Annotated in this window: 55 protein-coding genes (2 of these 55 running past the window's edge); 18 read left to right on the top strand and 37 right to left on the bottom strand. The window is 73.2% G+C overall.

Features of this window, described 5'->3' with window-relative positions; genetic code table 11:
• The 5 genes from ACH34S_RS19985 to ACH34S_RS19965 form a co-directional block, all read right to left on the bottom strand.
• Positions 1–891: the 5' portion of an acyl-CoA dehydrogenase family protein gene (locus tag ACH34S_RS19985; protein WP_395954195.1), read on the bottom strand. The gene continues 318 nt to the left of window position 1, outside the view; 891 of the gene's 1,209 nt are visible here — the first part of the coding sequence; the start codon lies at positions 889–891; its stop codon lies beyond the left edge, outside the window.
• A gap of 25 nt (positions 892–916) precedes the next feature.
• On the bottom strand, positions 917–2,413 hold the full coding sequence (locus tag ACH34S_RS19980; protein WP_395954194.1) for an aldehyde dehydrogenase family protein: 1,497 nt from the start codon (positions 2,411–2,413) through the stop codon (positions 917–919).
• Positions 2,410–2,808 (bottom strand): YybH family protein, encoded by a 399-nt coding sequence (locus ACH34S_RS19975; RefSeq protein ID WP_395954193.1) that lies wholly within the window; start codon positions 2,806–2,808, stop codon positions 2,410–2,412. Before ACH34S_RS19975 ends, ACH34S_RS19980 begins: the two co-directional genes overlap by 4 nt.
• Before the next feature lie 77 nt (positions 2,809–2,885).
• Positions 2,886–3,941, bottom strand: a complete 1,056-nt coding sequence (locus tag ACH34S_RS19970; protein ID WP_395954192.1) for a LuxR C-terminal-related transcriptional regulator — start codon at positions 3,939–3,941, stop codon at positions 2,886–2,888.
• An 83-nt stretch (positions 3,942–4,024) separates the two neighbouring features.
• Positions 4,025–4,648 (bottom strand): superoxide dismutase family protein, encoded by a 624-nt coding sequence (locus ACH34S_RS19965; protein WP_395954191.1) that lies wholly within the window; start codon positions 4,646–4,648, stop codon positions 4,025–4,027.
• A gap of 208 nt (positions 4,649–4,856) precedes the next feature.
• On the opposite strand from ACH34S_RS19965, the gene ACH34S_RS19960 reads away from it, so the two are divergent.
• Positions 4,857–5,489, top strand: coding sequence for a dihydrofolate reductase family protein (locus ACH34S_RS19960; protein WP_395954190.1), 633 nt, complete (start codon positions 4,857–4,859; stop codon positions 5,487–5,489).
• A 184-nt stretch (positions 5,490–5,673) separates the two neighbouring features.
• Positions 5,674–5,955 carry a hypothetical protein gene (locus ACH34S_RS19955; protein ID WP_395954189.1) on the top strand — a complete coding sequence of 94 codons (282 nt, stop codon included), beginning with the start codon at positions 5,674–5,676 and terminating at the stop codon, positions 5,953–5,955.
• On the opposite strand, the gene ACH34S_RS19950 is transcribed toward ACH34S_RS19955, so the two are convergent.
• The 18 genes from ACH34S_RS19950 to ACH34S_RS19865 form a co-directional block, all read right to left on the bottom strand.
• Positions 5,952–6,908: a hypothetical protein gene (locus ACH34S_RS19950; RefSeq protein WP_395954188.1), complete on the bottom strand. Its 957-nt coding sequence runs from the start codon at positions 6,906–6,908 to the stop codon at positions 5,952–5,954. The genes ACH34S_RS19955 and ACH34S_RS19950 overlap by 4 nt on opposite strands.
• Positions 6,895–7,635 (bottom strand): hypothetical protein, encoded by a 741-nt coding sequence (locus ACH34S_RS19945; protein ID WP_395954187.1) that lies wholly within the window; start codon positions 7,633–7,635, stop codon positions 6,895–6,897. The genes ACH34S_RS19950 and ACH34S_RS19945 overlap by 14 nt, the downstream gene beginning before the upstream one ends.
• 97 nt (positions 7,636–7,732) lie before the next feature.
• A complete protein-coding gene (locus tag ACH34S_RS19940; RefSeq protein ID WP_395954186.1) occupies positions 7,733–8,692 on the bottom strand; it encodes a ketopantoate reductase family protein in 960 nt (319 codons plus the stop codon).
• 17 nt (positions 8,693–8,709) lie between these two features.
• On the bottom strand, positions 8,710–9,828 hold the full coding sequence (locus tag ACH34S_RS19935) for an enolase C-terminal domain-like protein (RefSeq protein ID WP_395954185.1): 1,119 nt from the start codon (positions 9,826–9,828) through the stop codon (positions 8,710–8,712).
• Positions 9,829–9,888: 60 nt separating this feature from the next.
• Entirely contained in the window at positions 9,889–11,433 is a 1,545-nt protein-coding gene (locus ACH34S_RS19930) for a class I adenylate-forming enzyme family protein (RefSeq protein ID WP_395954184.1), read from the bottom strand.
• A gap of 59 nt (positions 11,434–11,492) precedes the next feature.
• Positions 11,493–12,524: a phosphotransferase family protein gene (locus ACH34S_RS19925; protein ID WP_395954183.1), complete on the bottom strand. Its 1,032-nt coding sequence runs from the start codon at positions 12,522–12,524 to the stop codon at positions 11,493–11,495.
• A gap of 3 nt (positions 12,525–12,527) precedes the next feature.
• On the bottom strand, positions 12,528–13,727 hold the full coding sequence (locus ACH34S_RS19920) for an acyl-CoA dehydrogenase family protein (RefSeq protein ID WP_395954182.1): 1,200 nt from the start codon (positions 13,725–13,727) through the stop codon (positions 12,528–12,530).
• Entirely contained in the window at positions 13,727–14,242 is a 516-nt protein-coding gene (locus tag ACH34S_RS19915; RefSeq protein ID WP_395954181.1) for a VOC family protein, read from the bottom strand. The genes ACH34S_RS19920 and ACH34S_RS19915 overlap by 1 nt, the downstream gene beginning before the upstream one ends.
• A gap of 50 nt (positions 14,243–14,292) precedes the next feature.
• Positions 14,293–15,036: an enoyl-CoA hydratase/isomerase family protein gene (locus ACH34S_RS19910; protein ID WP_395954180.1), complete on the bottom strand. Its 744-nt coding sequence runs from the start codon at positions 15,034–15,036 to the stop codon at positions 14,293–14,295.
• Between the two features lies 1 nt (position 15,037).
• On the bottom strand, positions 15,038–15,805 hold the full coding sequence (locus ACH34S_RS19905) for an SDR family NAD(P)-dependent oxidoreductase (RefSeq protein WP_395954179.1): 768 nt from the start codon (positions 15,803–15,805) through the stop codon (positions 15,038–15,040).
• A gap of 20 nt (positions 15,806–15,825) precedes the next feature.
• On the bottom strand, positions 15,826–16,611 hold the full coding sequence (locus ACH34S_RS19900) for an ABC transporter ATP-binding protein (RefSeq protein WP_395954178.1): 786 nt from the start codon (positions 16,609–16,611) through the stop codon (positions 15,826–15,828).
• Positions 16,608–17,417, bottom strand: a complete 810-nt coding sequence (locus tag ACH34S_RS19895) for an ABC transporter ATP-binding protein (RefSeq protein WP_395954177.1) — start codon at positions 17,415–17,417, stop codon at positions 16,608–16,610. Before ACH34S_RS19895 ends, ACH34S_RS19900 begins: the two co-directional genes overlap by 4 nt.
• Positions 17,410–18,525, bottom strand: coding sequence for a branched-chain amino acid ABC transporter permease (locus ACH34S_RS19890; RefSeq protein ID WP_395954176.1), 1,116 nt, complete (start codon positions 18,523–18,525; stop codon positions 17,410–17,412). Before ACH34S_RS19890 ends, ACH34S_RS19895 begins: the two co-directional genes overlap by 8 nt.
• Positions 18,525–19,400 carry a branched-chain amino acid ABC transporter permease gene (locus tag ACH34S_RS19885; protein ID WP_395954175.1) on the bottom strand — a complete coding sequence of 292 codons (876 nt, stop codon included), beginning with the start codon at positions 19,398–19,400 and terminating at the stop codon, positions 18,525–18,527. Before ACH34S_RS19885 ends, ACH34S_RS19890 begins: the two co-directional genes overlap by 1 nt.
• Positions 19,401–19,418: 18 nt before the next feature.
• Positions 19,419–20,675 (bottom strand): ABC transporter substrate-binding protein, encoded by a 1,257-nt coding sequence (locus ACH34S_RS19880; protein ID WP_395954174.1) that lies wholly within the window; start codon positions 20,673–20,675, stop codon positions 19,419–19,421.
• Between the two features lie 33 nt (positions 20,676–20,708).
• Positions 20,709–21,242 carry a DoxX family protein gene (locus ACH34S_RS19875; protein ID WP_395954173.1) on the bottom strand — a complete coding sequence of 178 codons (534 nt, stop codon included), beginning with the start codon at positions 21,240–21,242 and terminating at the stop codon, positions 20,709–20,711.
• On the bottom strand, positions 21,239–22,360 hold the full coding sequence (locus tag ACH34S_RS19870; protein ID WP_395954172.1) for an alpha/beta hydrolase: 1,122 nt from the start codon (positions 22,358–22,360) through the stop codon (positions 21,239–21,241). Before ACH34S_RS19870 ends, ACH34S_RS19875 begins: the two co-directional genes overlap by 4 nt.
• Before the next feature lie 206 nt (positions 22,361–22,566).
• Positions 22,567–23,193 (bottom strand): TetR/AcrR family transcriptional regulator, encoded by a 627-nt coding sequence (locus ACH34S_RS19865; protein WP_395954171.1) that lies wholly within the window; start codon positions 23,191–23,193, stop codon positions 22,567–22,569.
• 176 nt (positions 23,194–23,369) lie between these two features.
• Between ACH34S_RS19865 and ACH34S_RS19860 the strand changes: the two genes are divergently transcribed.
• The gene (locus tag ACH34S_RS19860) at positions 23,370–24,548 is read left to right on the top strand and encodes a 4-hydroxybenzoate 3-monooxygenase (RefSeq protein ID WP_395954170.1); all 1,179 of its coding nucleotides are present in this window, start codon (positions 23,370–23,372) and stop codon (positions 24,546–24,548) included.
• Here ACH34S_RS19860 and ACH34S_RS19855 read toward each other — a convergent pair.
• From ACH34S_RS19855 to ACH34S_RS19845, 3 genes are read right to left on the bottom strand one after another with little or no spacing between them, the layout of a single operon-like run.
• Positions 24,545–25,234: an ABC transporter permease gene (locus ACH34S_RS19855; protein ID WP_395954169.1), complete on the bottom strand. Its 690-nt coding sequence runs from the start codon at positions 25,232–25,234 to the stop codon at positions 24,545–24,547. The genes ACH34S_RS19860 and ACH34S_RS19855 overlap by 4 nt on opposite strands.
• On the bottom strand, positions 25,231–26,724 hold the full coding sequence (locus tag ACH34S_RS19850; RefSeq protein ID WP_395954168.1) for an ABC transporter permease subunit: 1,494 nt from the start codon (positions 26,722–26,724) through the stop codon (positions 25,231–25,233). The genes ACH34S_RS19855 and ACH34S_RS19850 overlap by 4 nt, the downstream gene beginning before the upstream one ends.
• Complete coding sequence (locus ACH34S_RS19845; RefSeq protein ID WP_395954167.1) at positions 26,721–27,662, bottom strand: ATP-binding cassette domain-containing protein; 942 nt, start codon at positions 27,660–27,662, stop codon at positions 26,721–26,723. Before ACH34S_RS19845 ends, ACH34S_RS19850 begins: the two co-directional genes overlap by 4 nt.
• Before the next feature lie 148 nt (positions 27,663–27,810).
• On the opposite strand from ACH34S_RS19845, the gene ACH34S_RS19840 reads away from it, so the two are divergent.
• The 3 genes from ACH34S_RS19840 to ACH34S_RS19830 are packed head-to-tail and all read left to right on the top strand — an operon-like array spanning position 27,811 to position 30,125.
• Positions 27,811–28,473 carry a response regulator transcription factor gene (locus ACH34S_RS19840; protein ID WP_395954166.1) on the top strand — a complete coding sequence of 221 codons (663 nt, stop codon included), beginning with the start codon at positions 27,811–27,813 and terminating at the stop codon, positions 28,471–28,473.
• Positions 28,474–28,490: 17 nt separating this feature from the next.
• The gene (locus ACH34S_RS19835; RefSeq protein ID WP_395954165.1) at positions 28,491–29,594 is read left to right on the top strand and encodes a sensor histidine kinase; all 1,104 of its coding nucleotides are present in this window, start codon (positions 28,491–28,493) and stop codon (positions 29,592–29,594) included.
• A gap of 27 nt (positions 29,595–29,621) precedes the next feature.
• The gene (locus ACH34S_RS19830) at positions 29,622–30,125 is read left to right on the top strand and encodes a GNAT family N-acetyltransferase (RefSeq protein WP_395954164.1); all 504 of its coding nucleotides are present in this window, start codon (positions 29,622–29,624) and stop codon (positions 30,123–30,125) included.
• Between the two features lie 138 nt (positions 30,126–30,263).
• On the opposite strand, the gene ACH34S_RS19825 is transcribed toward ACH34S_RS19830, so the two are convergent.
• On the bottom strand, positions 30,264–30,764 hold the full coding sequence (locus tag ACH34S_RS19825) for a lytic polysaccharide monooxygenase auxiliary activity family 9 protein (protein WP_395954163.1): 501 nt from the start codon (positions 30,762–30,764) through the stop codon (positions 30,264–30,266).
• A gap of 267 nt (positions 30,765–31,031) precedes the next feature.
• A complete protein-coding gene (locus tag ACH34S_RS19820; protein WP_395954162.1) occupies positions 31,032–32,222 on the bottom strand; it encodes an MFS transporter in 1,191 nt (396 codons plus the stop codon).
• Positions 32,223–32,281: 59 nt separating this feature from the next.
• Between ACH34S_RS19820 and ACH34S_RS19815 the strand changes: the two genes are divergently transcribed.
• A complete protein-coding gene (locus ACH34S_RS19815; protein WP_395954161.1) occupies positions 32,282–33,265 on the top strand; it encodes an ArsR/SmtB family transcription factor in 984 nt (327 codons plus the stop codon).
• 33 nt (positions 33,266–33,298) lie between these two features.
• Here the strand turns inward: ACH34S_RS19815 and ACH34S_RS19810 are convergent, their stop codons facing one another.
• A complete protein-coding gene (locus ACH34S_RS19810) occupies positions 33,299–34,087 on the bottom strand; it encodes an SAM-dependent methyltransferase (protein WP_395954160.1) in 789 nt (262 codons plus the stop codon).
• Between the two features lie 102 nt (positions 34,088–34,189).
• Between ACH34S_RS19810 and ACH34S_RS19805 the strand changes: the two genes are divergently transcribed.
• Positions 34,190–35,632, top strand: coding sequence for a trypsin-like peptidase domain-containing protein (locus ACH34S_RS19805; protein ID WP_395954159.1), 1,443 nt, complete (start codon positions 34,190–34,192; stop codon positions 35,630–35,632).
• A 15-nt stretch (positions 35,633–35,647) separates the two neighbouring features.
• On the opposite strand, the gene ACH34S_RS19800 is transcribed toward ACH34S_RS19805, so the two are convergent.
• The gene (locus ACH34S_RS19800) at positions 35,648–36,757 is read right to left on the bottom strand and encodes a LacI family DNA-binding transcriptional regulator (RefSeq protein WP_395954158.1); all 1,110 of its coding nucleotides are present in this window, start codon (positions 36,755–36,757) and stop codon (positions 35,648–35,650) included.
• Between the two features lie 152 nt (positions 36,758–36,909).
• On the opposite strand from ACH34S_RS19800, the gene ACH34S_RS19795 reads away from it, so the two are divergent.
• The 3 genes from ACH34S_RS19795 to ACH34S_RS19785 are packed head-to-tail and all read left to right on the top strand — an operon-like array spanning position 36,910 to position 41,143.
• Positions 36,910–38,130: a hypothetical protein gene (locus tag ACH34S_RS19795; RefSeq protein WP_395954157.1), complete on the top strand. Its 1,221-nt coding sequence runs from the start codon at positions 36,910–36,912 to the stop codon at positions 38,128–38,130.
• Between the two features lie 50 nt (positions 38,131–38,180).
• A complete protein-coding gene (locus ACH34S_RS19790) occupies positions 38,181–39,749 on the top strand; it encodes an amidohydrolase (protein WP_395954156.1) in 1,569 nt (522 codons plus the stop codon).
• Positions 39,750–39,778: 29 nt separating this feature from the next.
• Positions 39,779–41,143 carry an amidase gene (locus ACH34S_RS19785; protein ID WP_395954155.1) on the top strand — a complete coding sequence of 455 codons (1,365 nt, stop codon included), beginning with the start codon at positions 39,779–39,781 and terminating at the stop codon, positions 41,141–41,143.
• Here the strand turns inward: ACH34S_RS19785 and ACH34S_RS19780 are convergent.
• A complete protein-coding gene (locus ACH34S_RS19780) occupies positions 41,140–41,712 on the bottom strand; it encodes a TetR/AcrR family transcriptional regulator (protein ID WP_395954154.1) in 573 nt (190 codons plus the stop codon). The genes ACH34S_RS19785 and ACH34S_RS19780 overlap by 4 nt on opposite strands.
• A 29-nt stretch (positions 41,713–41,741) precedes the next feature.
• Between ACH34S_RS19780 and ACH34S_RS19775 the strand changes: the two genes are divergently transcribed.
• On the top strand, positions 41,742–42,194 hold the full coding sequence (locus tag ACH34S_RS19775) for a hypothetical protein (protein WP_395954153.1): 453 nt from the start codon (positions 41,742–41,744) through the stop codon (positions 42,192–42,194).
• Between the two features lie 110 nt (positions 42,195–42,304).
• Complete coding sequence (locus ACH34S_RS19770; RefSeq protein ID WP_395954152.1) at positions 42,305–43,000, top strand: hypothetical protein; 696 nt, start codon at positions 42,305–42,307, stop codon at positions 42,998–43,000.
• A gap of 23 nt (positions 43,001–43,023) precedes the next feature.
• Here ACH34S_RS19770 and ACH34S_RS19765 read toward each other — a convergent pair whose 3' ends face one another.
• A complete protein-coding gene (locus ACH34S_RS19765; RefSeq protein ID WP_395954151.1) occupies positions 43,024–43,920 on the bottom strand; it encodes a class I SAM-dependent methyltransferase in 897 nt (298 codons plus the stop codon).
• Between the two features lie 251 nt (positions 43,921–44,171).
• Positions 44,172–44,795 carry a dihydrofolate reductase family protein gene (locus ACH34S_RS19760; protein WP_395954150.1) on the bottom strand — a complete coding sequence of 208 codons (624 nt, stop codon included), beginning with the start codon at positions 44,793–44,795 and terminating at the stop codon, positions 44,172–44,174.
• 165 nt (positions 44,796–44,960) lie between these two features.
• Between ACH34S_RS19760 and ACH34S_RS19755 the strand changes: the two genes are divergently transcribed.
• Together ACH34S_RS19755 and ACH34S_RS19750 are read left to right on the top strand one after the other, a co-directional pair.
• Entirely contained in the window at positions 44,961–46,709 is a 1,749-nt protein-coding gene (locus ACH34S_RS19755; protein ID WP_395954149.1) for a sulfatase, read from the top strand.
• A 7-nt stretch (positions 46,710–46,716) separates the two neighbouring features.
• A complete protein-coding gene (locus ACH34S_RS19750) occupies positions 46,717–48,300 on the top strand; it encodes an ArnT family glycosyltransferase (RefSeq protein WP_395954148.1) in 1,584 nt (527 codons plus the stop codon).
• On the opposite strand, the gene ACH34S_RS19745 is transcribed toward ACH34S_RS19750, so the two are convergent.
• Genes ACH34S_RS19745 through ACH34S_RS19730 form a run of 4 tightly spaced genes read right to left on the bottom strand, consistent with a single transcriptional unit; the run spans position 48,301 to position 54,187 of the window.
• Complete coding sequence (locus ACH34S_RS19745; RefSeq protein WP_395954147.1) at positions 48,301–51,138, bottom strand: hypothetical protein; 2,838 nt, start codon at positions 51,136–51,138, stop codon at positions 48,301–48,303.
• 52 nt (positions 51,139–51,190) lie between these two features.
• Complete coding sequence (locus ACH34S_RS19740; RefSeq protein ID WP_395954146.1) at positions 51,191–51,733, bottom strand: carboxymuconolactone decarboxylase family protein; 543 nt, start codon at positions 51,731–51,733, stop codon at positions 51,191–51,193.
• A gap of 54 nt (positions 51,734–51,787) precedes the next feature.
• Complete coding sequence (locus ACH34S_RS19735) at positions 51,788–52,600, bottom strand: SAM-dependent methyltransferase (RefSeq protein WP_395954145.1); 813 nt, start codon at positions 52,598–52,600, stop codon at positions 51,788–51,790.
• A gap of 30 nt (positions 52,601–52,630) precedes the next feature.
• Positions 52,631–54,187: an FAD-dependent monooxygenase gene (locus tag ACH34S_RS19730; RefSeq protein WP_395954144.1), complete on the bottom strand. Its 1,557-nt coding sequence runs from the start codon at positions 54,185–54,187 to the stop codon at positions 52,631–52,633.
• 138 nt (positions 54,188–54,325) lie between these two features.
• Here ACH34S_RS19730 and ACH34S_RS19725 point away from each other — a divergent pair, with 138 nt between their 5' ends.
• The 3 genes in view from ACH34S_RS19725 to ACH34S_RS19715 are tightly spaced (each overlapping or abutting the next) and all read left to right on the top strand, a layout consistent with a single transcriptional unit that may run on beyond the window.
• On the top strand, positions 54,326–55,213 hold the full coding sequence (locus ACH34S_RS19725; protein ID WP_395954143.1) for a DUF4129 domain-containing protein: 888 nt from the start codon (positions 54,326–54,328) through the stop codon (positions 55,211–55,213).
• Positions 55,210–55,698 carry a hypothetical protein gene (locus tag ACH34S_RS19720; protein WP_395954142.1) on the top strand — a complete coding sequence of 163 codons (489 nt, stop codon included), beginning with the start codon at positions 55,210–55,212 and terminating at the stop codon, positions 55,696–55,698. Before ACH34S_RS19725 ends, ACH34S_RS19720 begins: the two co-directional genes overlap by 4 nt.
• Positions 55,683–55,961, top strand: the beginning of a protein-coding gene (locus ACH34S_RS19715; RefSeq protein WP_395954141.1) for an AAA family ATPase. It continues 705 nt past the right edge of the window; only the first 279 of its 984 coding nucleotides appear in the window; it begins with the start codon at positions 55,683–55,685; the stop codon falls past the right edge of the window. Before ACH34S_RS19720 ends, ACH34S_RS19715 begins: the two co-directional genes overlap by 16 nt.

Here is a 55,961-nt window from a genome sequence, read left to right as displayed (position 1 = left end):
CGAGATGCGCCCGACCGCCGAGCTGATCGTCGGGTGGTAGCCCATCGGCTGGGCGTAGCCCTTCGCCTTCCGCGTGCCGAGGTTCTCCGCGAGCCAGGCCACCATCCCCTCGGCGAGGCCGAGGTAGCAGCCCGTGTAGCCGCCCCACGTGATGGCCGCCTGCGCCACGATCCAGTTCGCGACGAAGTTGTCGATCGGCCCGAGGACGAGCTCCGCCGGAACGTGCGCGCCGTCGATGTTGACCTTGTTGCTGCGCGTCGCCCGCATCCCGAGCGTGTCCCAGACGTCCTCGACGGCGATGTGCTCCGGCTGCGCGGTCGGCAGCAGGAACGCGATGACGAGCGTCGGGTCGTCGGACCAGTCGGGGCGGGCGAGCATGAAGGCGTAGTCGCTCGCCTCCCAGATCGAGGCGAACATCTTCGTCCCGCTCACGCGCAGGCCGCCGTCCGGCGTGCGGGTGGCGGTCACCGCCGGCAGGAACGTCCCCGGCAGCAGGCTGGACGAGGACGGCTCCGACAGCGGCGCCGAGATCAGCGCGCCGTCCTCGATCACCAGCGACGCGACGTGCTTGCGCGCCGCGGCGTCGAAGGAGGGCAGCTCCCCCGCCAGCCGGGTGGCGACGTAGTGCATGTTGAATCCGAGGGCGGTCGAGGCGTCGCCCCGCGCGAGCTGCTCGACGGTCGCCAGCCAGGCGGTCGTCCGCACGCCGAGCCCGCCCAGCTCGGCGGGGAAGCCCGCCCCGTACAGGCCCGCCGCGCGCAGCTCGGCGAAGCTCTCCGCCGGGATCAGCCGCTGCTCGTCGGCGGCCGCCGCGCGCTCCGCCAGCGTGGCCGCGAGCCGCTTGCCGGTCTCGGCCATCCGCCGGCTCTGCTCGTCCAGCTCAAAGTCCATGGTTCCTCCACGTTCGTGCGGCGCGTCAGTCCCACATGGGGGGACGTGCCGTGTCGAGACTGACGTTGACGACCTTCGTCGCCTGGTACTCGCGGACCGTCTCCGCGGCACCCTCGCGGCCGTAGCCGCTGGCCTTGATCCCGCCCTGCGGCTGGCCGAGGGGCGTGGCGAACCAGGTGTTGACCCAGACCATCCCGGCCTGGAGGCGCCCGGCGAGGCGGTGCGCCCGCGCCAGGTCGGTCGTCCACACGCCGCAGGCGAGGCCGTAGGCGACGGCGTTCGCGCGGGTGACGGCGTCGTCCTCGTCCGTCCAGCGTTCGACGGTGAGGACGGGTCCGAAGAACTCCTCGCAGGACGCGCTCGTCTTGCCGTCCGGGTCTGCGAGGACGGTCGGCCGGTAGAACGCGCCGCCGCCGAGCTCGCCGTCCAGGTCCGGGACGCGGTGCCCGGCGCGGACCGTCGCGCCCTCGGTGACGGCCCGGTCGACGGCCCGGACGACCCGGTCCCGGTGCTCGACGCTGATCAGCGGGCCGAGCTGCGTCGCCGGGTCGAGCGGGTCGCCGACCCGGATCCGCTCGGCGCGCGCCGTGATCCGGTCGAGCAGCTCGTCGTGCACGGCGGCGTGGGCGAGCAGCCGGGACGCGGCGAAGCACACCTCGCCGTTGGCGGCGAACACGCCGGTCAGGACGTCCTCGGTGAGGGTGTCGAGGTCGGCGTCCGGCCCGACGATCAGCGAGCCCTTCCCGCCCAGCTCCATGAGCGCGGGCGTCAGCCGGGCGCCCGCGCGGGCGAGGATCGTCCGCGCGCTCGCCGTGCCGCCGGTGAAGCTGATCTTGGCGATGCGGGGGTCGGTGATCAGCGCGTCGCCCGCGGTCGGGCCGAGGCCGGTGACGACGTTGACGACGCCCGGCGGCAGCAGGTCCGCGATCGCCTCCGCGAACCGGACGGTGCTCACCGACGCCAGCTCCGACGGCTTGACCACGACCGTGTTTCCCGCCGCGAGCGCGGGCGCCAGCTTGTGCGCGACCGAGATGAGCGGCGAGTTCCACGGCACGATCGCCGCGATGACGCCGAGCGGCTCCCGGGTGGTGTAGACGTGCGACGACCCCGGCGCCCCCTGGACGACCTCGCCGTGGATGCCGCGGGCCATCCCCGCGAAGTACCGGAAGATCTCCGCGGCGGTCGGGACGTCGATCAGCCCCGCCTCGCGGATCGCCCGGCCGTTCTCGGTGGCGAGCAGCGCGGGCCAGTCCGCCGCCGTGGCGGTCAGCCGGTCGGCGATGGCCCACAGCGCGGCCTGCCGCTCGGCGAGCGACGTCGTCCGCCACGTCTCGAACGCCTCGGCCGCGGCCGTCACAGCCTCGGCCACGACGGTGGCGTCGCAGTCGGCGATCCGCGCCCAGGTCCGCCCGGTCGCCGGTTCGACCGCCGGGAGGAGGTCACGGACGGGCCGCGCCTCCCCGCCGATGATCGCGGGCAGGGGCCGGTCGATGGTGAGGCGGCCGGTGCCGACGGCCGTCATGACTCCAGTCCGATGTGGACGGAGTGGAACGGGTTGTCGATCACGATGCGCCAGGTGCCGTCGGCCTGGCGGCGGAAGACGTTGGAGTCGACCGCGCTCATCTCGACGGGCGCCCCGTCCGGCCCGGTCCCGGTCAGGGTCCAGCGCAGCGCGACGAGGACGATGTCGTCGGCCTCGACCCGGTGCAGCTCCTTGATCGTCAGGTGCGGCTTGAGCGCGAGGAACTCCGAAAGCGCCGCCCGGAGCTGGTCCATCCCCCGCGCCGGCTCCGTGCCCGGGCCCGTCTGGAAGACCGTGTTCTCGTCCCACACGGAGAGCGCGGTGTCGAGGTCGCCGGCGTTCATGGCCTCGATGAACAGGTCGTTGAGTTCGGTGACGCTGTTGTGTGATCCCATGCCCCGGACGCTATAAATCGCCTGCTAGCTGGCACATCGCCCGTTCATGGGAAGGCGCGGGCCACCCGAACGTGGGATCAGCGCAGGAGCCGCGCCGCCAGCTCCACCCGGGAGTGCACGCCGAGCTTCTGGTAGATCGACTTGAGGTGGTGCTTGACGGTGTTCGGGCTGATGTGCAGCCGCCCGGCGATCTCGTGGTCGCGCTTCCCGGCGGCGACGAGCTCGGCGATGGCCGCCTCGCGTTCGGTGAGGAGGCGGCGCAGCGCGGGCGGCGGCGCCGACGTCCGGGTCTCCGCCGACAGGATCGACACGATCAGCGAGGGACGTTCGGGCAGCGGCGCCGAGGTCACGGTGATGCCGGTCGCGCCGTCCGCGTCCGCCGACGGCACGATGAGCCGCCGGGTGCTCTCCCCGCCGTCGATCGCCGCGTCGAGGGAGGGCCATGCGCCGTCCGCGGCGTCGAGCAGCGCACGCGCGGGCCGGTTCGCGTGCCGCTCGGCCCGCTCCAGGTCGGTGACCACGACCGCCTGCCCGCTCGCCTCCAGCGCGCCCCACCACGCGGCGCGCTCGGCGTCGATCGCCGTGACCAGGTCGGTCGCGGCGACCGCCGCCTGGAACATCCGCGCCGCCGTGGTCGCGCGGCGCCGGTCGCCGTCGTCGAAGGCGGGCTCGCCGGCGCCGCGGGCGAAGTTGATCGTCCCGACGATCTCGCCGCCGCTGATCAGCGGCGCGCACATCACGTGCGCCATGTCGTAGTGCCGGAACAGCCCCTGGACGATCGGCGCCTCCCGCCATCCTTCGGCGGGCTTGACCAGGGAGTCGTCCCAGGCGCGCCGGGCGGCGACGGCGCCGCGCAGCACCGGGTCGACGGCCCGGCCGAACCGCTCGTAGCGGTGCGCGTAGAACCGGCTGAGCCCGCGCACCGCCGACGCCCGCGGCCGGCCGGTCCGCTGGTCGAACAGGTAGAGGCCGTAAGCGAAGGACGGCACGTGACCGGCGACCCAGTCGAAGTAGCGGTCCTGCAGCTCGTCGAGGCCGCGGGCGGTGACGAGCACCTCCAGCCCGGCGCTCAGGCTCTCCTCGTCGGCGGCCGCCGCGTCACCGGCGCCCACACCGCCGATCTCCTCGCCCATCCAGCGAGTATGCGCCGACGTTATGCCATCACGCTAGACACCGCGGCGACGGATTCGTCAGCCCGCCGGGTTCGATCGCCGGGTCAGCGTTCCCGGTCCTCGATGACTCCGCAGGCGCTGCGGCCTCCGGCGTCGCCCGCCTTCAGGGTGTCCGCGTCCGGGCCCTTCTTTCCGCCGGACTCGTACCGCTCCGGGATGTTGGCGTGGTTGTCGGCCAGCGCGTGCACCACGATCGCGCTGCCGTCGGCGTCCAGGAGGTCCTGCGTCTTGAACCGGTCGGTGAGCGTCTCGGCGGTGCCCCGCCCGTTCTGCCCGACCTGCAGGTTCGGGAGGTCGCCCGCGTGCGACCCGTGGCCGTTGGGGCCGGCCAGGTCCAGGTGGCCCCCGGCGGTGAAGAACGGGCTGACCTTGCCGGTGCTGGGGTCGACGGCCTTGGGGTCGCACTTGCCGACCGCGTGCACATGGAAACCGTGGAAACCGGCGGGCAGGTTCCACACCTGGACCGAGACCCGCTGGCGTCCCCAGCCGGCTCCCGACACGGTTAGCCTGCCCACTTCCTTGCCCTGGACGTCCAGCACCTGCGCGGTCAGCCCCTGCCGCGCCTCACCGGTGGCGGCCTGGACGGCCGCCGAGATCCCGACCACCCCCGCCGCTCCACCGATCGTGGCCAGCACTGCCAAGTGGGCGACCGAAACGACTCTCTTCATATCCGTCTCTTCCTAGGAGTGGGACGACCCTCTGCGCCGCATGCCTTTGCTAGTGGCCGCCGCACCGGGACATCAACGGCCGATTCGGAATCCGGCAGCCGTCAACAAAACCCTGTCACCGAGAGCCAAAGAGCCGGTCGCGGCGATGAGTTCGGCGGGGCCCGCGGGTCTACCTTCCGACCAGGACCAACTCATCGGGAGTAAAGACATGGGCCTCATTCATATCGAGATGTTCGCGACCCTCGACCTGGTCGGGCAGGCGCCCGGCGGCCCCGACGAGGACCCGCTGGGGTTCGCGTTCGGCGGCTGGCAGGCGCCGCTGCTGGACGAGGTCGCCGGGGCGCAGGTCGGCGCCGCCTACGAGGGCACGGACGCCCTCCTGCTCGGCCGGCGGACCTACGACATATTCGCCGGCTTCTGGCCGCACCAGGAGGGCGGCCAGGACAACGAGATCGCGACGCTGTTCAACAGCATTCCCAAGTACGTGGCCTCCCGGGGCAGGCCCGACCTGTCGTGGGCCGGGTCCTCGCAGCTCGGCCCGGACCTGGCCGCCGCGGTGCGGGAGATCCGGGACCGGCACGAGAACATCAAGGTCGTCGGGAGCCTGAACCTGGTGCAGTCGCTCCTGCGCGAGAAGCTCTTCGACCGTCTCGACCTGTGGGTGCACCCCATCGTGCTCGGCGTCGGGAAGAAGGTGTTCGACGGTGGTGCGGTGCCCACCAACGTCACGCTCCTCGAACCGCCGGTGGCCAGCCCCAAAGGCGTCGTGCACCTGCGCTACGGCCTCGCCGACGGCATTCCTGAGACCGGGGACATGAGCGCCCCCGACCGCGGCGTGTGAGCCTGGCGGCGGCGGCCGCCGTGATCACGGTGAACGCCGCCGCCAGCCGTTTCCGGCCGCCGGCTGGCCGGAACAGGACAGTTGGTTAGCGACCGTGTACGTGCTGTTGCATCCTCGAAAGAGAGGCCACGGCGGTTGATCTTCAGATCTTCGCGGCCGCGGTCACGTCGGGGAGGCACGTCCCATGGCTGTACGGCCCGCACTCATCGGCAGCTCGCCGGGATCGACGTTCGGCGCGAAGCTCAGGACCGCGTCCCTGCGTGCGCTGCGCACCCTCTTGCAAGGCCTCGCGAGCGCCTTTCCCAGCGCCGGCGCGGGGACGGTCGTGCTTTCCACCGGGTATTGGCAGACATTCGGATATGCCTGCCTGGCGGCGGTCATCACGGCGCTCGTTTCGTTTCTGCACAATGCGGCCAGCATCCTTCCCGAGGACCCGACGCAGAGCGGCCCGCAAGCCGCCGGTTAACGGGTTCGCTGCGGGATCAGCTGCAGCCTGACGTTCTCGTCGTACGGGATGACGAACGTGGAGATCCGGGCCGTGGAGTCGGTGGGTTTCCAGGTGAGCGGGACGAGAAAGAGCCGTCCGCCCGAAGCCAGCAGGAGACGCAGGTTCTGGTAGCGGTGCCGGAAGGTGACCTTCTCGCCGAAGTCGGCGTGTGCGGTTTCCCTTGGGGCGTCGACCAGTGGCTCCTTGGTGTAGAGAACCACCTCGGGCAGTTTCCCGAGGTTCTTCGCGTCGTCGTAGGCGCGGGCGACGCCGACTTCTCCGGCCAGGCTGTTGGCTGCCCAGAACAGGCCCAACACGCCGATCGCGATGGCGGCCAGGCGGGCGCCGCGTTCGGCGCCGTCCATCACCGGCTCCCGCGAACCGGCGTGGCGGGCCAGCCAGAATCCGTAGACCAGCAGCGGGGCGCACGCGGTCAGCGACAGCGGCGTGATCCCGGGCGTCTCGTTCCGCGCCACATCGGTGGACAGGAGGCCGACCAGGGCCCGGACCAGCAGCGCCAGGCCGGTCAGGGCGACGGCGATGCCGAGCCCGCGGGCCAGGCGCGGCCGGGACGGCAGCACCATCGCGCTGATCAGCGCGTGCGCGGCCATGCCCACGAGCACGATCAGCAGCAGGAGGGCCGCCGCCGGATAGGCCACCTCGACGCCGAATTTCAGCAGATCCTGGTTGGCGAGTTCGGTGAGCTGGAGATCGACGCCGAAATAGCGGAAACGCTGCAGCGTGGCGACGTAGCCGTACCAGATCAGCACGCCCGCGATGATCGTCGTCGGCGGCCCGAAGGTGCTCAGGGTGGCGAGCCGCTGGGTCCAGTCCTGGGCGGGATCGGACGCCGGTTCCGCGGCGGGCCGCCGCCGCTCGGCCCTCATCCGTGCCCGTGCCAGCCGGTCGGACCTGTCGTCAGCACTGGCCAAAGAGGGACTCTCCGAGATACGGCTCCACCGAGTTCGGCACCCATTCCACGCAGGCCGGAAGGTCGGTGGTGGCCTGCCAGGTGGCACGGACGGGACGGCCCGGGCCCGGCTGGGCTCCCTGAATGCTCCTGCACGGCCCGGTGGTGGCATCCGTGCACAGCTTGGAAAGGGACCAGGTGACCCGCACGGTGTATTTCGCCGGAAGGGCGGGCCGCGAAGTGGACGACAGGAATTGCGGCCCGACGCCGCAGCTCTCGGTGGAGGAGATCACCGTGTCCGGCGCGCACGCTCTCGGGGCCGGAGACCCGAGCCCGGCGCATTCGGCGTCGCTTCCATAGGTCACTTGAGCGAAGGACGCGGCCGCTCTGGCAGCCTCCGACAGGTCATCCGCGTTTCGTGCCTCAGGACCCCCGACGGCCTGCGCCCGGAAACTCTCGATCCGGACCGGATAGGGGGCCGAGATCTGGCGGCACACGTTGTTGGGGGTGCGGTTGTTCAGGGACGCGCCGCTGCCGGTCGAGAGCCGGGGCGTCTGCCAGGGCTGCGCGGACGGGCCGACCGACGGCGGTTGCGACTCCCCCGGCGACTCCTGCCCCTGCGGCGCGGAACTCAGCGGCGCGGGGGTGGCCGACAGCCCCTGGCCGCCCTCTTTGCCGCCACCACTCCCGCACCCCGCGACGAGAATGATCAAGGCGCCCCCGGCTGCGCCGAGTTTGGAGAAACGCACCGTTCGAGTCTATGGCCGGGACTTCCGGACAAGAGCGTCTACGAAGGCCGTTAACGGCCATTCCCCGGTCGGGAATGGCCGAACAAACTCATGGGCGTTATGAACTGTGAGGTAGCGCGGGTGTTCGGGGCGGCGGGTCGTCCGCCCACGCGGTTTCCCGGGCGCGGACCAGGGCCGTCAGCGTGGCGTTGACCGGGGCCTCCCGGCCGGCCTTGGCGGCCTCGCGCGGCACCGCGCCGTTGATGAACATGATCTCGCTGACCCGCCTGGCCTCGTGGTCGAGGAGCGCGGACGGTCTGGCGGCCGGCATCCGGGCCCCGAAGTCGCGGACCAGCTCGACCGGGTCCGGCGCGGAGACGGCGACGCCGAGGGCGCGTGCGGTGTCCCATGCCTCGGTGGCCGCCGCGCGGCTGACCGGGCCCATGTGCGCGTCGTCCATGACCTCGCCGACCGTCAGCCCGGTCAACGCGCAGGGAGCGCTGTAGGCGACGTTGCAGATGAGCTTCTCCCACTGCATCGCGGCGATGTCGGAGACCGCCTGGGCGTCGAATCCGCCGAGGCGCCAGGCGGCGGCGACGCGCTCGACCTCGGTGCGGCCGAGCGTGCCGTAGCCACCGAAGCGGAGCGCGCGCATCGCGTTGTGGTGGACGTTTCCCGGGCCCTTCACCGACGCGCCGAATCCGCTCGCCACCCCGACCGCGAGCCGCTCGCCGCCGAGTTTCGCGGCGACGACGTCGGCCGAACCGAAACCGTTCTGAATGGTGAGGACGACGGTATCGGGCCCGATGAGCGGCCGGGCTCCGGCCGCCGCGGTTTCCACGTCGGCCGCTTTCACCGCGAGGACGACGAGGTCCACCGGTTCGTCGGGGGTGGAGGTGTGCGCCCGAATCGGGACCCGGAATTCCCCGTCCGGTCCGGAAACCAGCAGCCCGTGCTCGGAAATGGCCGCCATGTGCGCGGCCCATCTGTCGACGGCGAGGACGTCGTGGCCCGCCGACGCGAGCCGTCCCGCGTACACCGACCCCATCGCGCCGCAGCCGACCACCGCGATCCTCATGGTCTCCCTTTCCTCGCTCATCCGACGAGCCGGGCGATCTCCGCCGAAAGGCCCGGCTTCGCTTCGAGCCCGAATCCGGGGTCGTCGGCGGGGCGGATCCGGCCGTCCGCCAGGCGGCAGCCGGGCCCGTAGCCGCCGAACGGCTGGAAGACCCCGGGGTAGGCCTCGCAGCCGCCGAGGCCGAGGCCCGCCACGACGTGCAGGTTGATCAGGTGCCCGCCGTGCGGGTACGCCGACCGGCGGTCGAACCCGTGCTCCTCCATCAGCTCGATCATCCGCACGTACTCGGTGAGCCCGTAGCTCAGCCCGGCGTCCATCTGGAACACGTCCAGGCCGGCGCGGGGGCCGCCGAACAGCAGCAGGTTCCGCACGTCCTGGACGGAGAACAGGTTCTCGCCGGTGGCGACGGCTCCCGGGTAGACCTCCGCGAGCCGCCGGTGCAGGTCGAAGTCGAGCGGGTCCGTGGCCTCCTCGTACCAGCGGAGCCCGTAGCCCGCGATGGCCCGGGCGTAGGCGTCCGCCTGCGTCCAGCCGAACCGGCCGTTCGCGTCGACGGCGACCGCTTCGCCGCCGCCCATCGCCTCGACGGCCGCCTCGACGCGCCGCAGGTCGTCGGCGATCGGCAGGCCGCCGATCTTCATCTTCACCATGGGATATCCGTCGTCGCGGTAGCCGCGCAGTTCGGCGGTCAAGTGGCCGATGTCGTCGCCGGGACGGTAATAGCCCCCGGCGGCATAGACGGGGACACCGTCGTGTTCGGGGACGCGTCCGTAGGTCTTGCCGATAAGGGCGTACGCGGGTTCGTCCGCGTATTTGGCGAGCAGATCCCAGCCGGCGAGTTCGATGGCGGCGGCAGCGGCGGCGCGGTCGCCGTGGCCGCCGGGCTTCTCGTCCTTCATGGCGCGTTTCAGGACGCGTCCCGGATCGAGAAGCCCCGTGTCGGGTTCGAGCAGCGATTCCGGGTCGGCGCTGAGCACGCGCGGGATCATCCGGTCGCGCAGGATGCCGCCCTGGGCGAAGCGCCCGATCGAGTTGAACGCGACGCCGGCGAGCGGGCGGCCGTTCCTGCGCACATCGCTGATCAGCGCGACGAGGGAAACGGTGTGGTCGGCGAAGCTGACCACGGAATTGTTCACGTTCCCCTGCAGCGGAACGGATATTTCTCGAATATCGACGATACGCAATGGCGCTCCCCTCTAGTGGGCGCCAGAGGCGCGCGGAACGGCCAGCTCGCGGAGCCGCCGTTTGAGCACCTTGCCGCTGGGCGTGCGGGGCAGTTCGGCGACCAGGTCGACCCGCGTCGGGCATTTGTAGTGCGCGAGCCGGTCCCGGCAGAAGGCGATCAGCTCCGGCCCGGTGAGCGCGGCGCCGTCCCGCGCGACGACGATCGCGGCGACCGTCTCGCCCCAGCGCGGGTCGGGGACGCCGACGACGGCCGCCTCCGCCACGTCCGGATGCCCGGCCAGGACGTTCTCGACCTCCACCGGGTACACGTTCTCGCCGCCGGTGATGATCATGTCGGTGACGCGGTCGGTGAGGAACAGGTAGCCGTCCCCGTCCAGGTGGCCGGCGTCGCCGGTGCGGAACCAGCCCCCGGCGCGGAAGGCGCGGGCGTTGTCGTCCTCGCCGCCGAGGTAGCCGGGGGTGAGCAGGGCGCTGCGCGTCCAGACCTCGCCGGTGGCCCCGGCGGGCAGTTCCCGCTCGGTCTCGGGGTCGCGGATCTGGACCTCCACCCCGTCGGCGGCGCGCCCGGCGGAGGCCAGCCGCGCGCCTCCCCGGCGGTGGTCCTCGGGGCCGAGGAACGTGATCGGGCCGCACGCCTCGGTCATCCCGTAGCTCTGGACGAGGTCGCAGCCGAGCACCGCCCGCGCCTGCTCGATCACCGCGGGCGACATCGGCGACCCGCCGTAGATCAGCGTCTCCAGGCTGCCCAGGTCGGCGTCCGCGACGGCGGGGCTCTGCACCAGGGTCTGCACGACGGCCGGGACGCTGAGCATGTGCGTGGCCCGGACGTCCTGCAGCACGCGCAGCACCCCCTCCGGTGACGCATCCGTGAGGAAGACCGACCGGGCACCGCGGCCCAGGCAGTAGAACAGCCAGCCCGTGCCCGAGACGTGGAACAGCGGCGACGGGACGCACACCACCGATCCCGGGCCGACCGTCCACGGCGCGGACGCCGCCAGGTTCGCCGCGATGTTGCCGTTGGTGAGCCGCACCGCCTTCGGCCGCCCCGACGTCCCGGAGGTGTAGATCAGCAGGGTCGCCGCGCCGGGCTCGGCCCGGCGCGGGCCGGCGACCTCGGACCGGCCGTCGAGCCAGGCGTCATAGCCTCCGGTGACGGCGAGGTCGCGGCCCAGCACCACGACGTCCGCTCCGGTCGCCTCGTCCGTGATGCCGAGTGCGCGCAGGTACGCGGTGTCGCTGACGATCGTGCCCGGACGGGCGTGATCGAGGACGCGAGCCAGCTCGCCCGGCGCCAGCCGCCAGTTGAGCGGGACGGCCGGGACGCCGGCCCGGTTCGCGCCGACCATCAGCTCGGCCCAGACGGCGGAGTCGCGGCCCAGGTAGGCGACCGGGCCGCCGGTGCCCGCCAGCGCGTTCGCGACCTGCGCGGACCTCCGTGCGAGCGCGCCGAAGGTGAGCCCCCGGCCCCCGGCGTTGCCGGTGGCCGGCCGGTCGGGTGCCTCCCGGGCCCAGTGATCGGCCATGGCGGCCAGTGAACCGGTGAATCGGTCGTCCATGAATGCGCCTCCGGTCACCCGTTGTTAGCAGAAAACTGACTTCATTCCCAAAAGCGGCGTCAGCGGGCGTCGAGCCGGTGCAGGCCGCGCTCGGCGATCTCGCGGACCTCGTCGTCGAGGTCGCCGAACTCCTGACCGGCCAGCGCGCCCGCCCGCACCCGGACGGCGATGCCCTGCGTGATGACAGCGCACTTGAAATGCGCCAGCGCCTCGTAGAAGGGCAGTTCGGCCAGCTCCACCCCGGACCGGCTCGCGTAGCGGCCGGCGATCTCGGCGCGCGGCGGGAAACCGGGCAGCGCGGTCACGGCCGGGGTCAGCCGCAGGCCCGGCTCGCCCGGCTCCTGCCAGTAGAACAGCAGCAGCGCGAGGTCGGTCAGCGGGTCGCCGAGCGTCGACATCTCCCAGTCGAGGACGGCCCGGACCGTGCCCGGGTCGTGCTCGTCCATCACGCAGTTGTCGAGCCGGAAGTCCCCGTGGACGATCGAGTCCCGCTGCGCCGCGGGCACCGCCCCGGCGAGGCGGCGGCCCAGCTCCTCGACGGGCGGCACCGCCTCGGTGCGGGAGCGCGCCCACTGGTCGTTCCAGCGCCGGACCTGCCGGGCGAGGAAGCCGTCCGGCCTGCCGAAACCGTCCAGCCCGACCGAGGCCGGATCGACGCAGTGCAGCGCGGCCAGCGCGTCGACCAGCGCGAACGCCATCTCCGCCCGCTGGCCGGGACCGTCGGCGTACCCGTCGGGGATGCGGGCCCGGATGACGTGGCCCCGGACGCGTTCCATCACGTAGAAGGGCGAGCCGGTGAGTTCGCCGTCGTCGCTGAGGACGATCCGCGGTACCGGCACCGGCGACGGGCCGAGCGCACGCTGGACCCGCGCCTCGCGGCCCATGTCGTGCGCGCTGGGCAGCAGCTCCCCGGACGGCGGCCTGCGCATCACCAGCTCCCCGGCCGCGCTGGTCAGCAGGAACGTCAGGTTCGACTTCCCCCCGGCCAGCAGGGTCGCGGCCAGCCCCGACCACCGCGCGTCGCCGGTCGCCGCCGCCACGGCCGGGCCGAGCAGATCGGGACGGACGAGCTCGTCCAGTTCATCGGTCACGGCTCACGCTCCGAAGTCCCAGCCGTCGCCCCGCTCGAACTCGCGGAGCAGCCGCCGCGCGACGTTGACGACGTGCACCTCGTCCGCGCCGTCGTAGATGCGCCCGAACCGGGCGGCCCGGTACATCCGGCTCAGCGGCGTGTCGTCGGTCAGGCCCGCGGCACCGTGGACCTGGACGGCCCGGTCGATGACGTCGTGCAGCATCCGCGCCCCGACGACCTTGATCGCGCCGATCTCGACGCGCGCGCCGGTACCGCGGTCGATCTTTCCGGCCGCGTCCAGGGTGAGCAGGCGGCAGGACTGGATCTGCGCCCAGCTCTCGAACACGTGCTGCTGCATCAGCTGCCGCTCGCCCAGCTTCTCGCCCTTCAGCATCCGGCTGTTGAGCCGGTCGCACATCAGCTCGAACGCGCGCTGCGCCTGGCCGAGCCAGCGCATGCAGTGGAAGATGCGCCCGGGGCCGAGCCGCTCCTGCGCGATCGCGAAGCCCGCGCCGCGCTCGCCGAGCAGGTATCCGGCGGGGACGCGGACGTCCGTCAGGGACAGCTCGTAGTGCCCGCCCTCGATCCCGAGCACCGGCGTCTCGCGGACGATCCGGAACCCGGGCGTCCCGGCCGGGACGACGATCAGCGAGAACGCGCGGTGCGGCGGCGTGCCGTCCGGCTCCGTCCGGCACAGGACCGTGGTGAACGCCGCGTCACCGGCTCCGGTGATGAACCACTTCCGGCCGTTCAGCACCCATTCGCCGTTCTCCAGCCTGGCGCTGGTCTGGAGCTGGGTCGGGTCGGACGAGGCGACGTCCGGCTCGGTCATGGCGAAGCTCGGCCCGATGGCGCCCCGCACCAGCGGGTCGAGGAAGCGGTCGCGGACCTCGCCGTCGGCGTGCCTGCTGAGCATGAGGGAGTCCTGGAGCGTCCAGGTGCCGAGGGCGTACTGCCCGAAGTCCGAGCGGCCCTGGACCTCGTTCACGTAGACGTAGTCGAGGAACGGCATCCCGCCGCCCCCGAGCTCCGCCGGGTGCCCGAGCGCCCACAGCCCTTCCCGCTTGGCCTGCGACTGCAGTTCCGTGAGCAGTTCGCGGGATTCGGGGCTGCGTGCGTCCAGCGCGTGCTCGACGGGCTCGACGCGCTCGGTCATGAACCGGTGCACGGCCTTCCGCCGCGGCCGCACATGCTCCGGGACCGAGAACGCGCTCGCGCCCATCACTTCACCATCGACTTGTGGCGGCTGTGGTCGACGTCGTCGAGGGTCGCGGTCAGCAGCCGGTGCGCCTCCGCCGGGTCGGCCTCGAAGCCGGGGGTGTCGATGCACAGCTCGACCATGATCCCGTTGGGGTCGATGTAGTAGAGCGACCGCAGGTAGTCGTGGTCGACCTCCATGTAGGGCTCGACCCCGGCGGCCTGCATCCGGCCGCGGACCTCGGCCACCTTCTCGGCGGTGACGTTGAACGCGATGTGGTTCACCCAGCGGGGCAGCTTGTTGCCGATGGAGATCTCCGAGCTCCAGCCGTCCCGCTCCCCCGCCTCGTGCAGGTCGAAGAACGCGATGCAGCTGCCGTCGCCCGTGTCGTGGAAGGTGTGGCGGAAGAATCCGCCCTTGGGCCCCGCCGCCACCTCGGTGTGGACGAGCGGGAACCCCATCAGCTCCTCGTAGAAGCGCGTGGTCGCATCCAGGTCGCGGCATGCGTAGGCGACGTGGTGGATTCCGGGAGCGGGCACGTGTGTACCTCCATATCGAAAGAAATCGGGAATTGTTCGTTGAGGGCGGCTCAGTGGCCGTCGAACGATGGGTCCCGGCGTTCGGTGAATGCCTGGACGCCTTCGCGGAAGTCCGCCGTGCCGTGCAGCAATGCCTGGTCGCTGGCCTCCTGGCGGAGGACGGCGTCCAGTCCTTGGTGGCCGCCCGCGAGCATGGCCTTGGTGAAGGCCATGGCCAGGGGCGGCTGGCCGGCCAGCCTGCGGGCCACGTCCATGGCGGTCCGGAGCGCCTCCCCGGGCGCGGCGCGATGGTCGGCCAGGCCGATGGCGACGGCCTCGTCTCCGCGCACCGGCTCGTCGAGCAGCAGCATCCGGCGGGCCCGGCCGTCGCCGACGCGCCGCGGCAGCGACCACAGCAGGCCCAGGTCCGCCATCAGCCCGAGGCGCGGGAAGGCGCAGCGGAACGTCGCGTCCTCGGCGGCGACCACGAGATCGCAGGCCAGCGCCAGCGACAGGCCCGCGCCGACCGCGTGCCCCTCGACCGCCGCGACCACCGGCTTCCGGCCCGCGGCCAGCGTGCGGACGGTGCGGTGGAGCGCGTTCAGGTTGTCGTGAGTCGAGGTGACGGTCGCGTCTTGCAGGACGGCGAGGTCGACCCCGGCGCAGAACGTCCCGCCCGATCCGGTGAGGACGAACGCGCGCACCTGCGGGTCGGCCAGGCCCTCCTCCAGCGACTCCTGAAGCGCCGCCATGGATTCGAGGGTGAACGCGTTCCGCTTCGCCGGACGGTCGAGCGTGAGGACTGACACGGTCATCTCACACCGCCGTCCAGCCGCCGTCGACCGACAGGACGCTGCCGGTGACGTAGGAGGACGCCTCCGACGCCAGGTAGACGAGCGCTCCGTCCAGTTCATCGGCGCGCCCGCCACGGCCCATCGGAATGGTGCGGCGGATGTAGGCGCGGCCCTCTTCGGTGGCGAAGAGTTCCTGGCTCATCTCCGACTCGAAGTAGCCGGGCGCGATCGCGTTCACGCGCACGCCGTCGCGGGCCCACTGCGAGGCCAGCTCGCGCGTGAGGTTGACCGCCCCCGCCTTGCTGGCGCAGTAGCCCCCATGCGGGATGCGCTTGGACCCGACGAGCCCCAGCGCGGACGCGATGTTGACGATGCTGCCCCCGCCCCGGGCCGCCATCGCGAGACCGGCGTACCGGGCGCAGGTGTAGAGGCCGACCAGGTTGACCTCCAGGACGCGGCGGAAGTCGTCGGTGGTCTCCTCGGCGACGGTCTTGACGTGGGTCGTGCCCGCGTTGTTCACGAGCACGTCGAGGCGTCCCGCCCAGTCCTCCGCTCGGGTGATGAGGGCGCGCACGTCGGCCTCGACCGTCACGTCGGCCGTGACCGGCAGCACCCGGTCCTCACCCAGCTCCGCCGCCAGTTCCTTGAGTTCCGGGGTGCGCCGCGCCGCCGCCACGACCCGGGCTCCGCGCCCGGCCAGGCATTGGACGAACCGCCTCCCCAGCCCGGACGAGGCGCCGGTGACGACCACGCCGCGGCCGGTGAGATCGAAAAGATCGGGCTCCGCCACGCAATCCTCCTTCTTCTGATTCACGCGGATTCGGCTTGGGCGCTGCCCAGATATGCGGCCAGGACTTCGGGATTGGCGCCTATCTCGGCGGGCGTGCCGACCGCGACGAGCCGGCCGAAGTCGAGCACGGCGATCCGGTCGCAGATGTCCATCACCACGCCCATGTTGTGCTCGATCAGCACGACGGTGAGGCCGAGCCGCTCGCCGGCGTCGAGAATGGCGTCGACCATGGACTCGACCTCGTCGTGCGTCATTCCGGCGACGGGCTCATCCAACAGCAGGACATCGGGCTCGGCCGCCAAGGCTCTGCACAGTTCGACCTGGCGCTGGGTTCCGCCGGGAAGCTCGCCCATCCGCGTGTCGCGGAGCGCGCCGAGCCCGAACATCTCCAGGACCTCCTCGGCCTTGGCCCTGCTCTCGCGCTCCTCGCGCGCGGCCCATCCGTACCAGAGCATGCCGCGCAGGACTCCCGCGCGCTGCTTGCCGATGCGTCCGAGCAGGACGCTCTCCAGGACGGTCATGGTGGGAAAGGACTCGACGTTCTGGAACGTCCGCCCGATCCCCCGCGCATTGATCCGATCGGGACGCGCGCCGCGGATTTCCCGGCCGCGATGGCGGATCGACCCCTGCTGGGGGCGGTACACGCCCGAAACGCAGTTGAAGAGCGAGGATTTCCCCGCGCCGTTGGGACCGATGATCCCGAACGTCTCCCCTTCCCTGATCTCCAGCGAGACGCCGTCGAGAGACCTGACCCCGCTGAAATTGAGGGTGACGTCTTCGAGTTCGAGAACCGTGGTCGCCGTCATCGGCCGGCCCTTTCCGCCGTCCGCCGGGCGCGGCGGCCGCTCACGTTCTGCCCGCCGAGGTAGTAGTGCGCGACCCGCTCGTCGCCCGCGAGTTCGGCGGCGGGCCCGCCGCCGGCGATGCGGCCGCCCTCCAGCACGTAGCCGTACTCGGCGACCTCGAACGCCAGCAGCGCGTTCTGCTCGACCAGCAGGACGGTCGTGCCCTTGGCGTTGATCGCCCGGACGACGTCGCGGATCTCCTCCACGATGCGGGGCGCGAGCCCGAGGCTCGGCTCGTCCAGGACGAGCAGCCGCGGCTGGGTCATCAGCGCCCGGCCGATCGCGAGCATCTGCTGCTCGCCGCCGGACAGGAAGCCCGCCCGTTGCCCGAGCCGCTGCCGCAGCACCGGGAACAGGTCGAGGATCTCCTCGTAGGTCGCCTCGCGGCGGGCGTCGTCGCGGCGCAGGGTGTGCGCGCCGGTCAGGAGGTTCTCGCGGACGGTGAGGTTCGGGAACACCTGGCGCCCTTCGAGCACCTGCGCCACCCCGCGCCGGACGACGGCGGACGCGTCCGCCCCGGTGATCGCGTCCCCGTCGAGGCTGACCCGCCCCTGGTGGATCACGCCCTGGTGGGCCTTGAGGAGGCCGGAGACCGCGCGCAGCAGCGAGGTCTTCCCGGCGCCGTTCGGCCCGACCAGCGCAACGATCTTCCCGGCGGGCACCTCAAGGGAGACGTCTTCGAGGACGACGCCGCCCGTCCGGTAGCCGACGGTGAGGTCCTCGACGGCCAGGCTCGCCGCCGACTTCTTCGCGGGCTTCTCAGGCATGTGACCGCCCCTTCCGTCCGGCCGCGTTGAGCACCCGTTCGGAGATCCCGGCGAGTCCCCGCGGCTCGAAGACCAGCACCGCCACGATCGCGAGGCCGTAGAGGCAGTTCGCGAGGACGTCGACCGACACGCCGCCGCCCGCCGACGGCGTCGTGCTGATCCCCGGGACGACGCCCGCCAGCAGCGTCACCACCTGCGGGATCGCGGTGACGAACACCGCGCCCGCGATGGCGCCGCGCAGCGACCCGACCCCGCCGATGATGATGATCGCGAGGAGCTCGACCGACATCATCAGGTCCCACTGGTCGGGGACGGCGTAGGTCTGGTACGAGACGAGCAGCGCGCCCGCGAGGCCCGCGTACGCGGCGGCGACGCCGAACGCCGCGCTCTTCATCCGGGCGACGGGGACGCCGACGACCCCGGCGGTGAGGTCCCGGTCGCGGATCGCCGCGAAGGCGCGGCCCGGCCGGGTGCGGCTGAGGTTGCGGGCCGCGACGGCGGCCACCGCGAGGACCGCGCACGCGAGGTAGAAGAACTGCTGGTCGCCGGTCAGCATGAACGGGCCGGCGATCACGTCGTCGAGCAGGTCGTGGCCGAAGAGCTCGACGGACTGCGCGGGCCGTCCCTTGGAGCCGCCGGTGAGGCCGTCCCAGACGTCCCACAGCCACTCCGCGACGAACAGGACCGCGAGCGTGACGACCGCGAGGTAGAGCCCGCGCAGCCGGGCGGCGAACGGGACGACGAGCAGCCCGACCGCCGCGCTGACCAGGCCCGCCGCCGGCAGCCACACCCAGATGGGCAGCCCCTGGTCGGCGCCCAGCCAGATGGCGGTGTAGCCGCCGACCGCGACGAACGCGGAGTGCCCGAGCGAGACCTGCCCGGCCAGCCCGGTCAGCACGTGGAGGCCGAGCGCGGCGATCGCGGAGATCGCCGAGAACACCGCGATCGCCTGCCACTGCGGCGTGGAGAACAGCGGGACGGCCAGCAGCACGACCACCGTCACGATGCGCGCGGTGCGGGACGTCCAGCCACGCTGCGGACCGCCCGCCGGCGCCGCCGCGACGTCCGCGCTGGCACGGGTCTTCGCGGTCTTCACGGTGGAGGCCATCAGATGCGCTCCGCCTCGTGGTGCCCGAAGAGCCCGGACGGCCGCAGCGTCAGCACCAGCAGCATCGCCACGTACGGCAGGACGACGTGCACGCCGCCGTACTCGGCCAGGTAGCCGGAGCCGAGCACGAGCATCAGCCCGACGCCCATGCCGCCGACGACCGCGCCCGCCAGCGAGTTGAACCCGCCGATCACGAGCGCGGGCAGGGCGCCGAGGGCGGTGTCGACCATGTCCGGGGACACCCGGCGCGGGAACGCTCCAAGGAAGACCCCGCCGGCGACCGCCAGCACCCCGGCGATGCCCCAGGACACGGTCTGGACCCAGCGCATGTTGATCCCCTGCGCCAGGGCGGCCTCATGGTGGTCGGCGGCCGCCCGCAGGGCGAGGCCGTGCCGGGTCTTCTGGAAGAACAGCCAGAGCGCGGCCAGCAGGACGAGCGAGACGCTGATGATCCAGACGCCCGTCCAGGAGAGCGCGACGCCGCCGACGCGCAGCACGTCCCGTCCCATCGGGCCCTCGGTGGACCCGCGCGGGTTGACGCCCCACGCCATCGCCACGAACGCCTGCCCCATCACCGACAGGCCGAGCGTCGCCATGATCACGACGTAGAGGGAGCGGCCCGCCAGGCGGCGCAGGATGACCTTCTCGCACACGATCGCGAGCGCCACCATGCACACCAGCGCGACCAGGACGCCCCACCCGAACCCGTACGGGACGAGCGCCGCGACGATGTAGGCGCTGATCATCACGAACACCGGGTGCGCGAAGTTGAACACGCCCGAGCTCTTGAACACCATGACGAAACCCAGGCCGATGAGCGCGTAGATGCAGCCCAGGGCCATGCCCTGGAAGCTCAGCTGGAGGAAGTTGTCCATGTTCGCCTCGCCGGCCCGTCAGCTCTTGGAGCCGTCGGCGAGCCGCCACTTCATGGCCAGGTCGGTCGCGCCGAAGCCGGTGACGGGCACCGGAACCCCGGTCTTGGGGTCGATCTTGTTCATCCGGGTCTGCCGCGAGGGGATCCGGGTGTCGGCGTCGCCCGACCCGTACTTGAGGTCGGGGCTCAGCCCGTTGGTCGAGACGTTGAGCCCGGCCATGGCAGCCACCACGCCCTTCTGGGTGAGGTCCTTCTCCTTGCACGCCTTCTCCAGCGCGGCCACGGCGACGGACGCGTCCACCCAGCCCGCGATGACGAGCTGGTCGGGCTTGGTGCCGGGCGCGACCTTCTCGACGTTCTGCTTCACCTCGGCCATCGCCGGGACGTTCTCGGTGTAGAGGACGCTGCTGGTCACCACGTGCAGCTTGCCGACGAGGCGGCCGAGCTGCTTCGCCATCGCGGTCTCGTAGCCGGAGTCGACGGTGAGCCACTGGGGCGAGTAGTCGAGCTGGGACGCCTGGCTGAGGATCGGCCCGGTCTTCGAGGCGATGCCGTGGATCCAGACGGTCTCCGCGCCGGCCTTCTTCATCTTCAGGACCTGGGCGGTGAGGTCCTCGGCCTTCACGTCGTAACCGGCCTCGGCGACGACCTCGATGGCGGGGTCGTTGGCCTCGGCGTACCGGACGGCCCGCTGCCCCTCCCGGCCGAACTCGTCGTCCTGGTAGATGACGCCGACCTTGAGCTTGCCGTCCGAGCCCGCCTGCTTCTGCTTCGCCCAGTCGAGCCCGTTGATGACGTACATCGGGAAGGGGGTGGTGAACAGGTAGACGTTCTCCAGCTTGATCACCTCGGCGGCGCTCGTCGCGGCGAGGGTCGCGATGTCGTCGCGGGCGATCTGCTGGCTCAGCCCGTAGATGCTCGTCGCGCCGAGCAGCTGCCCGATCATGACGATGTCCTTCACGTTCGCGCGGTAGGCCTGCACCGCCACGGCCGGGTCGTACTTGGTGTCGGCCCGCACGGACTTGAGCCGGCGGCCGCACACTCCCCCGGCCGCGTTGGCCTTCGCCAGCCGCGCGTCGAACCCGGCGGCGCCCGCGATCGCTCCCGCGGCGACGGGGCCGGTGTAGCCGTTGAACAGGCCGATCTTGATCTCGTCTTCGGTGACTCCGGCGTCGACCTTGACGCCGTCCTTGCTGGTGGACGCTCCGGGGGTGGCACAGGCGCCCGCGAGCGCGGCGGTGACCACCAGGGAGAGGCAGGCGAGTCGTGTTTTCACAGGGGGTACCTCGTCATCCGCTGAAAGGCTCGGTTACTGCTGTTCCTGAGGGTGCGAAGCCGCGGCTCGCAGATGTGATCGGCGGCGTATGAGCGTGGCCGTGACCGCGACGGCGACCACGGCGAGCAGGAGGGTCGATTCGGGCAGGCCGGCGAGATCGTCGATTCCGGCGGGATGGTCGAGCGAGATGCGGCCGGGTCCGGTGTAGAGGAGGGTGAGGGCGGCGGCCGCGAAGAGCGCGGGCAGCTCGACGCCCTTGCCGCTCTCCCACAGGCCGTTGGGGACGTGGAGCGAGGCGGCGACGAGCATCACGCCGACGACGGTCGCGGCGGCGGCCGGGGTGGCGAGCCCGGCGACCAGCGCGAGCCCTCCGGCCACCTCGAGGGCTCCGGCCAGGGCCGCCATGGGACGTCCCGGACGGAACCCGCCCTTCTCGAACACGGCCGCGGTCTGGGCGATGCCGGGCCCGTCCAGCAGGCCGAACTTCTTCAGCCCGTGGCCCGCGAGGTAGAGGCCGAAGACCGTCCGCAGTGCGAGCAGCCCGATGTCGGCCGACGTGCCGGTCATGCGAGCCGCGCCGAGATCCAGGCGACGATCAGGTCGGCGAGCTCGGCCCGCGCGGCGTCGCCGCCGTCCCTGCGGAAGTAGTGGTCGCCTGCGATGACGTGGGATTCCTTGTCGGCGGAGCCGAGCGCTTGCAGGATCGCGGCGGCGTCGCTGGGGAACACGCCGGTGTCCATGTCCGCGTTCACCACGAGCGCGGGCTCCTTGATGCGCGCGAGGTGCGGCGTCGCGCGGGTCTGGGAGTCCTCCAGGCTCCAGAGGGAGAGCCAGGTCCGCAGGGTGCAGGTGCCGGCGATGCCGAAGACGGAGGCGTTGGCCCGGGCCGGTTCACCGGCGTAGCAGGAGTTGGGCGGGCGGCGGGTGGGCTCCAGCGTGGCGTCCACCATGCGCGGGTCGGCCCAGGTGCGGTGGACGTTGAACAGGCGGTCGCCGAACCCGGCGTCGCTGAGGCGGCGCATCTCGTCCTTCACCCAGCGGGTGATGCGGTGGTTGCGCCGCGTCTGGGCCTCGCGGTAGCGGACGAGGAACTCCTCCGAGTAGGGCGCCGGGTTCGCGGGGTCGAAGAGGCTGAGTTCGGGGTCGGTCGAGACCGGGTCGGACTCGTCCACGACCGACGGGTCCATCCAGGCCGTGAGCACTTCGGGACGGCCGAGGTGCGCGGCCGTCGAGATGTAGGCGTCGGCCGCCGGAAGCTCCCGCACGCCGCGCGCGGGCCGCATGCCGTCGAGGGGCGTGACGTTGGGTTCCCTGGCCTGCGACTGGTAGGCGGCCATCAGCGACCCGCCGCCCGAGTTGCCCAGCAGGACGACCCGCTCGACGCCCGCCTCCTCCCGCAGCCACCGCACGCCCTGGCCGATGTCGACGAGGGCGTGGTCGAGCAGGAAGTGGCTCTCGGCGCCCCTGAAGCGCGTGTTCCACCCCAGAAAGCCCAGGCCGCGCTCGGCGACGAAGTCCGCGAGGTAGTGCTCGGCGAAGTCGACCGAGTAGTGCGTCGCGATCAGCGCGGTCTTCGGCGCCCGGCCCGCCGGGCGGTGGTACAGCCCCTGGCACGGGTGTCCCCCGGCGCCGGCCCGTGCCGCCGTCGGAGAGGTGAGCCCGACGAAGAGTCGCTCCACCGCCATGGCGTTCCTCCCAATGTAAACCTGACGTCGGATTCGTACCTTAACCGCGGGGTTGGGGGATGTCCATACGTTGATCTGGGCAGATTCACCGCCGGGGCATGCGCGCGGGCATGCGAAAGCGACGGCTCAGGTCGTGCTCGACCTGGCCGTCGGCGAACCGGTGAAGGGGAAGGCGCTGGAGCCGGTGAGGGTGGCGGAGCCGGGGGTCAGGCGGGGTCGGCGCGCCAGTAGATCGCGCGGTACCACATCTCGCCGAGTGTGCGGACGGCGTCCTCGTCGTCGATCTCGGTGTCCTGGCCCGCCCCGGCGAGGAGGTCGTAGCAGAACTGGTTGAGCATCGCGACGATGGCCCTGGCCGTGAGCTCCGGATCGGCGCCGGGGCAGTACCCCTCCCGCTGGGCCCGCCGGACGCTTTCGGCGATGCCCTGCACGGCGTCGTCGCACAGCTCCCGCCAGTGCCCCGCGAACTCCTCGTTGATCATGGCTAGCTGGAAGACGCCCACCATCTCGGCGAGCCGTTCGCCATAGGTCTCCCAGTGGGCGCGTGCCGACTCCATGACGCGCTCGCGGTGCGGGACCCCGTGCTTGTAGGCGACGACCGCCCGCGCCTTGGCCTCCTTGCGGAAGTCGTCCGCCCAGTGGGCGAGGAGGTCTTCCTTGGAGTCGTAGTAGTTGTAGAAGGAGGCGGGCGAGCGTCCGGCCTCCTGCGCGATGTCGGCGACCGTCATCGCGAGGAAGCCCTTGCGGGCGATGATCCGGCGCGCGGCCGCCTCGATGGCGGCGAGGGTCTTGCGTCCGCGCTGCGTCGGACGGGGGGTCTGAGCCTTCTCCACACCTGAACCTAACATCGGGTTTCTCCCGCTGGAGCGCACTGCGCCGCCGAACGCGCCGCACGGCCCGCCGGGGGCGTCGGGCACCGCTGATATGAATCTGAGGTTAGCATCATATGAGGTATGCCCGTGGCCGCGTTTGGCCATGTCGGCGGGGCTCGGTGGGGTACAACTCGACCATGCGCGAGAGCAGCAGGGTCGTCGTCATCGGAGCCGGACCCGCGGGACTGACCCTGGCCAACCTGCTCCAGTTAGCCGGGGTCGGCTGCGTGGTGCTGGAGCGGCAGAGCCGCTCCTACGTGGAGCAGCGCCAGCGGGCGGGCGTGCTCGACTACGCCAGCAGGCGGATCTTCGAGGAGTGGGGGGTCGCGGAGACCCTGCTGACCGGAGTGCCCGAAGACCGCGCGCTGGAGATCCGCGTCGACGGGGAACCGCACGTCCTGGACATTCGCGCCCTGTCCGGCGGCCGGACGGGCCGCGCCATCCCCCAGCAGATGCTCATCGCACGCCTCATGGCCGCCTTCCTGAAAGGCGGCGGCGACCTGCGGTTCGGCGCGGACCAGGTGACCCTGCACGACCTCGCCGCCCCCGATTCCACTCCCGTGGTCACCTATCGCGATGCGGAAGGGACCGCTCGCGAGATCACCTGCGACTACGTCGCGGGATGCGACGGCCACCACGGCGTCACGCGCACCGCCGTTCCCCCGCGGGAGATGACCACCTACACCTACGACCACGGCATCGGCTGGTTCACCGTCCTCGCCGACGTCCCGCCCCCGCGCCTCCCGCTGTTCGCGATCAGCACGCACGGCTTCGCCGCGCAGTTCCCGCGCGGGCCGGGCGCCTGCCGCCTCTACCTCGAATGCGCCCCGGACGACGTGCCGGCCGACTGGACCGACGAGCGGATCTGGAGGCAGGCGCGGCTCCGCCTCGGCGACGAGTCCCTGCCCGCCGGGCCGATCGTCGACAAGAGCGTGGTGGAGATGCGCAGCTTCGTCGTCGACCCGATGCGGTACGGGAGGCTCTTCCTCGTCGGGGACGCCGCGCACATCATCACCCCCATGGGCGGCAAGGGGATGAACCTCGCGATCGCCGACGCCGACGTGCTCGCCCGCGCGCTGCGCGCGGCCGTCCTCGACGGTGACGAGGAGCCGCTCGCCGCGTACTCCGCCACCTGTCTCCGGCGGGTCTGGAACCAGCAGGAGTTCTCCCGCTGGCTGACAGAGCTGATGCACGAGTCCGGTGACGCCACGCTCGCGGGAACGTTCCGACGCCAGCTGGCCAGGGCGCGCCTCGACCGGCTGTTCACCTCCGCCCCCGCGGGGCAAGCGTTCGCGGACCTCCTGGCGGGCGGCTAGGCGTCGCGGATCCGCAGGAGCAGGGCGGCGGCCACGAGCGCAGCGGCGGCCCATCCGGCGGTCACGCCGAGACCGGCGCTCGCGGGACCGATCCGCTGGAGCAGCCGCTGCCACTGCGGATCGCCGATCACCTGCGCGAGGAGGGGGAAGACGTAGAGCAGGCCGAGAACGGTCCCGGTCCCGGTCGCGGCGTCCCGCAGGACGGCCGCGACACCCAGGCTCAGCAGGGCGATCAGGACCAGGTGGACGATCGATCCGGCGGCGGCGCGCAGAGCCGGGCCGTCGGCCAGAGGCAGCGGTTCGGGCAGGATGAGCCGTCCGGCCAGCAGCGATCCGAGGACCGCGACGGTCCCGGCCACGGTCACGGCGCCGGTGAGGGTGACGGCCTTGGCCGCGAGCACGGTGCTCCGGTGCGGCGTCGCCGCCAGCGTGGTGGTGATCATGCCCGTGCCGTACTCGCCGCCGATGACCAGGACGCCCAGGACCGCGACCGGCGCCTGCCCCAGCTGGACGCCGGCGAGGCTGAGCCCGACCGGGTCACCGCCGCACACCGCGGACGCGCAGGTCGCCACCGCCGTCACCGCCGCGCTGAGGGCCACCGTCGCCGCGATGGCGCCGAGCAGCAGCCACAAGGGGGCGGGGACGGTCCGCAGCTTCGTCCATTCCGCGTGGAGGGCCGATGTCACGCGTCCCTCCTGCGGAGCAGGACGGCCGCGACCGCCAGGCTCACCGCCGCGTAACCGGCCAGGACGGCGAGCCCGGCCCACGGCGCCAGCGGGTAGTAGCCGTTGGACGGCTTGTAGATGCTCGCGACCTGGTGATGCTCCACGAGCGTCTGCTGGACGGCGAACGCCGCCGCAGGCGTCACCCGGGCCAGCCGGTTCGACACGCTCGCCGGCATGAACGGGATCGCCGTCATGATGTGGGGCAGCACGACGGCGACGATGACGGCGGTGACCGCGCCCGCGCCGTGCCGGAGGATGGTCCCGGCGGCGAGGGCCAGGATCGAGGCGGCGGCGAGCAGCGCCCCGACCCCGAGCGCCACGCGCAGATCGGTCGAGAACGCCACCGGGAAGATGAACACGCCGTTGGCGCGGGCGAGCCGCTCGCCGAGCGGGATCGCGGCGGCCGCCCCCGCCAGCCCGGCGCCGAAGGTGACGGCTCCGAGCACGATCGCCTTGGCCAGCAGCACCCGGACGCGTCCGGGGGCGGTGGTGAGGGTGAGGCGGATCAGGCTCGTCCGGTACTCGGTGGTGATGAACAGCGCTGCCACGACGATCACCGCGATCAGTGCGGCGAACGTGCCGGTGAGGATCTCCCCCACGGTGCCGCCGGCCGGCAGGGTCTCGCGGACGGCGGGCGCGATGTCCCCGGCACCGGTCACGGTGAGACGGCCGCCGGACGCCGTGAACGAGCCCGCGGTGTTCTGCGGGTAGCCGGCGAAGGTGGGCGATTCGGGGCCGAGCTGGGTGCCCGTCCAGCCGCCGTCCCGGCTCCCCTGGACGCGGAGGTCCCCGAAGACGGCGGTGGAGACGGTGCCGCGCGTGCTCATGCCGTGCACGGACGGCGGGGACGCGACGAACGGCCCGGCCTGCGCGGCCGGCCCGAGCCCGCGCACGCGCACGGCGCCCACCCTGGTCCAGCGGGCGCCGTCGGCGGACGCGTGGCCGGTGATCGTGTCGCCCGTGCGCTCCAGCCGCAGCCAGCGGGGGGACGCGGCGGAGACGGGCCCGGGGAGGCCGGCGGTGTCGTGGACGTAGCCGTGCTGCATCCGCACGCCGTGGCCGCCGGTGACCATGATCGCGGCGTAGGGCGATCCCTGGCGGGTGCCGTCCTTGATGATGAGCCCGGCCTTCGCCCACGGCACGGTGCCGGGCCGCAGCTCGCCGGGGCCGGTGGGGATGGCGCTCGTGAGCGCGGAGACCGAGACCGTGATGGCGCCGTCCCCGGTCAGCGGCCGGTGCACCAGGTAGAAGCTGTCGGTGACCGGTTCGCCGCCGGGTGCGGTCGGGACGGGCGGTGCGCCCTTCTGGTCGCTGCTGATCCCGGCGAGCAGCGCGAACAGGACCACCAGCAGCGCCGCCGCGATCACGCCGGTCACCCAGCCGCGGACCGTCCGGAACTTGGTCCACTCCGCGTGCAGCACCTGCGGGAAGCCGTCCGGCGGAGACGTCATCGTGCCGCCTCCGTGGGCGCCGCGGCGCGGAACTCGACGGCCTCGCGGGTGAGTTCCAGGTAGACGTCCTCCAGGGTGGCGCGGTGCGCCGACACCTCGGAGAACGGCAGCCCGCTCTGGCCGAGCAGCATCACGATGCGGTCGGCGGGCAGGCCGGTGACGATGAGGGTGCCGGTGTCGCGGCCGGGCGCCGCCACGGACGCGCCCGCTCGCACCAGGACCTTCGCCGCGTGCGTCCAGGCCGGGGTCCGCACGGTCACCCGGTTCTCGGACGCGGCCGCGATCAGGTCGGCCACGCCCGCGTCGGCGATGGCCCTGCCGCGTCCGGCCACGACGAGATGGTCCGCCGTGCCCTGCATCTCGCTCATCAGGTGGCTGGAGACCAGCACGGCACGGCCCTGGGCGGCCAGCGAGCGCAGGAATCCGCGCATCCAGACGATGCCGTCCGGGTCCATGCCGTTGAACGGCTCGTCGAGCATGACGATCGGCGGATCGCCGAGCAGGGCCCCGGCGATGCCGAGCCGCTGGCGCATGCCGAGCGAGTAGCCGCCGGCCCTGCGCCTGGCCACCGGGCCGAGCCCGACCAGGTCGATGACGCGGTCCACCTGCCGCGCGGTCAGGCCCTGCGAATGCGCCAGCCAGAGGAGGTGGCCGCGTCCGGTGCGGGCGGGGTGCAGCGCCGCCGCGTCCAGCAGCGACCCGATGTGGTTCAGCGGGCGCCGGAGGGCGCGGTACGGCCTCCCGCCGATGAGGGCCGTGCCCGCGTCGACGGCGTCCAGGCCCAGGATCACCCGCATCGTGGTGGACTTGCCCGCCCCGTTCGGCCCCACGAACCCGGTCACCGCACCCGGGCGGACGGTGAAGGACATGCCGTCGAGCGCCAGGACGGGCCCGTACCGCTTGCGCAGCCCGGCGACGACGATCCCCGGGGCGCTCATCGCGGCGGCCCCGGCATTGGAATTCGGCTCATGGCGATGGTTGTACGCGGGGGCCGGTTCCGTCCCGGTCGCGGCGGCTGCGACCCGGTTGCGACCTCGCGCCTGGCATCGTTGTCGGCATGGCAGCAATCAGCCGTGGTGAGCACCGGTGAGGGTGCTGGTCGTCGAGGACTTCGAGGTCCTGGCCCGCTCCGTCGGGACGGGGCTGCGCCGCGAGGGCATGGCCGTCGACGTCGTCCTGGACGGGACCGACGCCCTCGACCGCCTCGCCGTCACCCGCTACGACGTGGTGATCCTCGACCGCGACCTGCCCGGCGTCCACGGCGACGAGATCTGCCGGCGGCTCGCGCACGACCGCCGCGAGACCCGGGTGCTGATGCTCACCGCGTCCGGCACGATCCAGGACCGGGTGGACGGGCTCGGCCTCGGCGCCGACGACTACCTGCCCAAGCCGTTCGCGTTCGCCGAGCTGGTCGCCCGCGTCCGCGCCCTGGCCCGCCGCGCCGCGCCGGCGGTGCCGCCGACCCTGGCGTCCGGGGACATCACCCTCGATCCGGCCCGCCGCACCGCGTTCCGGGCCGGGCGGCGCCTGGAGCTGAGCCCGCGGGAGTTCGCCGTGCTCGAATGCCTGCTGACCGCGCCGGGCCTGGTCGTGTCCGCGGAGGAGCTGCTGGAGCGCGCCTGGGACGCGGCCGCCGACCCGTTCACCAGCGCCGTCAAGCACACCGTGCACCGGCTGCGGGCCAAGCTCGGCGACCCGCCCGTGATCGAGACCGTCCGCGAGGGCGGCTACCGGCTCGGCCCGTCATGACGGCACAGGGGCCCGTCATGGCGTTCCCGCGGCCCGCCCGGCGGTCGCTGCAGGCGCGGCTCGCGCTCGGCTACGCCGCGGGCATCTACGCCGCCGGGGTGCTCGTGCTCGTCGTCGTCGCGGTGCCGCTCGCCAGCGTCGACGCGGGCTCCCCCAAGGGCGGGCCACCGTCGGGCGTGACCACCGGCGAGGGGCCCGGGGTCGGTCTGGCCCGGCTCCTCACGGGTTCCGTGGCCGCCCTGGTCGTCCTGGTTCCCGTGGCGCTGGCGCTCGGCTGGTTCGTCGCGGGCCGGTTCCTGCGCCCGCTGCGCTCCATCACCGCCACCGCGCGGAGCATCTCCGCCGGGGACCTCCACCGGCGCCTCGACCTCGGCGAACCCACGGACGAGCTGAGGCGGCTCGGTCACACCCTCGACGACCTGTTCGGCCGCCTCCAGGCGTCCTTCGACGCCCAGCGCCACTTCGTCGCCAACGCCTCCCACGAGCTGCGCACGCCTCTCGCCGGCCTGCGCACGCTTCTCGAAGTCGCCCTCGCCGACCCCGCCGCCGACGCCGAGACCCTGCGTTCGGCGTGCCAGGAGGCCCTCGCGCTCGGCGGGCATCAGGAGCGGCTCGTCCAGGCGCTGCTCGCCCTGGCCACCAGCGAACGCGGCGTCACCTGCCGGGAGAGCGTCGACCTGGCCCGCGTCGCCGAAGGGGTGCTCGCGTCCCGCCGCGACCATGCCGCGGACAAGGGCATCGACCTGGCCGAGCGGCTCGCGCCCGCGGTGACGGCCGGGGATCCGGGGCTGCTCGAAAGCCTCGTCGCGAACCTCGTCGACAACGCCGTCCGCCACAACCGCACCGACGGGCACGTCCAGGTCACCACGCGAGCTTCGGAGACGGAGGCGATCCTGACGGTCACCAACACCGGGCCGGTCATCCCCGGCGACCAGGTCGAGCGCCTCTTCCAGCCCTTCCAGAGATTGGCTCCCGGCCGTGACGGGCGCCGCGACGGCTACGGCATCGGCCTCGCCATCGTCAACGCCGTCGCCCAGGCCCACCACGCCGCGCTCACGACCACCGCGCGTCCCGAAGGGGGCCTGTCCATCACCGTCCGGTTCGCACGGGACGGTTCATGACGCGCGCCACCGAAGGAGAATGGCCTCATGATCGAGTTAGGGATCCGCCCGCCGGAGCCCGGCGACGGTGCGGGGATCGCGGTGGCGTGGTGCGATTTCGCCGAGTACTACCAGGAGATCGATCCTGAGTCGTTCCAGGCCCCGCGCCGCGACGGCCTCGAGGCGTGGCTGGAGAGCGGGCTGCTGACCGGCGGGCACGACAGGTTCGTCCGGGTGGCCGATCTCGGCGGGGACGCGATCGGCTTCGTCGCCGCGAAGTTCCTGCGACCGCACGAGGACGCGGACCGTCAGGTGCTCCGGGAGGTCGCGGTGCCCCGCGTGTTCGTCAACTCGCTTGCCGTGCAGCGCCGGCACTGGCGGTCGGGGGCCGGGGCGGGGCTGATGGCGGCGGTGGAGGAATGGGCCGATGCGCGAGAGGCGCACCTCATCACCCTGGACACCTATGCCGACAGCCCGGTGTCGGTTCCGTTCTATGAGCGCCGGATGGGATACCGGCGGCAGAGCATCATCTTCACCAAACGGATTCGCTGATCGCGCGGCCTCGGCTCGGTGCCGTTCGCGCCGGGTCGGCACGCCCGTCGCGACGCCCATCGCGAGCAGCACCGGGCCGAGAGGGTCAGGACACCGGGTGTCCCGTCATTTCCTTCGGGAATTCAGATGGTCCGGTACTTACCCGACCTGCAGATCGACACAGGCGTAGAACGCGTTGCCGGTATCGGCGATGTTCCAGACCGCCAGCACCTTCTGCCGGCCGCTCACGCCACCGAGATTGACGGTGTGGGAGGAGCTTTGCGCGCTGAACTTCCCGAGGCTCCTGCCGTTGATGAAGTACTCGTAGTCCCGGGTGGCGTGCCTGGCGGTGAACGTCCAGTTGAAGGTCACCGAGTTGCCGACCGAGGCGGCGCGCCACGGCTTGCTGTCGTCGTCGAGATCGGAGAACCGCGCGTTTCCGCCGCTGCAGCTTTGCAGGCCCTTCGGCCCTTCGACGCTCTGCGGCTCCCATTGGATCTGTCCGCACTGGACGGTTCGCTGCGCGCACTGGGCCTGCCGGCTCGCCGGCGAGGAGACGTAGCCGTGCGCGTAGGCGGAGGCGGCGGGCAGTACGACGGCGACGAGGGGTGCGATTGTCACGCCTGCCGCGACGGCGGCGAGCTTGCGCCTTGATTTCATGCGGGGGGTCCTTGCTTTTGGGGGTGGGTGATGATGTTTTCGTCGTGGCCATTTGGAGGGGAGCGAGGCATGACGACTCCATCAATAGGAAATTTCCTATTGGGTAGTTGAACGTTAACCGGCCGTCCGATAAGCGGCAAGGCTTTGCTGCTGAGCGCGGATTGGCACGCGCCATACCCCCGCAGGCCAGCGGCCGAACCACTTCGGCGGCCGGCGAAGAATCGTCAGATTCTCCCGACTTTCGGGCAACCGGTGGGCAGCTTCTGCCTAGAGCGGTGACTCGCGGAGCTCCGTCCCGCCGGGGAGCGGCCGCAGGCCGGGGGCCAGCGCGAGGGTGACGGCCACCGAGGCGGCGGCCATGATCGCCATCGCGGTCGACGGGGAGGTCACCTGCGCCGCGCCGCCCGCGAGGGCCGCGCCGACGCCCTGCATGGTGAGCATGCCGGACGCCTGCAGCCCCAGCGCGTGGCCGTGCATCGAGACCGGCGTCAAGGCCATGAGGCGTTCCTGCAGCAGGAGCGTCGCGGCGTAGCCGACGGAGGCGAGGAGGACGGCAGCCGCGCCGAGCGGGAGCGGCGGGTCGGCGGCGAACAGCAGGTACGGCACGGCCAGCAGGAGGCGCAGCGAAGGCCCCAGCCGTTCCCGCAGGCGGGGCGGGACGAACCGGCCCGCCGCCGTGTCGCCGATCAGCATCCCGACGGCCGCGACGGCGAGCAGCAGCCCGGCGTCATGGGGCGCGTAGGAGACGAAGAGGGCCTCGCAGCCGACGATCAGCCCGTTCGGCACCCACATCGCCAGGTAGGTGCAGCGGCGCGGCGCCGAGGAGAGCAGGTGCGCGTTGGTGCGCCACGTCTGGGCGAGGGACGGGCGGCCGGTGGCGCGGGGCGGGCGGCGGCTCAGCCCGGCGAGCGCCGTCACGGCGGTGAGGACGTAGAGCGCGGCGGCGGTGAGCAGGGCGCCCCGGGGCGAGAGCGCTACCACCAGGACGCCGCCGGCGGCGAAGCCGCAGATCTGCATGGTCCCCGCGGCCATGTTCAGGACCGACCGCCCGAGGAGGTAGCCGTCCTCCGGGAGGATCTCGCTCAGCAGGCCGAAGCGGACCCCGCCGCCGAGCGAGGCGACCAGGCCCAGGCCGAGCACGAGGGCGAACAGCGCCGCCACCGGCAGGCCCGGGATCGCGAGCGCGGCCGTGCCCGCGCCGAAGATCAGGGCCGTGCAGGCCAGCGCCGTCCTCGGCGGGAGGCGGTCGGCGGCCGACAGGAGGGTCAGCGCCCCGGCCATCTGGGCGAACGAGCCGCCGAACATGCTCAGCGCCGACAGCAGCGGGGACCGGGTCGAGTCGTACACCAGCGTCCCGAGGGCCAGGGCACTGACCGCGGAGGCGGCCATGTGGATCGTGACCGTGGCGAAGAGCGGCGTGTACTCGGGGGCGCGGAACAGATCCCCATACGTGCGCATGATCCCAAGGCTCCGGAAATCCGGGCCGGCGCCGGTAATGTTTCGCGTGGAGGCGAAACATGGGCTGGTGGCTGATCAACGCGGACACCCTCGCGGGCGGCCGGTTCGTGGTCTCGGCGCTGGCGGAGACCATCGCGTCCCTGCGCCTCCTGGAGTCGGGCACCGCCGCGCACCCGGGTGAGCGGGCATGGCTCGACGCCCATCGGCCCGCGTACCGGCGGCTGCTCCAGCGGGAGCCGGTCACGGCCGCGCTGCTGGACGCCGCCCTCGGCGTCACGACCAAATGGACCGCCGACTTCCTCACGCCGCCGCATCCGGGCGTCGGCTCGCCGGCGTTCCACGAGGAGCTCGCGACCGTCCGCCGGACGCCGCCCGAGCGGGCGCACGCCGACCTGGAGGTCTCGCTCGGGCGCCCGCTGCCCGCCGGGCTGCGCGTGCCCGACGCGGCCGGGCGGCTCGCCGGCCTGCTGGAATGGGTGTGGACGCACACCGTCGAGCCGGACTGGGACCGCCGCCGGCGTGTCATCGAGGCCGACGCGGTCGCGCGGGCCGGGCAGCTGAGCCGGGGCGGGTGGGCCGCCGCGCTGGACGACATGCGCCCCGGGATGCGCTGGCTCGGCGACGGCCGCCTGCAGATCAACGTGCACGACTTCCCGCCGCGCGACATCTCCGGCGCGCGGCTGCTGTTCGTCCCCGTCACCCCGCGCAAGGGCTGGGTGGCCTGGGAGGAGCCGGACCCCGACCGGTACATGATCGTCTATCCGTGCGCGGGCCCGCTGGCCGGCGCGGACGACGCCGGCGCCGTGCCCGAGGCGCTCGGACGGCTGCTCGGCGCGGCGCGGGCGAGCGTTCTCGTCCTGCTCGCGACGCCGCTGAGCACCACCCAGCTGGTCGCGCTGACCGGCCAGGGGCTCGGCTCCGTCGGCCGCCACCTCAGGGTGCTGCTCGATGCCCGCCTGATCGACCGGCGCCGGGCGGGACGGTCCGTCCTCTACTACCGGACGGAGGCCGGGGACACCCTCGTGTCGGCGCAGCGAGCGTGACGTCGGGGGTTCGGCGCCAGGGCTTGGCCCGCCTCAGGGCTTGCGCGCGACGCCACCGGAGCACGACACCTCGGGGACGTCCTCGTGCCCGGGGTCGGGCCGCCACTCCGTCACCGGGACGACGCCGGGCGCGACCAGCTCCAGCCCGTCGAAGTAGCGGACGATCAGCTCCGGGCTGCGGGGGTGGTAGGCCACGCCGCCGCTGCCCGCGTTGTAGGCGGCGATCGCCCGGGTGTAGGCCGGGTCGCGGTCGGTGCCGTCGTAGACGGCGAGGTAGCTGCCGGACGGCAGCGCCGCCATGAGCCGCGCCACGATCGCCCGCGCCTCGTCGAAGTCGCCGACCAGGCCGAGGATGCCCATCAGCATGAGCCCGACCGGCTTGTCGAAGTCGAGGGTGCGGGCGGCCGCGGCCAGGATGGCGTCGGGGTCGTGCACGTCCGCCTCGATGTAGTCGGTGACGCCCTCGGGGGTGCTGGTCAGCAGCGCCTTGGCGTGCGTCAGGACGAGGGGGTCGTTGTCGACGTAGACGATCCGGGCCCGCGGGGCCAGCCGCTGGGCCACCTCGTGGGTGTTGTCCACGGTGGGCAGGCCGGTGCCGATGTCCAGGAACTGCTCGATGCCCGCCTCGCTCACCAGGTACCGCACCACCCTGCGCAGCATCTGCCGGGACTGCTGGGCCATGTCGACCATGCCCCGGAACCCCGCGATGACCTGCTCACCGGCCCGCCGGTCCACCGGGAAGTTGTCGGTACCGCCCAGCAGGAAGTTCCAGATGCGCGCCGAGTGCGGCACGGTGGTGTCGATCTTGTCCTTCGGCTCCATGATCAATCGTCCCCGGTAGGTCGTCCTCCTACTTAGGGGCCTACCCATTCGGCGCGGAAGGTTTAGTCTGTCGGCGAAGTCGATCAAGGGCGGGATGACGGCATGCGCGGACGACTCCTTCGGATCATGGTGATGACCGCCCTCGCGATCGGTGTGGTGCCGGGTGGTCCGGCGGTGGCCGCGCCCGCGGAGCGCGAAGCCCCGCTGTTACGGTCCACCGATCCGGGGGCGGAGCGCTTCCGGCCGGTCGGGCGGCTGAAGGCGTCGAGCCAGTGCACGGCGACGGTGATCTCACCGGCCCGCCCACCGGATCCGCGGGACCGCGCGCTCGTCCTCACGGCCGGGCACTGCGTCGGACGGTTCGCGGCCAACGACGTCCGCACCGGCGTGGACGCGCCCGCCGGCTGGACGTTCACCCCGGCGTACTTCGTCGACACCATCGACCGGCACCGTGCGTTCCCGGTCGCCTCGATCCAGTACGCCTCCATGAAGGGCGTCGATCTGGCCGTCGTGGAACTGGCCGCGAGCTACGGGGATCTGGCCGCGATCGACGTCCGCCCGCTGGACCTCTCGGCGGCGCCCCCGCCGGAAGGCGCGGCCATCGAGGTGGTGCACGCGCCCGTGGACGGCCTGCCGCAGGACCAGCAGTTCCTCCGCCGTTCGCGATGCCGGAGCGGCGCGCGTACCGACGTGGCCGAGTCGCCCTGGATCTGGCACGGGGCCTCCCCCAACGACTGCGCGGGCGTCGCGGGCGGCTCGTCCGGCGGGCTGGTCGTCCGGCGGGACGGGCGGCGGGTCGTGGCGGTGCTCAACACGACCGTCGAGACCGGCGTGTCGGGGGTGTGCAAGCTCGGACGGCCCTGCGAGATCGGCCCCGCCGGCGCGGTGCTGCGTCCCGGCACCTCGTACGCCATCGGCGTGGCACCGCTGGCGGGTTGCCCGCTCGACGACCTCGCCTGCCGGCTGGACCCGGGGGACGGCGCGGCGCCGTCGGACACGCGGGTCGCCGTCCGGTCGAAGGACGCCCGCTGGGACGCCGCGCTCGACGCCAGGGGCGGGACGCACGCGCGGATCAAGACCGGCCCGCTCGGCCGGACCGACTGCCGGAACCCGGCGGGCTACGGCCGCCCGTTCGCCATCAAGGACCGCCCGGTGATCGACGACCCGCTGCCGCCGGACGAGGACTTCTACGTCCTGTGCGTGGTGAGCGGCCAGGGCTCGGAGTGGGTGCCGGCCCGGTTCGCCTCGTTCACGACGGTGCAGGTCGACGACACCCCGCCGGCGGTCGAGCCGGTGGTGAGCGCCCGCGATCTCGACACCCAGTGGGCCGTGGAGCCGATCTTCCAGATCTTCGAGATCGTGCACTACGACATCAAGTACGGCGCCCCCGCCGAGATCGACTGCGCCGACCCGGCGGACTACCGGCCGTACCGGCGATTCCCCGCGTTCCTCGCCAAGACGCAGGCGTGGCGGTACTGCGCGATCGGGTACGACCTCGCGGGCAACGCCACCCCGCCGAAGACCGTCGACCTGAACCCGGCTTAGCGCACGGACCAGCGCTCAGGCGCCGGTGTAGGGGGACGCGCTCGACTCGCGGACCCGCAGCTCCGGGGCCAGCGTGATCCGCTCGGGCGGCTCGCCGCGCATCATGCGGACGAGGAGCTCGACGCCCTGCGCGCCGACCTCGTACATCGGGTTGCGGACGCTGCTGAGCGGGATCGTGAGCTGCGCGGCGATGGGCACGTCGTTGAAGCCGACCACGGCGACGTCCCGGCCCGCGCGCAGCCCGCGCTCGCGGAGCACGCCGAGCACGCCGATGGCGGCGAAGTCGCTCACCGCGAAGATCGCGGACGGATGCGGCTTCCGGTCGAGCAGCTTCTCGGCGGCCAGCGCGCCGCCCGCGGCGTCGAAGCTCGCGTGCACGACGCGGTCGCCCGGCACGGGGTGGCCGCGTTCGGCGAAGTAGCGGGTGAAGGCGGTCGTGCGGTCGATGCCGTTGGCGGCGTAGGGCAGCCCGGCGACCACGCCGACCCGGCGGTGCCCGAGCGCGTAGAGGTGCTCGGCGGCGAGCCGGCCGCCCTCCAGGTCGTCGCAGGTGACCGAGGGATGGTCGCCGGCCCGCCGGTTGACCAGCACGAACGGGACGCCGTGCGCGGCGAAGCCGGCGAGGAAGGCCCCGTCCACATGCGCGTCGCCGAAGATCATCGCGTCGACGCGGCGGGACAGCAGCATCGCGACGTGGGCCTGCCGGGTGGCGGGGTCGTCCCAGGAGTTGCTGACCATGGTGTGGAAGCCGAGCCGGGTCGCGGAGCGCTCGACGCCCTCGTAGATCGAGGCGAGCACCTGGTCGGTGAGCCGGGCCATCATGACGCCGAGCAGCCGGGAGCTCTGCCGCCGCAGCCCGGCCGCCTGGATGTCGGGCACGTAGCCGACCTCCAGGGCGACCTGCCGGACGCGTTCGGCGGTCGCGGCCGACGCCGCCCGCGCGCCGCTGGTGGTGCCGTTGAGCACCCGGGACACCGTGGACACGTGCAGCCCGGTGAGTTCGGCGATCGTCTTCAGCGTCGCCCGCCCGCCGCTCCCCGCGCTCGCCGTGGCCGCCGCGGACCCTTCCGGCCCGTCCGGCTCCGGATCGGCGGCCCTCTCATCTCTTGCCCCGTGCAAGACCACCCGTTTTCCCCGGCGACACTCGTCGGCCGATTTCCTGGGACCGGCTCTTGACAGCGTCCAGGCTAGCAGTTTCTCATTGAGCAAACGTTATAGCCAAACGTTTGTGCAAGCTGGTCAGGACAGTACCCGGCTCCGTCCAGGGAGGTCACACCATGGCGACCGAAGTGCACACACCGCGCCGGTCGCGGCTGGTGACCCAGCTGCTGCTCGTCTGCGGCGGCGCGGTGCTCCTCAACCTGGTCCTGCGGGCCGTCGAGGACGGGCTGCCGAGCACGGCGCCCGCGGCGGCGAGCCCGGCGGGGCGCGGGCTCGGCGAATGGGTCCTGTGGATCCTGGGCGACACCAACGAGGCGCAGTTCTACAAGACCTCGCTCGGCGGGATCGGGCTGCTGCTGTTCGCCGCCGGCGCGCACTACGCGTCCCGGCGCCGGATGCGGGCCAGGGGCTTCGACATCTCCTACGGCACCGGCCTGTGGCCCTGGGTGGCGGGGGCGGCCGGGATCTCCCTGCTGCTGTCCAACCTGTTCTGGGGCTGGACGCTCTCGCCCGACCTCTGGCAGCCGACGTTCGTGCCGTTCGTGTCGGTGGCGCCCTCGGTCGTCCTCGTGTACGGGGCGGGCTGGCGGGTCGCGCTGACCGCCGCCGGGCTGGGCGCGGTGCTGACGACCCCGGTGTCGATTCTCGTCGTCGAGCACTTCTGCACGCCGCTGGATCTTCCGGTGGTCATCGGGAACGTCACCGGCATGTGGGTCGGCGCACTGCTCGCGTTCCTGATCTGCCGGGGGCTGCCCTGGATGACACTCCCGCCGCCACCGCCGGAGGGCCCGCCCGGCGAGGGGGTCGACGCCGAGCCCGACCCGGTGCCCGACCGCGAGCCCGACGACGGCGGCGAGCCGCCGAAGTGGTGGCTGCCGCGCCGGGCGCTCGCCGACTTCAGCGAGGCGCAGTTCTACGGCAACGAATGGGCGTCCCTCGGCCTGGTCGGCGGGGCGGTGCTGGCCTGGGCCGTCAACACGACCGGCCCGGCGTACGGCAGCGGGGTGTTCCCCGACCTGCTGACCGCGCAGATCCTCACCGCCGTCCTCGGCGTGTGGCTGTGGGCCGGGCAATGGCGGCGGCACGGCTGGTACCCGACGTTCGTGCCGGTCGTGTCGTTCGCCCCGGCGGCCGTGCTCGTCATGGAGGGCGGCTGGCCGACGATCCTGTTCGCCGCCGTCACCGGAGCCGCCGCCGGGCCGCCGCTCGCCCGCGCGATCGCCGCGCGGCTGCCCGCCGACTTCCATCCGTTCATCGGCAGCGTCATGTCGATGACCGTCATCACCACGATCGGAGTGCCCGTGCTCAAGCTGCTCGACTCGGCGGGACTCGTATGAGCCCGCACGACCCCCGTCCCCGGATCTTCTCGGCGCGACGGATCATCACGATGAACGGCGACGAGCCGGAGGCGGTCGCCGTCCTGGGCGAGCGCGTCGTGGCGGCGGGCGCGCGGCACGACCTGCGCGACCGGTTCGCCGGCGCCGAGGACGTCGACCTCGGTGACGGGGTGCTGCTGCCGGGGTTCGACGACGCGCACGCCCACCCCTCGGTGCTGGCCGACGGCGGCCTCTACGTCGACCTGGCGCCGACCGTGACGGGGACCGCCGAGCAGGTGCGGCGGGCGCTGGCCGAGCGGGCGGCGGTCACGCCCGAGGGCGAGTGGGTGGTCGGGCACAACTTCGACGTCTCCCGCGTCGAGGAGGGCAAGAGCGTCGACCGGACGCTGCTCGACCAGGTCTCCGACCGGCACCCGGTGCTGATCATCCACTACTCGTACCACGGCGCGGTCGCCAACTCCCGGGCGCTGGCCGCCGCCGGGTACGCCGAGGACACGCCCGACCCGGTCGGCGGCGAGCTGGTGCGGGAGGGCGGGCGGCTGACGGGCGTCCTGTACGAGCGGGCCTGGATGGAGGGCTACCTCGGGCACGGGTCGCGGCCGCCGCTCGTCCCGCAGCCGACCATGGAGGCGCGGGTCGAGTCGCTGCGCCGGATGCTCACCCGGATGAACTCCGCCGGCATCACCTCGGTGACCGACGCGATGGTGCACCCCGCCGACTGGGCCCTCTACCAGGCCGCGCGCGACGTGGACGCGCTGACCGCCCGGGTCGGGATGCTGCTCTGGTACGAGTTCTTCGAGCCCGCGCGGGCGCTCGGCATGCGCACCGGTTTCGGCGACACGATGCTGCGCTTCAACGGCGTGAAGATGATGACCGACGGCGCGGTCTCCGGCGGCACCTGCCTGTGCAGGACGCCGTACATGGGCGCGCTCGGCGAGCGCACCGCGGGCATCCAGGTCATGCCGGACGAGGAGATCGCCGAGGTCGTCCACCGGGTGCACGCGGCGGGCAGCCGCCTGGCGGTGCACGCCAACGGCGACCTCGCGATCTCCAAGGTCCTGGACGCCATGGACGCGGCGATCGCCGCCACTCCCCCGCGTCCCGGCCAGACGCACCGCATCGAGCACTGCTCGGTGGTCGATCCGGAGCTGGTGGCTCGGATCCGCGCGCTGGGCGTGATCCCGGTGCCCTTCGGCGCGTTCATCTCCTACCACGGCCGCAATCTCGTCGGCCATTACGGGCGGGAGCGCGCCGAGCGGATCAGCCCGCACCGCACCTTCCGCGACGCGGGGATCACGGTGGCGGGCTCGTCCGACTACCCGTGCGGGCCGCTGGAGCCGCTCTACGCGCTGCAGTCGCTGACCACGCGCCGCGCCCAGGACGGCACCGTGCTCGGCGAGAACGAGCGGCTCACCCCGTACGAGGCGCTGGAGGTCTACACGGCCGGCTCGGCGGTGGCGTCCGGCGAGCAGGACGACAAGGGCCGGATCGCCGTGGGCCGCCTGGCCGACTTCACGGTGCTCGGCGCGGACCCGCTGCGCGCCGAGCCGGAGGAGCTGGCGGAGATCCCGGTGCTGTCCACCTGGGTCGGCGGCCGCCAGGTCTGGCACGCCGGATGACCCTGACTACAACGACCTAGGAGGTCCCGATGTCCGCCTTCGCACCGGAGGACGGCCGCACGATCAGCGAGCTGCGCGCCGAGTACGACGCCGGGGAGACCACCCCGGTGGACGCGGTCGAGGCCGCGCTCGACTCGATCGAGCGCGACGTCGGCGACGACGGGCTGCGCGCGTTCGCGCACCTGCGCGCGGAGCGGGCCCGGCAGGAGGCGGAGTCGGCGGCGCGGCGGCTCGCGGCCGGGGCGCGGCTGAGCCCCCTCGACGGGGTACCGATCGCCGTGAAGAGCATGGTCGCGATGGCCGGGATGCCGCAGGACGCGGGCTCCCGCGTCCTCGCGGGGCAGTACGCCGACCGCGACGCGACGCTGGTCAGCGCGCTGAAGGAGGCCGGCGCGGTGATCGTCGGCACGACCTCCATGGACGAGTTCGCGCTCACCACGCTCGGCCCCGCCCGCAACCCGTTCGACCGGACCCGGACGGCGGGCGGCTCCAGCGGCGGCTCCGCGGCGGCCGTCCGGACCGGGATGTGCTTCGCGGCCATCGGCACCGACACCGGCGGCAGCATCCGGATCCCGGCGGCGTGCTGCGCGGTCGTCGGCCTGAAGCCGACCTACGGCCTGCTGCCGACCGACGGGATCATCCCGCTGGCCTGGTCGCTCGACCACGCCGGGCCGATCGGCCGGACGGTCGCGGACGTCGCCGACATGTTCGGCGTCCTGCTCAGCGGCGTCACGGGCTCCGGCCCCACCCTCCGGGGCAACGGCTCCGGCCCGGTGGCCGGGCTGGGCGGGATCCGCATCGGGATCCCGTCCGACGAGTACCTGAGCGTCGCCGACCCGCACCTGCTCGCGGACTTCCGCACCGCGCTCGCCGCCGCGGCCGACGCGGGCGCCGAGATCCTCCGGATCGAGCTGCCCGGCCAGGAGGAGGTCAAGGGCGTCCACTGGCCGGTGCTGTCCGCCGAGATGGCCGCCTACCACCTGCGCCGGTTCGGGGCGTCCGAGGACCGCTACAACGCCCCGATGAAGGACGGGATCGCCGCCGGCGCGGCCGTCACCACCGAGGAGTACCTGACCGCGCAGCGGGGCCGTCCCGTCCTGCGCGCCAAGGTGGACGCGGCGCTGACCGGCGTGGACGTCATCGCCCTGCCCACGATGGCGATCGACCCGCCCGAGATGGGCCGCACGGAGGTGGACCTGGACGGCCGTCCCGAGGACGCCGTGGCCGCCATGGTCCGGCTGACCTCCCTCGCCAACCACACCGGGCACCCGGCGATCTCCGTCCCGCCCGGCACCGCGCCCGCGGGCCGTCCCGCCGGGGTGCAGCTCATCGGCCGCCACTACGACGAGCAGCGCCTCCTGTCGGTGGCCGCCGGCCTGGAGTCGCTGGGCTAGGGCCTGGGCGGGGCCGGTTCCGCCGGGCCGCCGGGGATGCCCATCTCGGTCATGGCCTGATCGATGAACGTGGCCGCGGGCTCGTCCGCCGCGCCGATCCTGCGGAGGGCGGCGATGCCGAGGTAGATGCCGTACCCGGCGACGACGCGGTGGCGGGCGAGGTCGGGCGGGACGCCGAGCTGCTCCAGCGACGCCTGCATGTAGCCGAGGCGGCGGGCGCTCACCCGCCGGGCCACCGCGCCGACGGTGGGGTCGTCGGCCTCGCTGATCAGGCGGAAGGAGATCGCGGCGTCGATGGGATCGGAGAGGGCGCTCTCCAGCAGCGTCCGCATCCGCTCCGCGGGGTCGGCGATCTCGTCCAGCTCGGCGATCACGGCCTCGGTGTCGCGCTCCCAGAGCGCGAGCGCGGCCTCCAGCAGGGCGCGGCGGTTGCGGAAGTGCCAGTAAAAGCTGCCCTTCGTCGCGCCGAGCCGGACGGCGAGCGGCTCCACCGCGACCGCGGCGAGGCCCCCGGCGGCCAGGGCGTCCAGCGCGGCCCCGGCCCAGTCGTCGGCGGTAAGTCGGGTCACATTGCCACCCTTCCATACGGAGGCGTACGGTGGGAACATACGCCACCGTATGGAAGGGCCGGAACATGGTCTACAACATGCACGAACGCTTCGTCCGCGCCGACCCCGACCGGGTCTGGGAGCTGCTCGCCGCGATCGGCTCCGAGGACGACAGGCTGTGGCCGGAGGGGAAGGGGACCTTCCGGCTGCCCGAGGGGCTCACCCCCGGCGCCCCGGTCGAGCACTCCTCGCTGCGCTACCACGTCCAGACGGTGGAGCCCGGCCGCAAGCTCTGGTTCGACACCGGCAAGCAGCTCAGCGAGGGGCACGGCTTCACCCTGACCGAGCGCGACGGGGGCACGCTCGTCCGGCACGAGCTCAAGGGCCGCACCGGCGGGATGTTCCGGCTGATGTGGCCGCTGATCGTCCGGCGGCAGCACGACGTCGTGATCGAGCTGGTCCTCGACAACCTGGAGCGGGAGGTGTCGCGCGCCGCGCTGTGACATCTCCCTCGCGCGGGCCAGTGGACTCCGCCGCGCGGGGGAAGATCGGCCCGGCGGGCCGCTGCGAACGTGTGGGGGCGGGCGAAGGACGTCCGCGGAAGGGGATCCACATGTCGCGGAATGGACGTGCACTGGCCGCAGGGCTCGCCACGCTCGGCGCGGTCGTGACGGCGGTAGGCGCGGTCGCGGTCGCGGGTGCGAGCGCGGCGGCGGACGACGGCGCTCCGGCGAAGACCGGAGCGCCGCACGCGGCCCGGGAGGCCCACGTGACCGGGGACGCGTGGCTCAAGTACCCGGGCGACCCCGAATACCCGTACCGGCGGTTCATCGTGGACGCGCACGGCGGGCCATGGAAGGTCGTCGGCGGCAAGCTGGTCATGGGCGCCGCGCGCGGGACGGTGAAGTTCGACCACTACTCGCCGGACGTTCCCGGCGGGCCGTCCAAGCACCACTGGGGCTGGATCAAGGTCGACTACGTGATGGCGTCCGGGCCGGTGGCGGTCGTGTCCGGGATCCGGCAGGACGACGCGCACGGCCCCGTCCCGCCGAACCAGAAGCGCGCGAACCTGACGTTCTACCAGTCGCCGCGCGGCCACAAGTACGACCGGATGGGCTTCTCGTGGGGCGTCGTGTACCCGCAGTGCCAGCAGATGGGGACCGGGCCGGCGCCGTTCAGCGAGAACAGCCCCGGCCCGTTCGGGAAATGGCTCAAGGGATACACGGTGCAGGACGCGCCGCTGCGGCTGCCGGACGGTGACTTCCAGCCGCCGGACAACCCGCCCGACTGCTCGTTCGCCGACCAGTAGCCCGCGCCCTCGGCGGCGCCGGGTCAGGAGCCGGGGTTCCGGCGGCGGACGACCCTGGGCAGCGCGGTGAACGACCGGCCGACCTTGAAGCTGACCGAGTTGCGGACGTCGGTGAGCTCGGCGCGGGCACGGGCGAGCCGGTCCTGGGAGTCGGCGAGCTGCTCCTTCAGCCGCCGGGCCTCGCTCGACGTCGCCCACTTGCCCTTGATGCGGATGAGGCGGCGCCCGGCGACCTGCTGGATCTCGTGCCAGACGTTGTCACGTTCCCCCAGCCAGCCGAGGAGGTCGTCCTGCAGCGTGTCGGCGTCGCCCCAGGTGCCGTACAGCTTCTGCGTGGTGACGCAGATCGGGCGCAGGCCGCTCACGGCCACCGCCTCCCAGACGGCGGCGGCGACGCCGGGGGTGTGCTCGGAGCGGTAGTCGTCGCACACGACGACGCCCCCGGGGGGCAGCATGACCCGCGCGGCCTCGATGTCGCCGGTCACGTGCTCGTAGAGGTGGGACGCGTCGACGTGCACGAAGCGGCAGCTCGCGGGCTCGACATGGTCCAGGATCACCGAGGTCGGGGCCTGGATGATCTCGGGCAGCCGGTCGTGGAAGGCGCGGTAGTTCGTCTCGAAGGCGGTGCGGGTCAGGCTGGCGTACGAGCCGTTCATCTCGGCCTGGTTGGAGTCGTCCGGGGCCTCGGAGTCGAAGAGGTCGCAGACGGTGAAGGTCTCCTCCGCGCGGCGGTGGCGGCCCATCAGGATCGCGCTCTTGCCGAGGTAGGAGCCGAGCTCCACCAGGTCGCCGGTCTGCCCGAGGCGCTCCTGGCGCTCCAGGAACCAGGTGAACAGCATCTGGTCGATCTTGGGGAACCAGCCCTTGACGTCGTCGAGGGCGGCGGGGGGCGCGGCGGTCGCGGTCTCTTGCCTTGTCATGCGGGTGACAGCTCCAACGTCATCGTGGTCGAGAGCGACGGAGACGAAGTGGCGGCGCTGCCCTTCGCCGTGCCCGCGCGCCCCGTTGGCGGGTTGTACGACGCTGCCGGATTGACGGGATCCGGGAGCCGCCCATGATAGGCGCTGAGAACGATGTCGCAATCCGCAACCGCCGCACTACTCGTCCGGGAACCCGGTGGCTTCCCCTGTCTTGTACGCGATGCGGGTCATTGGTCCACGCCGGCGGGGCGTCAGCCGCGCGGGGCGGAGACCTGGTAGGTGATGTGCGTGACGAGGCCGCTGTGCGACACGGCGGTCTGCTCGAGGCCGATGTCGCCGACCCCCTCGAACAGCCGCACGCCGTCACCGAGGACCATCGGCGCGATGTGCAGGCGCAGCTCGTCGATCAGGCCCGCCGCCAGGTACTGGTTCACCGTGTGGGCGCCGCCGCAGATCGAGACGTTCCGGTCGCCCGCCGCCTCCCGGGCGCGGGCGAGCGCCGCCTCGATCCCCTCGGTGACGAAGTGGAACGTCGTGCCGCCCTTCATCGGCACCGGCTCGCGCGGGTAGTGCGTGAGGACGAACACCGGCGCGTGGTACGGCGGCTCCTCGCCCCAGTAGCCGTTCCAGTCCAGGTCCCACTCGCCGCGCCCGGCGGTGAACATGTTGCGGCCCATGACGAACGCGCCCGCGTCCACGATGGACTCGATGACCTCGGCGTTGGCCTTGGCCTCGGCCTCATCGAACATCCAGCGGTGCAGCAGCTCGCCGCGATCGCCGATCGGCTCGTCCACGCGCTGGTTCGGGCCGGCGACGAAGCCGTCCACGGAGATGCCTATGTCGCAGGTGACCTTGCTCATGTCGGTGCCTCCCATCGGGCGCCCCTTCGGCGCCGCTCATCAGTTGGTCGGAGCCGTGCCCACGTCCTCGACATCCGCACGAGAAATTCTGCCGGGAGATTTCGCCGTGCCGCTCCGGACCGGGTGATGGCCCGCCCCGGTGATCAGTGGAAGCGTTGAACCGGCGGCCGCGCGGCGCGCGTGCTGCTGGGTGTCGCCGGGCGGCGGCCGGAGCCGACTGGGGAGGACGCGCTGACCACCGATAGCCGCGTGGAGCGGGACGAAGCGGAGCGGGACGAGACCGCCGGAGACGCCGGGACGGCGGGTCCGCGGGCGGACGGGCGGAGCGGGTGGCGGCGCGTCGCGGCCCGGGCGAGCACACTCGCGGCGTTCCTGTTCGTGCTGGTCGCGCTCGTCCTGCCGGACGAGTTCGCGCACCTCACCCCGGCCGCGTTCGTGCGCGTCCCGGTGGAGGGGATCGCGGGGGTCGCGCTGATCCTCGCGGTGCCGGAGCGGGCGCGGCGGCCCGTGGCCCTGGCGGCGGGCGGGCTGCTGGGCGTGCTGACCGTCCTGAAGGTCATGGACATCGGCTTCGACGCGGTGCTGGTCCGGCCGTTCGACCTGGTGCTGGACTGGCCGCTGCTGCGTCCGGCCGTGGAGTTCGTCGAGGGGTCGGCGGGGCGGGCCGGGGCGATCGGTGCCGTGATCGCGGTCGTGGTGCTGATCGTGGGCGTGGTCGCGCTCATGGCGCTGTCGGTGCTGCGGCTCGGCCGCGTCGCCGTCCGGCACGGCAGGAAGGCGGGGTGGGCGGCGGCCGTCCTCGGGGTGGTCTGGGTGGTGTGCGCGGCGTTCGGGGTGCGGATCGTCGACGGGGTACCGGTCGCGGCCGGGAGCGACGCCGTCCTGGCGTACGAGCACGCGCGGCAGGTCCGGGACAGCCTGAACGACCGGGAGGAGTTCGCCAAGGCCGCCGCCGTCGACTCGTTCCGCGACACTCCCGGCGACAGGCTGCTGGCGGGCCTGCGCGGCAAGGACGTCGTGCTCGCGTTCGTGGAGAGCTACGGGCGCACGGCGGTGCAGAACCCGCAGTACGCGCCGCAGGTCGGCGCCGTGCTCGACGCCGGGACGCGGCGGCTCCGCGACGCCGGGTTCGCCGCGCGGAGCGGCTGGCTCACCTCGCCGACGGCGGGCGGCGGAAGCTGGCTCGCGCACGCGACGCTGCTGTCGGGGCTGCGGGTCGACAACTCGCAGCGGTACCGGACGCTCGTCAACAGCGACCGGTTCACCCTCAACCAGGCGTTCGGCCGCGCGGGCTCCCGGACGGTCGCGCTCATGCCGGCCATCACGCGCGCCTGGCCGGAAGGGTCGTTCTTCGGCTACGACAAGGTCTACGACAACCGCAACCTCGGGTACCGGGGGCCGCGCTTCAGCTTCGCCACCATGCCCGACCAGTACACGCTGTCGGTCATGCAGCGCACCGAGCTCGACCGGAAGGACCGGGGGCCGGTGATGGCGGAGACGGCCCTGGTGTCGAGCCATGCGCCGTGGGCGTCCATCCCACGGCTCGTGGGATGGGACCAGGTCGGCGACGGGTCGGTGTTCACCGGCATGGGCAAGGGCTACGACGCGGCGTGGCCGAGCGGCGGACGCGTCCGAACCGAGTACCGCAAGTCGATCGAGTACACGCTGAACACGCTCGTCTCGTACGTGGAGACCTACGGCGACGACGATCTCGTGCTGGTCTTCCTCGGCGACCACGAGCCCGCGCCGCTGATCACGGGCCCGGGCGCGGGACGCGACGTGCCGGTCACGATCGTCGCCAAGGACGGGGCCGTCCTGGACAGGATCTCCGGCTGGGGCTGGGAGGACGGCCTCCGCCCGGCCAAGGACGGCCCGGTCTGGCCGATGAGCGCCTTCCGCGACCGGTTCCTGACCGCGTTCGGCGGGTGACGCGAGGGTGGCACGGTGGGTGATCGCCCTCGCCGTGGCGGCGCTGCTGGCGGGGATGGCGTTCGCGATGGTGTCCACGGCCGTGCGGCAGAGCCCGACGATCGACGAGCCCGTGTACGTGGCCGCCGGTGTGATCTACCTGACGGAGCACGACCTCCAGCCGAACGCCGAGCATCCGCCCCTCGGCAAGTTGATCATCGGCGCCGGGGCGGTGCTCACCGGCCTGCGCCTCGGCCCGGCGTCCGGCGGCGACCAGCAGGCGACCGGACGGCGGCTGCTGTACGAGTCGGGCAACGACGCGCAGGGGCTGCTGCTGGCGGCGCGGCTGCCGGTGATCGTCCTGACGCTGCTGTTCGGGCTGGTCGTCTTCGCCTTCGCCCGCGACCTCACCGGACCCGGCGGCGGGCTCGTCGCGCTCGCGCTGTACGCGTTCTCCCCCGACGTCATCGCGCACGGGTCGCTGGCCACGCTCGACGTGCCGATGGCCGGGTTCCTGCTCACGTCGGCGTGGCTGCTGTGGCGGGCGCGGGAGCATCCACGGCTCTGCCTCCCGCTCGCCGGGGCGGCTCTCGGCGCGGCGGTCGCCACGAAGATGAGCGCGCTGCCCGCCGTCCCGGTGCTGCTGGGCCTGGCGGTGCTCTCGGTCTGGTCCGCGCGCGGCCGCCGCATCGTGGACGGGCTCGCGTGGGCGGCCGGGGCCGGCGCGGTGGCGGTCGCGGTCGTGTGGGCGTCCTACCTGGTCGTGGACCCGCGGCTCCGCTGGACGGCGCCCGGCGACATTCCGGACATCGACGGGCTGCGCGGCCTCGCCGCCGCCTGGCTGCCCTTCCCGGAGCCGTTCCGCGACGGCATGCGCATCCAGTTCGGCTTCGAGGACCTGCGCTGGACGGGATTCCTTTTCGGCGAGGTCTACGTCGGCTCCCGCTGGTACTACCTTCCGGCCGCGCTGCTGGTGAAGACGCCGCTGGGGATGCTCGCGCTGTGGCTGATCGGGACCATCGCGCTGTGCGCGGTGCGGTGGCTCCGCCCTGCCGCGCCCTACGTGCTCCTGCCCGCAGCCGTGCTGCTGGGCGCGGCGATGACGGGCTCGCGCGATCTCGGCGTCCGGTACGCCATCGCAGTCCCAATGTTCCTGGCGGTGGCGGCGGCCGCGGTGACCGCGCTCCGATGGCGGTGGACGCCCGCCGTGGCGGGCGCGCTCGTGCTGTTCGTCGCCGTCAGCTCGCTGCGGACGTACCCGTTCTACCTCCCCTACTCCAACGAGGCGTTCGGCGGCCCGTCCAAGACCCATCTGCGCCTGCACGACTCCAACGCCGACTGGGGCCAGGACCTCGGCCGCCTCGCCGACCGGCTCCGCAACCGGTACCCGGGCGAGCAGGTGTGGCTCGCCTACAAGGGCAGCGGCGTGCCGTCGTACTACGGCATCCGCGCGTCCGACCCGCTCGCCGTGCCGCCCGGGCGGGTGCGCGGGCTGCTGGTGGTGTCCGACAGCTGGATCGCCAAGTCGGACCCGCGGCTGACCCCGCTGATCACGACGAGCGAGCCGGTCGACGAGGTCGGGCACGCCATCACGATCTTCCGCCGCCCCTGATCAGCGATGGGCGCGGGCCCAGAGCGCCGTCCAGCCGCCGGGCGGCAGCCAGGACGCGGGGACGCGCAGGCCGTGCGCCTTGATCTCGTCCCAGAACCGCGTGGTGTCGGCGCCGAGCTCGCGGGCGACGGGAAGGGCGCGCGGCCACGGACCGTCCTCGTCCTTGAGGGTGGTCGCCGGGTAACCCGGAACGCCGATCTTCCGCGGAGCGGTGACGGTCGCCAGTTCGGTCCCGGGCGCGGCGCACGTGACGGCGATGGCGAGCGCGCAGAGGAGCGGCTCGGTAGTCCGCCGTGCGACGGCGGTGGCGAGGGCCGGGTCGTCCTGGACGGCCAGGACGCCGATCGCCTGCCGCGTCCGCCGCCCGGCCAGGTCGAGGGCGTAGGCGTCGGCGATGGCGGGGAGCTTGACGAGCCTGCGCAGCGCCTTCGGGAGCGGCGGCTCGCCGAGCAGCAGCGGGAGCCGGTCGAAGCGGCCGCGCAGCGCCGGGTCGAGGGCGTCGAGGGCCGTGCCGAGGGGACGGCATCCGGTCGCGGCCCACAGCCCGGCGAGATCGACGGCGCCGCTCTCCAGCGCGCGGCGGACGGCGCCCGTGAGCCGCTCCGCGCCGAGGCGGCGCAGCCGGACGAGCGCGGCGTCCGGCGGAGTAGCGGCGACGGCGGCGAAGACGCCGAGCACCTCGGGGCCGGTCTCCCGCCAGGCGCGCTCCGCGAGCGGCCCGAGCTTCGGGCCGACGTCCTCGACGAGACGCGGGGCGCCGCGCCGCCGGGGCGCGGGCCGGACGGGCGGCAGCTCCTCCGGGACCTGGGCGGGCTCGTCCTTCGCCGGGCCCGGGATCGCGGCGACCCAGTCGCGGAACCGTCGCGCCAGGTCCTCGTCCGGTTCGTCGTTGAACCTCGCCGCGATCTCGCTGACCCGCCACCCCCGCGACGCGGGCTTCAGCGGGAGCAGCTCGGCGTTGGCGACCAGCAGCCCGTGCTTGTCGTAGAGGCCCGCGAGACCGCTGCGGCCGTCCTTGGCGGAGTCGCTGTAGAGCGGCCCGGCGATGCAGTTGCCCATGTACTCCGACCATTCGGACAGGTCGCGGGCGCTGCGCGCGACCTTGAACCGGACGCCCGCGCCGGGGACGGCCGTCCCGTCCCGCTCCAGCAGCGCGGCCGGGACCGCGAAGTCGCCGGTCAGCGCCTCGGCTATCGCGGTGCCCGCCATCAGCCCCGCGGTGAGGTCCGGCCAGGTGCGGGCGCCGCGCGGCGGGACGCCGCCGAGCGCGACGAGCTGCGCCGCGCCGGACACGGCGAGGGTGACCGAGTCGAGGCGCGGCGCCAGCCGCTCGGCGGCGGGCTCCGGGTCGTGCTCGAACCACGGCGCGCCGGTTCCGGGCGTGGCCCGCGCCCGCTCGTGCCCGTGCAGCCGGGCGAGGGAGTCGACCAGGTCGGCGTACCACAGCAGGTCGCCGACCATCTCCACGGGCGCCGGGTCCTGTCCGGGCGTGAGCCGTTCGTGGAGCGGCGCCGCGTTCCGCAGGAGCGGGCCCGTCCACGGCGGGATCCCGGCCCACTCGGCGGGCGAGCGGACGTATCCGGCCCCTTCGCGCCAGCCGCGCAGGCCGGACTCCGCCCACCGGCGCAGGTGCTCGGCATGGTGGCCGTGCAGGTCCCACATCGCCTTCTCGACGTCCTCGATGATCACGAGGGCGAAGGCGCGGGCGCACGACAGGCGCGGCCGCACGTAGGCGGCGAACTTCGCGTCGTGCGGCTTGTCGCTGGAAAGCCTGCGGTGGATGTCGCGCACGTAGGCGGCCGGACGCGCAGGAAGCCCGGTCAGGCCGGGGACGCGTCGCGCCGAGTGCGCGGCGTGCATGCCGTCCACCTCCGCCGCGGCGGCGGCGATGACGGCGGCCGAGCGTTCCAGGCCGTCCTCCAGGCCGTGGTCGGCGACCGCCACGGCCGTCCGGAGCAGGGCCGTGGCGCCGAGCGCGTCGGTGCGGACCCGCTCGAGCCGGCTCCTCCAGTACTGCTCGTTCGGCACCCATCGCGCGGCGTCGGCGAGCGACGGCTCGGCGACGCCGAGCGCGTGCCGCACCCGCAGCAGGATCCGCTCGTCCTCGTAGTGAGTGCGGCGTTCGCGCAGGTCGGGCACCCGGTCGCGGCTACTCTGCGTCGCCAGCCGCCGGTTGCGCCGGGCGACGCCCTCGTGGTGCTCCAGCACCCGCGCCCACAGATCCAGGATCAGGTCGAGCCGTCGAGGCTTCGGCACGCCCCGAAACACCTCCCGGAGGTGCTCCGCAAGGACCGATGGCCGGCCGCCGGGGATGACGTCGGCGTCCTTGGGCGCCGCCAGGGCGAGGACGCGTTCCAGCTGCTCGGGTCCGAGGACGTCGCTGGCCGCGACCGCCAGGTGCAGCGCCGCCCACCGTCCCTCGGCGACGGCCCGCGCGGCCGCCGCGCCGACCCGTTTCGTGACCGCCGCTCCGAACAGCGCGACCAGGTATCCGGCGCGGTCTCCGAGCCTGCGCGCGTTGTCGAGGCCGACGGCGCGCAATGCCGCGAGGACGGCGTCGCGCTGGTCGCCGCGCGCGCCGTCCAGCCGGGCGGAGCGGAAGCCGCGGCCGAGGTCGACGCCCGCGCCGGCCGCGACCACTCCCCCGGTCGCGACGAGCCGCGCCAGCTCGGTGACGGCGTGCTCGACGTCCTCGGCGGCGGCGCCGTCCGGGCCGAGTGCGACGGGCTCGCCCGGGCGAGCGTCCGAGGCGTCCGGCAGCTTGACGGCACCGCCGGGACGCGCGGCCCAGGCGCACGACCCCGAGGCCACGACACCGCCCGCAAGCCTGATCTTCACCCGCCCCATCATCCCCGCGCCGCACGGCCCGGCCAACGGGTTTCCGGCGGACTCAGCGCGGGCGGTGCGTGTAGCCGTGGGCGACGAGGCGTTCGGCCCCGTGGGCGTAGGCGGACGGGTCGGGCGGGAGGCTGGTGCCGAGGCCGTCCACGTAGCGGTTGTACATGCAGAACGCGGCGGCGATGAGCACGGTGTCGTGGATCTCGACGTCGGTGGCGCCCGCCTCGCGGGCCGCGGTGACGTGCCCGGCGCCGACCTCCCGGCCGCCGCGCCGGACGGCGGCGGCGATCCCGAGCAGGGCCCTGAGCTTCTCGCCGATGGGCGCGGTGGACGGGTCCGCATGCACCTGCTGGACGAGCGTCATGCCGCCGTCCAGTTGCGCGGCGGCGCACGCCCCATGGGACCCGGCGCAGAACCGGCACCCGTTCAGCTCCGACACGTACGACGCGATCAGCTCCCGCTCACCGCGCTCCAGCGGGCTCGGGCCGCGCAGCAGGGCCTCCGCGAGGGCGCTGAGCGGGCCCGCCGTCTCGGGCCGGTAGGCGAGCAGGGACGGCAGCCCGGGGACGGCGTCGTCCAGATCGATGTGCGCCACGAGGTCGGCCTCCACGGAAGTTCGGAAGATCCCCCGATCCTCCACCGAACGCCGTCACGCTGGAAGTTTTCTCGCCACTCCACAAAAGGTCATGGTTTCCTGAGGCTCGCCCCACGGGTTGGGTTCGGGACGCCACCGGGAGCACGACACGACCCCCGGCTCCAGCAGTTCCAGGCCGTCGAAGAGTGCCTCGATCTCCTTGCCGGTCCTGGCCTTGATGGGGTGCGGGGTGCCGCTCCCGTTCCACGCGCTCATGGCGGTGCGGGTGACGTCCACGTCCAGGCAGGCGTGCGACAGCGCCACGAAGCTCCCCGGCGCCAGCGCTCCCACCAGCCGCGCCAGGATGCTCCGCACCTCGTCGTCGTCGGTGATGAGGTGCAGCAGGGCGAGCATCATCAGCCCGACCGGCCTGCCGAAGTCGAGGGTCGCGGCGGCCCCGGCGAGGACGCGCTCCGGGTCGCGGACGTCCGCGTCGATGTAGTCGGTGGCGCCGCCCGGCGCGCTGGTCAGCAGCGCCCGCGCGTGGACGAGCACGAGCGGGTCGTTGTCGACGTAGACGACGCGGGACTCCGGCGCGACCCGCTGCGCGATCTCGTGCGTGTTGTCGACGGTCGGCAGCCCGGTGCCGATGTCGAGGAACTGGCGGATCCCCTCCTCGCCCGCGAGGTGCCGGACGCACCTGCCGAGGAACAGCCGGTCGGTCCTGGCCGCCGCGACGATCCCCGGCACCTGCTGCGCGACCCGCTCCCCGGCCTGCCGGTCGACCTCGTAGTGGTCCTTGCCGCCGAGCCAGTAGTCCCACACCCGTGCGGAGAGGGGCCGGTCCATGTCCATGTGGGTGGGGCGCCCGGTGTCGTCCGTCGTCATGCGGCTCCTCCTTCGCGGGGATGACCGACGCTACACCGAGCGGCCACAGGCCCTGTCAAGAGCCCCGGCCACGGCGCCGGGATCATAGGACGGGAGCACGGCGGCGAGATGCCCGTCCGGGCGGACGACGTGGACGGTGTCGGGCCCGGCCCGCAACGCCTCCCGCAGGACGCCTTCGGTGTCGATGTCCTCCAGCGCGTGCACGCGGTACGGAACATCGGTGGTGAGTTCCGCCGGATGCCGCTTCGCGGTCAGGACGACGAACGCGGTGCCGAGCAGGCGCCGCAGCCGGGTCGGCTCGCCGGACACCGCGCACGGGCCGTCCGGGCAGAGCACGCCCGGCACCGGCGGGCGGACGGCGCCCGGCTCGCGCGGGAAGGCGTCGAGCGGGCCGGACGGCGTCGTCAGCGGCGAGTCCAGATACCAGAACGGCTCGGCGAGGCGGCCCGAGTCGATGCTCTTGTGGGCACCGGGATCCGCCCTGGCCTTCTCCAGCAGCTCCAGGCGGCGGGCCCGCTGCCCGGGCGTGTGCGGGACGAGGAACTCCATCGTCCGGGTCGTGACGCGCAGGTTCTCCCCCGCCGCCGCCCGCCGCTCGATGTCGTAGCTGCTCAGCAGGTCCTCGGGCGCCCATCCGCGGCGGACGAACGCGAGCTTCCAGGCGAGGTTCTCCGCGTCCTGCACGCCCGAGTTCAGGCCGCGGGCGCCGAACGGCGCGTACAGGTGGGCGGCGTCCCCGGCGAGGAACGCGCGGCCGGACGCGAAGCTCGCCGCGCGCCGCTCGTGGAAGCGGTACACGCTCGACCACACGATCTCGTACGGGACGTCCCCGACGATCTTCCGGATGCGGGCGTCCAGCGCCCCGGACGCGCGCTCGGCGTCGAGGTCGTGGTCGGCGGGCACCTGCCAGTCGATGCGCCACGTCCCGTCCGGGCACTGGTGGACGAGGACCTGCCGCCCGGGGTTCCATTCGGGGTCGAAGAAGAACCGCCGCTCGCTCGGGAACGGCAGCTCGGCCCGGATGTCGCAGATGAGGAACCGGTCGGCGAACGTGCGCCCGGGGAACGGGATGCCGAGCAGCCGCCGGACGGTGCTGTGCCCGCCGTCCGCGCCGACCACATGGCTGCCCCGGACGATCTCGCCCGCGTCCACCTCGACGCCGCGTTCGTCCTGGCGAAGCCCGCTCACGGGCCGCCCGTACCGGACGTCGGCCAGGGGCTCGGCGTCGGCGAGGTCGCGCAGGTGCGCCTCGACCTCCGCCTGCGAGATGTTGAGCCACGGCGGCACGACGCTCCGCCCGGCATCGGGGAAGGTGACGGAGAACAGCTCCTCGCCCCGGTAGTAGGTGCGGCCGGTCGTCCACGTCACGCCGCGGTCGATCATCCGCTCGGCGCAGCCGACCCGGTCGAGGACGTCGAGGACGTCCCGCTGGAAGCAGATGGCCTTGGACCCGGACGGGTCGCGCCGCGCCGCCGCCTCCAGCACCACGCTCGGCACGCCGTGCCGGGCCAGCAGCAGCGCGGTGACCAGGCCGACCGGCCCGGCACCGACGATCACGACCGGTTCGCCGTCACTCCAGGAGCTCACGTCTGAGATGGTGCGCCGCCCGCCCGCCCCCGTAAAGCTCCCCACGCCGGTCGGGCCGGACTCGGTCCGGCGCGGCGGTTCATGGCCGGGGACGGCCATACTTGATCAAGTCGTGGCGGGGCGTGCGCACAATGGCGTATGCCCCCCATCGGCACGCCGACCCGCCGGGAGCTCGGCAGGGCGGGCGCGGCGGCGCTCCTCCTCGCGGCGGGCGCCTACGGAGTGCGCGGGCTCGCCGCACTGTGGCCGGGACTGTCCACGCACGAGCCCTCCACGCCGTGGCTGATCGTGTTCGCGGTGCTGATGGCCGCCGCGGCCGCGCTGGTGGCCGCCGCCCTGCGCGGGCGCCGCGACGACCCGGTGTTCGGCCGCTGGACGAGGCCCCTGGCGGGCGGTTTCGTCCTTCTCGTGCTGGGACTGCCGCTCTGGCTGCTGTACGTCGCCTTCCGCGAACCGCTCCGTGTGCGCATCCCTTGGAAGCCCGAGCCGGAGACGAAATGGCCGGACCTCGAAAGCGAGGCCCCGGTGCTGATCCCCTCACCCGTCGTCGCGATCATTCTCGCCCTCGCACTGATCACGCTGGGCGCGGCCACGGCCTGGGTGGTCATCCGGTACCGGCACCGGCCCTGGCGCGGGCATCCGCTCGTCCGGCTCCTGTTCGGCGGGCGCCGGGGCCCGTTCGCGGTGCCGGCCGAGCCGCCGCCCCCGGCGGACCGGTTCGAGGAGGCGGCGGCGGCCGGGAGCCGGGCGCTGCGGTCCACCGACGACGCGCGGGCCGCCGTGATCGCCTGCTACACCGCAATGGAGGGCATCCTCGCGGCGGCGGGCGCCGCCCCGCTCGACAGCGACACTCCCGCCGAGGTGCTGGCCCGCGCCTCCGGCGCCGGGATCGCCGGGCTGGGCGCGGCGACCACGCTGACCACGCTGTTCAGGGAGGCCCGCTACAGCGTCCACCCGGTGACCGAGCGGCACCGGGCCGAAGCGCTGGCCGCGCTGGAGTCGCTGCGCGCCCGGAGCCCGGCATGAGGGCCGCCGCGCTGGTGGCGGCGGCCCTGTGCGGGCTCGCCGCCGTCCACATCGTCGCCGGGACGCCGGCCGTGCTCGCGCTGGCCGCGGCGCTGGCGGCCCTCGGGCTGCTCGCGGCCCGGGCGCGGATCCCGCCGCCGCCGTCCCGCCCGGCGGCGCTCCGCACGCGGGACGAACCGGACGAGCTCCGGGAGTACCCCTCGTACCGGCGGGTCCGCGAGGCGGTGTCGTGGGCGCCGGTGTCCGCCCGGCACTACGACTCCGTGACCCGGCCGCTGCTCGGGCGGCTCCTCGCCGCCGCGCTCGCCGAGCGGCACGGCGTCGACCTCCACCGGGAGCCCGCGCGGGCCAGGGAGCTGGTGGGCGAGGACGTGTGGCCGCTCGTCGATCCCCGCGGTCCCGGCCTCGGCGGCCCGCCCGCGCCGGGCCTGGCCGACCTGCGAACCGTCGTGAACCGACTGGAGGAACTGTGGCCGAACGACTGACGATCGACTCGCCCGCCGCCGCGGCGGCGCGCTGCCGTGACGTGCTCGACGAGGTCGAGAAGGCCGTCGTCGGCAAGCGCGCCGCGGTCGAGCAGGTGATGACGGGGATCCTCGCGTCCGGCCACGTGCTGATCGAGGACCTGCCGGGGCTCGGCAAGACGCTGCTGGCCAGGACGTTCGCCGCCGTCCTCGGGCTGGAGTTCGCGCGCGTCCAGTTCACGCCGGACATGCTGCCCGCCGACCTGACCGGCGCGGCCGTCTAC

The organism is Actinomadura sp. 3N508 (genome assembly GCF_044326375.1).
Lineage (GTDB): Bacteria > Actinomycetota > Actinomycetes > Streptosporangiales > Streptosporangiaceae > Spirillospora.
Note: the sequence above shows the minus strand (reverse complement) of the source record. Positions and strands in the feature narration are given on the sequence as shown.

Bases quoted from the DNA above. Each gene is read 5' to 3' on its own strand.
- ACH34S_RS19810 (WP_395954160.1), bottom strand. From the start codon at position 34,087: ATGGAGCCGAAGGACAAGATCGACACCACCGTGCCGCACTCGGCGCGC.
- ACH34S_RS19835 (WP_395954165.1), top strand. From the start codon at position 28,491: ATGGCGTTCCCGCGGCCCGCCCGGCGGTCGCTGCAGGCGCGGCTCGCG.
- ACH34S_RS19890 (WP_395954176.1), bottom strand. From the start codon at position 18,525: ATGGCCTCCACCGTGAAGACCGCGAAGACCCGTGCCAGCGCGGACGTC.
- ACH34S_RS19875 (WP_395954173.1), bottom strand. From the start codon at position 21,242: ATGACCGGCACGTCGGCCGACATCGGGCTGCTCGCACTGCGGACGGTC.
- ACH34S_RS19940 (WP_395954186.1), bottom strand. From the start codon at position 8,692: ATGAGGATCGCGGTGGTCGGCTGCGGCGCGATGGGGTCGGTGTACGCG.
- ACH34S_RS19805 (WP_395954159.1), top strand. From the start codon at position 34,190: ATGCGCGGACGACTCCTTCGGATCATGGTGATGACCGCCCTCGCGATC.
- ACH34S_RS19795 (WP_395954157.1), top strand. From the start codon at position 36,910: ATGGCGACCGAAGTGCACACACCGCGCCGGTCGCGGCTGGTGACCCAG.
- ACH34S_RS19845 (WP_395954167.1), bottom strand. From the start codon at position 27,662: ATGAGCGCCCCGGGGATCGTCGTCGCCGGGCTGCGCAAGCGGTACGGG.
- ACH34S_RS19815 (WP_395954161.1), top strand. From the start codon at position 32,282: ATGGGCTGGTGGCTGATCAACGCGGACACCCTCGCGGGCGGCCGGTTC.
- ACH34S_RS19965 (WP_395954191.1), bottom strand. From the start codon at position 4,648: ATGAAGAGAGTCGTTTCGGTCGCCCACTTGGCAGTGCTGGCCACGATC.
- ACH34S_RS19885 (WP_395954175.1), bottom strand. From the start codon at position 19,400: ATGGACAACTTCCTCCAGCTGAGCTTCCAGGGCATGGCCCTGGGCTGC.
- ACH34S_RS19830 (WP_395954164.1), top strand. From the start codon at position 29,622: ATGATCGAGTTAGGGATCCGCCCGCCGGAGCCCGGCGACGGTGCGGGG.
- ACH34S_RS19790 (WP_395954156.1), top strand. From the start codon at position 38,181: ATGAACGGCGACGAGCCGGAGGCGGTCGCCGTCCTGGGCGAGCGCGTC.
- ACH34S_RS19860 (WP_395954170.1), top strand. From the start codon at position 23,370: ATGCGCGAGAGCAGCAGGGTCGTCGTCATCGGAGCCGGACCCGCGGGA.
- ACH34S_RS19820 (WP_395954162.1), bottom strand. From the start codon at position 32,222: ATGCGCACGTATGGGGATCTGTTCCGCGCCCCCGAGTACACGCCGCTC.
- ACH34S_RS19825 (WP_395954163.1), bottom strand. From the start codon at position 30,764: ATGAAATCAAGGCGCAAGCTCGCCGCCGTCGCGGCAGGCGTGACAATC.
- ACH34S_RS19770 (WP_395954152.1), top strand. From the start codon at position 42,305: ATGTCGCGGAATGGACGTGCACTGGCCGCAGGGCTCGCCACGCTCGGC.
- ACH34S_RS19760 (WP_395954150.1), bottom strand. From the start codon at position 44,795: ATGGGAGGCACCGACATGAGCAAGGTCACCTGCGACATAGGCATCTCC.
- ACH34S_RS19900 (WP_395954178.1), bottom strand. From the start codon at position 16,611: ATGACGGCGACCACGGTTCTCGAACTCGAAGACGTCACCCTCAATTTC.
- ACH34S_RS19895 (WP_395954177.1), bottom strand. From the start codon at position 17,417: ATGCCTGAGAAGCCCGCGAAGAAGTCGGCGGCGAGCCTGGCCGTCGAG.
- ACH34S_RS19735 (WP_395954145.1), bottom strand. From the start codon at position 52,600: ATGACGACGGACGACACCGGGCGCCCCACCCACATGGACATGGACCGG.
- ACH34S_RS19960 (WP_395954190.1), top strand. From the start codon at position 4,857: ATGGGCCTCATTCATATCGAGATGTTCGCGACCCTCGACCTGGTCGGG.
- ACH34S_RS19910 (WP_395954180.1), bottom strand. From the start codon at position 15,036: ATGACCGTGTCAGTCCTCACGCTCGACCGTCCGGCGAAGCGGAACGCG.
- ACH34S_RS19955 (WP_395954189.1), top strand. From the start codon at position 5,674: ATGGCTGTACGGCCCGCACTCATCGGCAGCTCGCCGGGATCGACGTTC.
- ACH34S_RS19725 (WP_395954143.1), top strand. From the start codon at position 54,326: ATGCCCCCCATCGGCACGCCGACCCGCCGGGAGCTCGGCAGGGCGGGC.
- ACH34S_RS19765 (WP_395954151.1), bottom strand. From the start codon at position 43,920: ATGACAAGGCAAGAGACCGCGACCGCCGCGCCCCCCGCCGCCCTCGAC.
- ACH34S_RS19980 (WP_395954194.1), bottom strand. From the start codon at position 2,413: ATGACGGCCGTCGGCACCGGCCGCCTCACCATCGACCGGCCCCTGCCC.
- ACH34S_RS19850 (WP_395954168.1), bottom strand. From the start codon at position 26,724: ATGACGTCTCCGCCGGACGGCTTCCCGCAGGTGCTGCACGCGGAGTGG.
- ACH34S_RS19970 (WP_395954192.1), bottom strand. From the start codon at position 3,941: ATGGGCGAGGAGATCGGCGGTGTGGGCGCCGGTGACGCGGCGGCCGCC.
- ACH34S_RS19920 (WP_395954182.1), bottom strand. From the start codon at position 13,727: ATGGGCGCGAGCGCGTTCTCGGTCCCGGAGCATGTGCGGCCGCGGCGG.
- ACH34S_RS19720 (WP_395954142.1), top strand. From the start codon at position 55,210: ATGAGGGCCGCCGCGCTGGTGGCGGCGGCCCTGTGCGGGCTCGCCGCC.
- ACH34S_RS19785 (WP_395954155.1), top strand. From the start codon at position 39,779: ATGTCCGCCTTCGCACCGGAGGACGGCCGCACGATCAGCGAGCTGCGC.
- ACH34S_RS19975 (WP_395954193.1), bottom strand. From the start codon at position 2,808: ATGGGATCACACAACAGCGTCACCGAACTCAACGACCTGTTCATCGAG.
- ACH34S_RS19870 (WP_395954172.1), bottom strand. From the start codon at position 22,360: ATGGCGGTGGAGCGACTCTTCGTCGGGCTCACCTCTCCGACGGCGGCA.
- ACH34S_RS19930 (WP_395954184.1), bottom strand. From the start codon at position 11,433: ATGGACGACCGATTCACCGGTTCACTGGCCGCCATGGCCGATCACTGG.